Raw genomic sequence first — 51,641 nt, forward strand, 5'->3', positions numbered from 1 at the left:
GTTTAATTTGATCGATTCTCTTTTTCCCCCATTCATACATCATCTCAACGATCGGTAATAACGTCATCCCTAGTTCAGTCATGGAATATTCGACTTTTGGAGGAACTTCTGGAAACACTTCTCGATGAACAATCCCATCTTCCATCAGTTCACGTAATTGGTTTGTTAATATCTTATGAGATATTTTCGGAAAAAGTCTTTGAAGCTCACTGAAGCGATGAGGTCCTTCTACACCTAAATGCCACAAAATAACAACTTTCCATTTCCCACTAATAATCGATAAGGTAAGTTCTTTTTCACAATGGTAATCGTTATTTACTATTCTCTCTTTTATCTCTTCTCTTAATTTATCTGACATAGAGCTAACTCCCTTTTCATATAAGTAACTTTTAGTAACCTCCGCACCAAAAAGTGCACTCTTCCCAATGTATAAAACCGTAGTAAAATGAGGATAGTCTTAAAGACAAATCATAATCTATTTTTTCGTCTAAATAAAATTATCTCAACCGAAGGAGAGAAAAACATGCAAACAATTGCAGGAAAAGTGGCGTTAATTACAGGAGCTGGACGTGGAATCGGACGTGCAACAGCAGTAGCTTTTGCACAAGAAGGTATTCACGTAGGTCTTGTTGGACGTACTCTTGAAAATTTACAACAAGTAGCGGAGGAACTTAAACGGTATGATGTGAAGGTAGCAATCGCCGCGGCCAATGTAGCGGATTTAGACTCTATCACCGCAGCCGTTGAATCTATTCGCGGAGAGCTTGGCGCCATCGACATTTTAGTAAACAACGCTGGCATTTCAAAATTCGGTAACTTCATGGACTTAACACCTGAAGAATGGACAAATATTATTGATGTTAACGTAAAAGGTGTGTACTACACAACACGCGCTGTCTTACCGGAGATGATAGAGCGCAATACTGGTGACATCATTAATATCTCATCAACAGCAGGTCAAAAAGGGGCTCCGATTACAAGCGCATACTCGGCTTCAAAAGCTGCGGTTATCGGACTAAGTGAATCATTAATGCTTGAAGTGCGTAAGAAAAATATTCGCGTTACAACATTGACGCCAAGTACAGTTGCTACGGATATGGCGGTTGAGCTTAACTTAACAGACGGTAATCCAGAAAAAGTGATGCAAGCAGAAGATTTAGCAGATTTAATGGTTGCACAGCTAAAACTTCATCCACGCGTTGTATTAAAACATGCTGGGCTTTGGTCAACGAACCCTTAATAGAACTTACTAAATATCGAAACGCTGTCCAATGTAATAGGCTATCAGATGAACTTGCAGAAGCTTGAAAAGAGCATTGACGAGCTTCCTCCCCTCCTAAGATAGAACAAAGCGAAAAAGTGGGGCTAGCTCATAGCTAAACCCCACTCAAACCGCTTTATATCAACATATACAAAGCCCGTATTATTTTACCCAGCCTAAAATCATTTCTCTTAATAATTTTGAAGCTGTATTTGCAGTCATTTCTGATGAATCATAGATTGGTGCAACTTCAACTAGGTCAAAGCCAACAACATTGACACCGCTTGCTGCTATCGCATGAATTGACGCTAATAATTCTTTCGAAGTAATACCTCCACAATCTACAGTACCAGTGCCTGGTGCATGTGCCGGATCAAGTACGTCTATATCAATCGTCACGTAAACATTACGACCTACTAAAGAAGGTAATACCTCTTTTAACGGCTCTAATACTTCAAATTTTGAAATATGCATGCCGTTTTCCTTTGCCCATTCAAACTCTTCCTTCATACCGGAACGAATTCCAAATGAATAGACATTTTTTGGACCAATATGCTCAGCAATTTTACGAATAGGCGTTGAGTGAGAAAGTGGCTCTCCTTCATATTCTACACGTAAATCTGTGTGTGCATCGAAATGGATAATAGCTAGGTCAGCATATTTTGCAGAAACAGCCTTCATCACAGGCCAAGACACTAAATGCTCTCCACCCATACCAACCGGAATCTTACCATCTGCTAATAGCTTTTCAATAAACTTTTCAATTTCATCTAATGAACGCTGCGCATTGCCGAATGGAAGTGGAATATCACCCGCATCAAAATATTTTACCTCATCTAACTCACGGTTTAAATATGGGCTGTATTCCTCTAAACCAATCGATACTTCGCGAATACGCTGTGGACCAAAACGTGATCCTGGACGATAACTTACTGTCCAATCCATTGGCATCCCATAAATGACTGCCTGTGCATCCTCATAGGTAGGATGACTTTTTATAAAAACATTTCCTGAATAAGCCTCATCAAATCTCATCTACTTACCCTCCATTTTTTTAGATATTATCTCAATTTCATTCATTTCTATCTTCATTTAGAAAGGATCCCCTTTCACGGATGTCTCACATCAACGGAATGAAGATAAGCCTCTAGGATCAGCACCGTGTCAACCCTTGAACAGGTCTAAACACCTTTCAAAATCCAAAACATTGTTTATCTGCGTGACAGCTACAATTACGCCATAGAGAAATTGATTTGTCACTGCTCTTAAAGGGCTTACAGGATTGTAATGAAACCTCTATCCGGCAATCCTCGTATACTTTATTGGAACGTCTAGCAAAATTCGATTAAAATCTACAAAGTGTACTTCTCTTGTCGAATGCTAACATTTCAAACAGTACAAAAAAAGTATAGATGTTTTTGAATAAAGTGCAATAGTTTTTACCTAGAATTTCGATTAAAGATAAATGTTCAGACACATACTAAGGCTAAGTGTGAGAAAACGAGGTGAAGTCGGATGAAGAGAAAAAGCTATCAACGTAAACAAAAACGTGCGAAGCGTACACGTAAAACATTGACCCTTTTTATCGCCTTTACATCTGCAATTGTAGTAGCATTCATAGCTCTACGCGTTTATGTGCAAGTAGCTGGAGCTCCCCCTTTAACCGTACCAAAGGCCTCTATTTTCTTAGATGAAAATGAGAACCAAATTGGTGATCACTTTACGAATGAACGGCGTTACTGGGTTAGTCTTGATGAAATGTCACCGTATTTAAAAAAGGCAGTTGTTTCTGTTGAGGATAAAGATTTTTATAAGCATAGCGGTTTTGATTTTTCACGTATCGCTGGTGCTGTGTTAATCGATCTTAAAGCTGGGAGTAAGGTTCAAGGAGCAAGTACAATTACACAACAATATGCTCGAAATCTATATCTTTCACATGAAAAGTCTTGGACTCGAAAATTAAACGAGGCACTGTATGCTTATAGATTAGAAGTTTTTTATGATAAGGATGAAATATTGGAGGGCTACTTAAATACTGTCTATTATGGACACGGTATGTACGGCGTAGAAGCAGCTAGTCGCTTTTATTTTGGTAAATCCGCAAGTGATTTAACTTTAGCAGAGGCAGCAATGCTAACAGGAGTACCTAAAGGGCCAAGCATCTATTCTCCTATTGCTAATTTAGAAAAAGCAACAAATCGCCAGCATGTTATTTTAAAACTAATGGCAGATCAAGGCGCTATTACACAAGATGAAAAAACACGTGCAGAAAGTGAACAGCTTGTTCTAAAAAATGATAGCTGGGTAGCAACAAAATCCGTTGCACCATATTTTCTTGATGTAGCATGGCAAGAGGCTAGCGATATTCTGAAGTCCAAAAATCTTGATATTAGTGAAGGTGGTTGGACGATTCAAACAACTTTGGATCCCGGACATCAAAAGGCCGCAGAGGAAGCTGTAGCTAAGAATATGCCAGCAAATGATCTACAAGCCTCATTTGTCAGCATGGAATCCAAAACTGGTGCTGTTACGGCACTAGTTGGAGGTCGTGATTATGCAGCTAGCTCATTTAATAGGGTTACACAGGCAAAACGTCAGCCAGGTTCAACTATTAAACCTATTTTATATGCAGCTGCCTTAGAGAATGGCTATAATCCATTAACATTTTTGGATGTAGGTGAAACAACCTTTACTTATGATAATGGGCGAGGAACCTATTCTCCTAAAAATGTAAATGGTGAGTTTGCAACTCATGATATGTCTATGGCACAGGCTATCGCAATCTCTGATAATATCTATGCCGTGAAAACATTAGAGGAAATAGGATTTAAACCATTTCACGATATGGCTAACCGCTTCAACGTCAACATCGGTGCAAAGGACAACTTATCGATTGCACTCGGAACAGCGGAAACCACTTTATATGAAATGACAAATGCCTATAATATTCTGGCATCGCAAGGACAAAAAACATTACCAACTACTATTATTTCAATTAAAAATGCTCATGGTGACGTCATCTATGAAAATAAAGAGGTAAATGCTAAGTCTGAAACAGTCCTCTCCAAAGAAAATACGTATATTTTAACAGAAATGATGACAGGTATATTCGATCCTGTCTTTAGCGACTACTCTCCTGCTACTGGAATAAGTATTCGCTCTCGTATGACACATACGTATGCTGCAAAATCAGGCTCTACAAATAGCGATCAATGGCTCATTGGATTTACACCTAGCTTAACTGCTGGTGTCTGGAATGGCTATGATCAAGGCAAAAACCTAACAACAAAAGAAGATACTGCTGCTACAAAGAAAATATGGATTGATTTTATGGAGAATGTTAATAAAGGCACAAAGAACGAAGATTTCGTAAAACCTAAAAATGTGAAAGGTGTAGTAGTCGATATTGAAACTGGTAAGCTTGCTACTGATGCATGTCCTAAACAACGGCTCGTATATTTAGATGCAAAGGATGTACCTACTGAAAAATGCACAAATTTCGATATTCTCGATACTAATACATGGGGAGAATTCTGGAATATGCTCCCGTTCTCCATTTTTAAAAATTAGCGGACATCGGGAACTTTCTATGTTCCTAAACGTTCTAATCAATGAAGGCTCTCGACAAAGTAATTTAGACATATACGAAAAAGAAAAGCTTTCTCTTCCCCGGAGACGTGTCCGTGGGAACAGAAAGCTTTTCTTATTTTTATGGTTCGCGAAATGGATGAGCATCATGGGGCATTTGGCTTGGGTTTGGGTTGTTCAAATGCCGCATAGCGCTCATCACTATTCGCGGAACCAAGTGTCCTAGCTTACTAAAATGTAAGCTCTGCATCAAGTTTACTTTGTTTCAAACCCACTTTCAACCTTATATCGAAAGCGATTGCAAAATGTCACAGATTGTTCAATCATTGTTGGTCTATTATGCAAATAAGTCTTGACGCAGTTGCTCCTTACTACGTGCCCAAAGGTCCGGATTAAGTCCTTCTAGGAAGGAAGCTAACACTTTTTTGGAAGGTGCATCCATATGATTCACAATAATATGGCGCTTCATTGATTTATCCATTTTATTAACATGATCAGCTAAAATTTTATAGCCACGGCGTTTTTCACGGTTAATCACCATTTCACATGCAGTTACACCTGCATAATACGGTCCGTCTTCTTTATGATCAATCGTCACCCATACTAGCCAATACGGTTTACCACCTTCGGAATCCGCACGATCTGTTGTAAATTTGATACCTCGCTCCACATCACTACGTGCATGCATAGCCCCGATTTCAACGGATGCTGTCCCCTCCTCTATGTCAAGAATGACAGGCGATACGTTTTCTAGCGAAAGCGAGCCAATGCCAAATCCTTTATGTCCATCTGTTGGATCATTTTTGATAATGGTAAAGCCCATTTTTTGTTTTGCTTTTTCTTCATTTGCCATACTTTAATACCCTCCATTCTGCTATTATAAAGTAAAGCATATTATGCGCATAGATGTCTTAGTGAAAGCAACATTGGTGCAGCGCAAATGCCTAAATTTAAGTAAGAAGTTATAACTTTCTTATCAATTTTGTCTTGGCAAAATTCGTCCGGATTTTGAATTGTGCCCTCACAATTCATTCCTTTCAAAATCCGTGACATCCGCCGAGGCTTTGGGCCAACAGATGTTTTTTGTGCGAAAGCGTAGTGCTAACGTAGCGGCAGCAACATGATGTTTTTTTGTGCGAAAGCGTAGTGCTAACGTAGCGGCAGCAACATGACGTTGGTCACTCAGTCTTTGCCACAGGACGTGGCGTTCCTAGACTGAGTTCCTCTATTTCAGTAGGCGTTTGGGGATTCAAGAAAAAGGGAACCATGCCCGCATTCATCTTACCACCTTTCAGACGTTGAAGTCTTCTACTGAATGGAGATAATCTAACTATACAACATTATTCTATAAAGGAGGCAATATTATGCCATACGTAACAGTGAAAATGCTAGAAGGTCGTACAGAGGAGCAAAAGCGTGCCCTAGTGAAAGAAGTAACTGAAGCTGTTTCCCGTACAGTAAATGCACCCGCAGAAAACGTAACTGTTTTTATTGAAGAAATGTCTAAAAACCATTATGGCGTTGCAGGTGTTCGTTTTAGTGATAAATAAAAAATAGAATGGGTAGAGCAATCTAGTGCTCTACCCAGTTTTTAAAACCTTAGCTAGAACAATACCTTCATCTTCAAGACAAGGATGTGATATATGAAATGAATAAACTGAAACTACCATTAATCATCTCTATACTCATCGTTGGCCTTTTACTTATTTTTATCAACCCCATTCAAAATGCAATTATTGCTCATTTAAGCCATCAATTAAATACTACCGAAATCAGTGCAGAAAAGATTGAAAAGAACAATCAGGCTGATGCCGACTATATATTTGAGGACGTACAATCGCTATCCATAGCGGAGGTGTTAAAGGCTCAAACAAAGGCAAATAAGATGCCTGTCATCGGTAGTATTGCTGTACCAAGTGTTGATATGCAGCTTCCTATCGTCAAAGGAGTTGGAAATGCTGCCCTTGCTGTTGGAGCAGGTACCATGAAGCCAAATCAAAGCCTCGGACAAGGAAATTATGCTTTAGCAGGACATTATTTTGAGGAAAAGGATATTTTATTTAGCCCTCTATATAAAGCAAGCATAGGTGATTCAGTCTATATAACAGATTTAACCAATATTTATGAATATCATTTAACAACAAAGAAGGTTATTGCTGCGACAGATGTTTATGTAATTGATGATATTCCAGATAAAACTGTTTTAACACTTATTACATGCGCTGATAATGGAACAAAGCGCCTTGCTATTCAAGCCGATTTTATTCAGCAATATCCATTTGATGAAGCACCTGAAAAGCTATCACAAGCATTTTAATAGGAGAAGCCCCCAAGATTAAATAGTCTTGGGGGCTTCTTTAAAATTCATTATTTGATTTCAGCTTTACGTCGACGTAAGAAGAATAATGCACCAAGTACAAGTGCTACACCAATCAGTGTAAGTGCTGTTTGATCTGCACCATCTGTCTGTGGTAGTTTACCTTGTGCTTTCAACTGATTTTCTAGTCGTTTTGCATCCATTTTAATTTTGTCAATATCAAGAGATTCCGCAACATCTTTCTGTTCCTCTTTTGTTAACAAACTATATTTATTGAGGAAATCATTATACGCATCTAGCGTGTCTTTTGTTGCTTTAGTTGGATTATATGGCGGTAACTTTTTACCTTGATCAATGACATTTTGAACAGAAGGTTTAGATGCTTCTGTTTTTCCTGGGTTTGTTGTTGGATCCGTTGGTTCACCTGGTTTGCCTGGGTTTGTTGTTGGATCTGTTGGTTCACCCGGTTTGCCTGGGTTTGTTGTTGGATCTGTTGGTTCACCTGGTTTGCCTGGGTTTGTTGTTGGATCTGTTGGTTTACCCGGTTTGCCTGGGTTCGTTGTTGGATCCGTTGGTTCACCCGGTTTGCCTGGGTTCGGTTTTGGATCAACTGGCTTGCCTGGATCTGGATTTGGCGGTATCCAACCACCACCACCCGTATAAGATGGTTTTACCAATCCTGAACATCCATCAGTTACCGTAATTGTACCTAATAACACATTGCCTTCATAAACATTGTAAATTCCCGGTTGAACTGTATAAGGGATTGTTCCTACACCTTGTTCATTCGTCTTACCAGAAGCAATTGTGTTATTATATAAATCTTTAATTGTGAATGCTACATTTGGACGACCATACCCATATAAATCTTGAACTGTTAATGTGAAAATTGGACACGCATTATTTGGAACTTGCACGGTAGCTCCACAAATATTATCCGCATAGCTTACGGTAATATCACCCAATTTAATACCAGCTTCATTAAATACGACGTAATTCTGTCCTTGCTGTAGCTTCGTCTTATCTTCAAATACAATTTTACCAGATGCATCAGTTTTACCAGATGTCACTACATCTCCAGCTTGATTTTTAATGACGATTAAAACATTTACACCAACAGGCTTAAGGTTTTTATCATTAACTGTTAGTGTAAATACTGGACAAGCATTTTTCTGAACTACACCTTTACAGCCGTCTGTATAAGTGACTTTTACTTTTCCAATTTCATCACCTTTTGCACCGCTATCTGTTTCCTCGTAGACTGTATACATACCTGGTGATTGATTTTGTGGTAATTGAATTTCACCGTTAGCATCTGTATGACCAGTTGTCACAACATTGCCATTGCTATCTTCAACGATAACTTTCGTATTTCCTTTCAAGCTACCATCTGTATCTTTTACTGTAATTGTGAAAATATCACATGCACGAGGTTTTTCAGCAGTACCCTCACAGTTACCTGAATATGTTACATCAAATTTATCAAGTACTTTCCCTGATGCTGTAATACTCACTTCATATTTGCCAGAAGGCGTTGTTGCTGTTTGGAATGTTACCTTACCGTTTTTGCCAACTATGGCTGTAAACGAATCTTTCGTAGCTGTGTTTGTAATTGTTACTTCTGTACCCTCTGCTAAAATACCATCCTCATCTTTCACTGTAAGCGTGAATACTGGACATGCTGGTAATGGTTGAATAGTTTCTTTACAGTCAGTATCAACTGTAAATTCTCCTATTTTTGTACCATTTTCATATACTTCATATTCACCTGGCTTAATGTTTTGAATAGTCACCTTACCATTAGCATCAGTTGCACTTGAAGGTTGTGGAACTATAGCATTTGGATTGTTTTTATCCTTAATTTCTACCGTGACACCTTGACGTGGTTTACCGTCCACATCATTGACAGTTAATGTAAATACCTCGCAGGTAGGTGCCTGTGTGATTGTAGCCTCACACTTACCATTTTGATAGCTTACCTCTACATTTCCTAAGAAAACAGTACCTTCATAAAGTTTATACGTTCCTGACGGTGTTGTAGATGGAATAGTAATTTTACCGTTGCCATCTGTTGTTGCAGTCGTAATAACTGTATTACTTGCATTTTTTAATGTTACTGTTACATTCGGACGTGGATTATTTTGTTCATCATTTACCGTAATTGTGAATATTGGACATGAATTTGTTGGTTGTACCTCTCCCTGGCATCCCCCAGCACCAAATTTCACAATAACCTTACCATATTCAATACCATCACTATCTTTTACTTTGTATTCTCCAGCTTGAACTGTTGATGGAATTGCTACTTTACCATCAATACCTGTAGTCACTGTTGATTTTACTGCACCATTACTGTCTATTAATTCAATTTGCTTATTAGCTACAGGTGCTCCATCAATATTTTTCACGGTTAAGTTAAACGTTGAGCAAGAACCACCTGGAAGCGGTGTAACGTTTACTAGTTTCGTTACTACATTAGAACCTACTTTTGTATCTTTTGCTACATCAAGTGTAAATAATTGAGCTACCATTTTTTGATAAGGAGCCTTCGCTGCTACCTCTTCAATTTTATAATTTCCATAGTTGATGTTTGTAAAGCTAAACAAGCCATCAGCACCTGATGTTGCAGTTTGAATCAAGTAATTATTTGTGCCAATAACTTTGTATAATTGGAATTGTACACCTGATAGAGGCTCTTCAGCACCAGTTTCTGAGTTAACTCCAACTTTTTTAAACTGTGCATCACCTTTTACCATAGAAAATGACGTATCTGAACTACTAAATGTAAAATTAGCGTTAACCTTTGCATCATCTTTTTGATTGCTAGCATTTTCAACACCAAATGTTAATTTTGCATCATTGCTGAAGCTTTGGCCTATTTTACCTAAACCAATTGTTTGATATTGCACCTGATAGCCTTCGTTTAGATTAGCAAAGTGAAGAATAAAGCCACCATCCGCTTTCTTATCAACAGTTATTCCATAAGTACTTGGGTCTACATATGCACCCGTACCGTTTTGAGAAATACTTGTTGCGGTAACATTGTATTTTCTCACCTTGATTGAACCTTCAATTAGCATTAAATTGCCAGATGGTGTGTCTTCCAATGTCACATTTGCTCCTAACTTTGAATGAGATTGATTCACATCCAATGTCCAAGAAACAGTTTGCTTAGAATTATCTTGAGTCGCTGTCTTTTTAATCAAGTTATTTGCTACATATGTTGGAAGCGTCACTGGCGTGGCTTCTAGAGTATAATTTTTAGAGCCTAATGTTTGGAATGTTGCTGTATTGCTATAAACATTCCCTGTTGTATATCCAGCCTCATCAATACCAATTCCTAAAATTTCATCAGAATCTTTTGTATGATATTCCACTAAATAGGCTTTTCCGTTTATTGTACTATCTAATGAATTATTAAATGTTAATGTATAACTCTTTTTATCAGATGCAACATCTAATGTGTAGTTTGATGCATCGATAGGCGTAGTAGCTGGTGTACCGCTCGTATCATCACCAGTAGTTAATGTATATTCATATACCTTTAATGAATTTGCTACGTATTCATGTCCTGCACCAATTGTATCTGTTAAAATAGCTCCTTGAATATCCTTTTTGTTAATATTCACCTTTACTTTCCATGTGAATAATTGATCAAGATAATTAAATGCCCCAGCTTTACTACCATTGTTTACCGTTGTAGTAGCAGGTGTATAATGATCTTCTTTTTGTACAGTATAACTATCCCAATTTACTGTTGCCGTATTACCATAACCACTCTGTACTTCACCATCATTACCAATAGCAAATGATGTTTTATACGTAACAGTTGCTTTTCCACCTGCTGCTATATTAATACCAGTAATTGTGAAGCCATCTGTAGGACCAGTAACTGTTTTAACTGGCGCTGCACCTGTTGTTCCTGTAATTGTAATATTACTTTCATCCCCTACAAGTGTATGAGTCCCCTCTTTGCTTCCAGTAATTTTAAATACGTCTGTCAATGTTAAATTATTAATCGCTTCGTTCGGATTATCTGCTTTAATGTCGATAGTCCAAGTAATTTCTTTTGTATCAAAATTTACTACGTGTGTTTTTGTTAACACACCTTCTTTAATTGTATGTGTTTTTGAATCATTTTTCGTGCCACTAACCACCATATTTGTTACCGTTGTAGGGTTTGTTCCCACATAGTAACCAAGACCAGTTCCATTGTACTTAGCATCATATGTGACTTTATAGGCTTTATCTATGGCGTTATTAAACTGGAGCTCAAATCCATTTGGAACTGTTGTAACATGGTAGTTGCTGGGGTCAACTATTGTTCCTGCTCCAGTACCATTACCCTGATCATCTATTGTCATTACTCGTACTTCAATAGTATTCGTGTCGATTTCATGAATTCCTGGAAGTGTATCCGTGATTATCGCACTCGCTTGTGGAATACTTGCTTGATTGTAATTGTAGCGAATTTCCCATTTTGACGTATAGTTGTTAGTTCCTGCGTCTATTTTCGCTTTCTCTAACTCTTTTCCATATGTGATATCCTTTGGAACATTATTTACAGACTCAGGTATACCACCATTAGTGAAGGTTACGCTATTGTAAAACGTTTTTTTCCCTTCTCTTTGCTCAACAGGTAAATTCACTTCTGTTTTGTAAACAATTTTATAGGCATGTTTATCTTGAAAAACAATACTACTGAAATCACCATCCCATACAACTTGGGTTTCAGTCCCCATCTTCACGCCCATTAAATCTACTTCATATTCATACACATTAACCGAACCTGATACAACAGCATGCCCACCAGTTGGATTATCAACTAAACTTGGGCTGTCAAAATTCTTACCTGCCTGGTTGAGCCAAATGGTCCATTCCATCTGATGATTACCATCCACTACTGGAGGAATACCATCAGTAGCTGTCTTTGTAGCCTTTTCATTAGATGTCGACGGTAAAAATGTAAATTTCGTTTTAGCTTCTCCACCACCAACCTTTGGAATCTCTAATTCTTGTTCGATATCATTAGAAATAAGATTAAATCCTGCTTGAAAGTTCATAGTCAATTCGGCTGCAGTTGTAGTACTAACATCGTCAATTTCTACATTATTTGTCAGTTCAACTCTGACTTTATTACCTACAGTCGTATAGGAATAAGCAATATTACCAACTTGTTTGCTCCCATGGAAAGCACTATTAAAGTCTATTAAAGAAGCTGGTAAATCAAATTCAAAATAACTCCCTGCACAGTATAAATCATCTAATAATACATTAAATTTGACATCAAAGTTAGCCTTTTGATCTTTCGGTAATGGCGTTGTATAAACACCTTCAGTAATTGCATTTCCCCCAATATTCATATCAAACTGAGTTAATGTCACACTTGCTAGTTCCTGTGGGCCTACACAAGCATTTAAAGGTGTAACATTCGGTGGAGCTGCAGTAGGTTCATCCTCCGGAACCGTCACCTCTGCGGTATCTCCACTTGTTACATTTGGGTCGTCTCCCTCGCCACCAGAATCAGTCTCAAGTTTTTCGCTAGCTGGATCTGTCACAGGAGGCTCCCCCTCGTCTGCAAACACTGAAATTGGTGAAAGCACTGTTTGAAAGACTAGCAGCAATATAATTATTGCTAAATTTAATTTCTTCATGTTTCTCTCCTTTTCTAAGTTCAGAGAGATACCTGTTGGTGTTTGCTGACGACGTTGCATCCTTTCACTATGTCGGAAAGGAATGCCACAAACATTAGGCTGGTCTCTCTTTCCTTCATTTAACTTGTCGTCAAAGGTGAATACATCCTACACGTTAGTAATCATGCTGACTGATTGAAGTGTGTTGTACTGATACTTGTATCTATCTATTTTACTAACACTGTGACGCCTTTTAAAATGGGCCTCACCCCCTTTAGGGTTTTAGTCTCATTATAAAAAGCGCTACTGAACAAATTCTAAACAATTTCACATTTTTCATTAACAAAATTCCAAAAAAGTCTATATTTTCCCAATTACATTGATTTTTATGCAAAAATAAAAACAGCAAACAATTACTCGAGTTGAGTTTGTTTACTGCTCTACTTACAAATACCGGTAAAAGGGAAAATCGATATACAAAATTTATACATTTTAAATTTATTCTAGGATTTATTTTTTCCCTTTTCCTTTTAACAACGTTAAGATTTCTTTCTTTACCATAGCATGTGTCTGATCATCCTCTAAAAAATCTAAAGGGAAATATACTTTATGATCTCGTTTCATGCGACCAGATATGGAATCAACAATAATTGATTCCCGTGACAGCTCCCGCAACTCTCCGTTTTTCATTTCTAAAAAAATCGGAACCCGTACTTCTTCCTCACCCGGTCGATAAAAATCGTATGGTAAATCTGCAGTTGTATCGTGGACAAGGTAATATTCTGGATTTAACTCCGCTTGCTTGAAAAGTGATTGAAGTTTTTGATATTTGTCTAGCTCTACCCCTGGATCTAAATCGATGTACTGGAATAGCTTACGATTCACAAATCGGCGACTTAAATCGCTTAAGATAGCATCTTCTTCTTGCATCCAAAGTTGAAAATATGTAAAAAGAATGCTTTCATCTAATGCAAGATAATCCTCAAGCGTAATAGAGTTACGGAAAAATGCTTTAAAATGTGTAGGCTCATGCTTAAAATGATAGCCTTCTAAGCTTAATTGCTTTGCTCGTTTTAAAATATTATTTAAAATAACCTCTGCACTACGAGAAACTGGATGAAAATAAATTTGCAGATACATTTGGTAGCGGCTCATAATATAATCTTCCACTGCATGCATGCCAGTTGCCTTAATCACCACTTGATTTTTCCGCGGACGCATCACTCTTAAGATTCGTTCCATATCAAAATGACCGTAGCTGACCCCTGTAAAATAGGCATCACGCTGTAGGTAATCCATACGGTCAGCGTCGATTTGACTGGATATTAAGCTGACTACTTGCTTATTTGGATAGGTTTTTTCAATGACTTGAGATACCTTCTCTGGAAAATCAACAGCAACTTTCTTTAAGACTGCATTAACTTCCGTATTACCAAGTAAAATTTGTGTTGTATAAAATTCATGGTCCAGCTCAAAGACATTTTCGAAAGCATGTGAAAATGGACCATGTCCTAAATCATGTAATAGGGCTGCACAAAGCACAAGTAGTCGTTCATCTTCGTCCCATTCTGGACGGCCAGCAAATATATCATCTACTATACGGCGTACAATCTCATAAACGCCAAGTGAATGACTAAAACGGCTGTGCTCCGCCCCATGGAATACCAAAAATGTTGTACCGAGCTGACGAATTCTACGTAATCGTTGAAATTCTTTCGTCCCCACTAAGTCCCAAATTACCTGATCCCGTACATGCACATAGCGATGCACTGGGTCCTTAAATACTTTCTCCTCCTGTAATTTAGCTTTTGCATAATGTGTCATTTGTTTAGCACCCCCGTTTCGCTATTTGTTCTATTATATGCGATAAATATTGGGCTAGCATACATTTTCTCTTCCATTATAGAGACTATCAGCCTAAATGATTAGATATTCACCAAAATTAGATTTCTATGGACCAAATAAAAACGCTCTTTTAAGATTGTAAATACCTAAACATCTTAAAGAAAACAAAAACTATCCTCAACGAGTGAAGATAGCATGATTGTTTTTCTTATTTCTTTAATTTTGCTAACACTTTTTCCATAAGCTCTTCTTCCGTTAAGGCTGCAACAGGGCGGCTATTTACAAATGTAAATGTTTTTTTACGTCCTGGGCCACAATAGGAATGACAGCCGATTTCGATGGTTGCATCAGGATCAATTTCCTTTAATTTTGGAATTAACGTTTTTAAGTTAACGGCCTGACATTCATCGCAAACTTTAAATTCGTTTGCCATTTTGTCAACAACCCTTTCTATATAGTATTTTTTCATTCAAAAACATCACTTTTATTGAACGCACGGCCTTCGCATATTTAAGTATGCAGCATGCGTACAAACCTACATCGGGTATTGTATCGCACTTTTCACCTTGTATTCAAGCATAATTCCTTTCACATAGGTGAATAAAAGGTTAAAAGATTGGTCATGCTAGTCTTAAATAAAGAAGTTCCAAATAAAGGTGGGAGGATTTTATATGAGTAAAGTAAGACAAGATGCTTGGTTACAAGAAAATGATGAATTATTAGCAGAGGCGGTTATTCGCCATGTAACAGAGGGTAGTACACAACTGAATGCCTTTGAAGAAGCTGGTGATGCGTTAAATCGTACAGCTGCTGCCTGTGGTTTTCGTTGGAATGCTGTTGTTCGTAAGGAATATGAGGAGCAATTAGCTGAAGCGAAAAAGGAAAGAAAAGAGAGAATGCGAGTGTTGGGTGCACCAGCTAGACGACGTGCCTCTAGTATGTTTACAGTCAATAGTAGCGCCGCCGAGGGTAAATCCATTCCGTTATCTGCGTTATCTCTTGATATTGTCATAGCCTACTTACTACGTTTACAGCATTCTGGTGAGCTAGGTAATGAGTCTACAAAATGGAGACAGCTAGTACACGTAACATCCGAGAAAAATAAAAAACTAGAAAAAACCATTACTCAGCTAGAGGAAGAGAATAGAGCAATTCGTAAAGATTACGAGCAATTTGTACAAATTATGAACCGTGCTAGACGACTTGTAACACTAGATGAAGAGGAAGAACGAATTGCACCTGTTTTCAAAATGGAGAAAAACGGAAATCTCGTTGTAAGTAGCTCTACCTATCAACCAGAAAATGGCGATGCGCTTAGTTAGCAGCATCGCTTTTCCCTTTTTGTTACTATTATTTAGGTGCAAGCATTTTCTTATTGCGCTCTAATATACGCTTTAAATAGAAAGCATACAACATAAGCTCCTCATCATGAAAAGATTCAAATCGTATTTCTTCAGCCATTTTATGAATAAGGCGCTGTAATCGAATGATCACTGCTTCCACGGTTAAAGTTGCATCAACAAGCTCTGACAGTGAAGCCATTACACTAGGGTCAATGCTAGGATACGTAAATTTTGTTGCCTCTCCCTGTAAACTTACCTCATAAAAGTCTCGAATAAGCGCTGCTCGTTCGGAACCGCTTCCCTCAATACATAGATAAATTTGCACGGCCACTCCTTGACGTAAACGCCTTTGTGAAATACCTGCAAATTTCTTCCCATCAATACTTAAATCATAGGAACCCGGACAATAGGAACCTACAATTTCATAGGCTTCAATTCTATCTGCCACCTCAGGAAATAATCCTTTGATTAGAGCAACCATTACATCATAGCCATCATTAATACTTAATGCTTCTGTTTGTTCAGATAAAACAATTGAAATATTTAATACTCCTGCATCTAGTACCACTGCTAACCCTCCCGAATTACGGACGATAGGTTGATAGGTACGTGCTTGGAGTAACTCCATCCCTTGCTGTACATAAGGTAAGCGATGATCCTGAATACCAAGGACAACAGATGCATCATGAACCCATGTACGAATAGTTGGCGGAGAGGCTAATTGTCCCACTAACTGACATAAAGTATCATCTGTTGCAAAGGATTCCAGTGGCGATCTTTGTTTCGCACTAATGGATTGATCGTAAAAACGCCATATTGGCTGTTGTAAAATACTATTCATGCTTAGAGCTCCTCTATTTACATCTCTTCTCTTAAGCATACATAATCTGCGGAAGGTGTCAAATTCGTGAAATACAATCATGAATTTAGGGATTTCGTACAAACTATGATAAACTAAATTTTGAATGTTATTCACTTATAAAGGAGTGTTTTCAATAATGAATGAAGCAGCTATTACTTTAGATGGTTGGTATGCTCTACATGACTTTCGCTCAATCGATTGGGCTTCATGGAAACTCGTTTCTGCTGAAGAACGCCAAGCGGCAGTCGAAGAATTCGTCGCGTATTTAGAAAAATTAAACGAAGCAGATATCGCTAAAACTGGTGCTCATGCCTTTTATGCAATTGTTGGCCAAAAAGCTGATTTTATGATTATGACATTGCGCGAAACAATGGATGAGCTTCAAGAGCTTGAAGCTGATTTTAATAAATTAGCAATTGCTGATTTTACAATTCCTACATATTCTTATGTATCTGTTGTAGAGCTTTCCAACTATTTAGCTGGTGAATCAAACGAAGATCCGTACCAAAATCCACATGTACGTGCACGTCTTTATCCTGAGCTTCCACGCTCTAAATATGTATGCTTCTATCCAATGGATAAACGCCGTCAGGGCAATGATAATTGGTACATGCTTTCAATGGATGAGCGTAAAACATTAATGCGTTCTCATGGTATGATTGGTCGTGGCTATGCTGGTAAAGTAAAACAAATTATTACTGGTTCTGTTGGCTTTGATGATCATGAATGGGGCGTAACATTGTTCGCAGATGACGTATTACAATTTAAAAAATTAGTATATGAAATGCGCTTCGATGAAGTTTCTGCTCGTTACGGGGAATTCGGTGCATTCTTCGTTGGTAACCTTCTTGATAACGAAAAACTAGTGAAATTCTTAACAGTCTAATCCTATAAAAAATGCGAGCCCCAAAAATGGACTCGCATTTTTTAAAATTCATTTTCTTCACTTGCTTCTGATTCCAATATTAAAATAATGGTATGAATAAAAAAGCCAGTTAGAATCATTAGGAAAACCAAATACCAGTTATATGGTTGATGGTAGAGTTCTGCTATACCTACAGCTGTCAATGCACTTACGATAATTGCTACAAACATACCAAAAATACGCATTGTAACACTCCTTCATGAAAGCAAAAAATATTTTTCCACATTAGTATGTCACTGTTTATTTTCAATATACTTGCAAGACAAAAAGTTTTTATCCTTTCAATAACAAAAATAAGAAAGTATCACCTTAACTTACGATGACACTTTCTTGTTTTCATATTACTTTCACCTCTCAGGAGTTTTCATCCTTCACCCTTACTATTAAAATGATCGTATTGATAAAAAAACCAATAACGATCATTAAAATAAATAGATACCAATGGAGTGGCTGTCCGTAAAAATCACCTAGTAAAAATGCCAGTACAGCACTCAATAAAATACCAAACCAAACACCAATCTCCATTTCCTGTCACCTCACATGTATTCAATACACATGCAACATCTTGATTTACCACAAGATTTCCACCTCTACAGGTGTTAGGATAATGCGATTTTCTCCTTCTCGGTGGTGTACAACCCCTACTGAATCAAGATTAAGCCCCAAAAATTTCGGATGCAATTACGCTGGGGCGTAAATAATCTCATGTTCCCCAAAATAGTAGCTATTCTCTTTTTACCCAATTTGTTAAAAAAATATCGAACTTTTAACTATTTTTACAGACTACTCGTTATAACTAATATATGCTTACTAATTTTAAAATGTGATGATCTTTGTCATGAAAATAAACATGTCTACAATGCCTTCATGCATATACTGTCTGCGAGGAGGAATGTAAATCGCTGTTATAAAGACCAATGATGCACAAACAGCAATGCTCGCAAGGCTAATGCGAGCCGAGGCAGAAGGTGAAGGAGAATTAGGTATGCTGATGGTTGGCAACGTAGGCGTCAATCGCGTACGAGGAGATTGCCTAGATTTCGGGAATATTCGAACAATTGAACAAATGGTTTTTCAACGTCCAGGAGGTTTCGAGGCGACACAAAAGGGTTACTTTTATCAACGAGCACGTGATCAAGATATTCGTTTAGCAAAACGAGTGATTCAAGGTGAACGGTTCCATCCTGCAACCCGCTCCCTCTGGTTTTTTAGACCTGAAGGAGATTGTCCAGCACAATGGTATGGTCAATGGAACACAGGAAGATATAAATCTCATTGCTTTTTCTCACCATCTGAGGAAGACTGTCCTCAAATCTAAAAGAAAGAAGGTTGATAATCAATGATGCCATATTATTGGACACCGACAACGCAACAAATGCCCCCACAAGTAACAATTCCAAGTAGCGGACGACCACCTGGACGTGAAGAGTCCTATATTGAAAATATTTTGCGTTTGAATCGTGGTAAACCTGCTACATTCCATTTCTCTTTTGAGCATGCAGTCGAGGCAGGAAAAAACACTAAAACTGTACGTGGTGTGGTAGAAGCTGCTGGTCGAGATCATGTTATTATACGTGAACTTAAATCCAATCATCGCTTCCTCTTCCCTATGATTTACTTTGATTTTGCTGAATATGATGAAGAGATGTCCTATTTCAATCAAAATCCATAATTCATTTGCTTATGTAGCTAGCAATCGTCAGTTGTTATTATTGATACTTATTAAAAATGGCATGGTAGGAACATTCCTATCATGCCATTTGACTATTTATTTTTCTGTAAGTATTGTAGAGTTGCTTTTCCTAAAGTTTTTGCAGCAATTAGCATCGCACGTTCATCAAAATCAAAGCGTGCATGATGATGTGGATATGCTTCTTCCCACTCGGGCTTTTTAGCACCTGTAAAGAAAAATGTACCTGGCACCTTTTCTAGATAATAGCCAAAATCTTCACCAATCATAAACGGTGGACATGTTATAACATTTTCTACACCTGGTACATCATTCGCAAGCTGTGCAATAAATGCTGTGTCCTCTACATGATTATAAACAGGTGGATAACCTCTTGTATAACGATAGTTATAGCTCGCCCCAAAAGGTTGGCAAGTTGCCTTTAATACAGACTCAAGCTCATCCTCCATCTGCTGACGCACCTGTTCATCAAATGTACGGACTGTTCCTGCTAGTACCACTCGATCAGCAATCACATTGAAAGGATTTATTGCCTCAAAATGGCCAAGCGTTAACACAGCCGATTTTAATGGATCTATTCGACGGGAAATAAGCTGCTGCGCATTTACAACAAATTGTGACCCAAGCACAACTGCATCAATCGAATGATGTGGTTCTGCCCCATGACCACCTTTACCTTGAATCGTAATTTCCACTTTATCAGCCGCAGCCATAATTGCTCCATCTCTCACCAACAAATCTCCTATTGGTGTGGGTGCCCATAAATGTGTACCGAAAATAACATCTACTCCATCTAGGCAGCCATCCTCTATCATAGGCTTTGCTCCACCTGGGGCAATCTCTTCTGCATGCTGATGAATAAAGACTACACTCCCTGTAATCTCATCTTTAATTGCATTTAGTGCCTTAGCAAGACCTAATAATGTTGCTGTATGACCATCATGACCACAGGCATGCATTTTACCATCTATTTTCGATCTATAAGGAATCTCATTTTCTTCTTGGATAGCCAATGCATCGAAATCAGCTCGTAATGCCACCGTCTTACCAGGCTTTCCCCCACGTAATGTTGCAACCACACCGCGTTCTCCTACCTGCTCCCGAACATCATGCCCTAATGCACGATGAAAGGCTGCTATATATGCTGGTGTTTCCACCTCTTCAAAGGATAATTCCGGGTATTCATGTAAATGTCGACGAATGGCCACCATTTCATCAAAATTATGATCTAGTAAAGTAAATAGTTTCTCCATATTTTACAAAACCTCACTTTCTCAAGCTCGAACTCTTTTGGTAATAACAGTTTACTATAAAACCTTACAAAAACAATAGGAATTAAAGTGAAGATTGATAGAATAATTTTTTGAGCTTTCAATAGTTACTATAACTTACTTAAAGATAAAAACCCCCTCACAAAAAAATGCGAAGGAGTAAAATATTTAGTTTATAATTGTGAAGTTATTAATTATTGACTTTATCGAGCATGCTTAAGAGCAGATAGGATAATCAGCACCCAGCCTGTTAAAAATAGTACACCGCCAATTGGAGTAATGGCACCTAATACTTTAATGCCGCTGATGGCTAATATATATAAACTACCTGAAAAGAAGACAATACCTAGGTTAAAGAAAATACCAGCTAAATTTAATTGCTTTACTTCTCCTAATAATTTGGAGCTCATTAATAGACCAATAACAAGTAAGCCTGTCGCATGAAACATTTGATATTGTACGGCTGTTTCCCAAATACCACGACCATAATCATCTAAAACGTCCTTTAACGCATGTGCACCAAATGCACCAAATGCTACCGCTAAAAAGCCATGAAGTGCACCTGTTACGATAAATTTTTTCATGTCATTCTCCCTACCTTTAATAATGGTTAAAAGTCAAAAATTGAATCACCATTTGCTCCGTCTTCTTCTTCAATTTTTGCTGTGTATAAACTTGTTTGCTTTGGCTCTGAAACTAGCATTTGTGGTATATGCTTCGACTGTGCTTTTGATATTCCCTCCGGCGAGTCTAAAACTACATCACATAATGCCCGAATCGCAGTTAATGCTTCGCGAATTTGTTGTTCATTTCCAGCATTCTTCACACCTGATAATTGTTTTTCAAGTTGTTGAATAACGGCTTGATAAGGAATCATTGCATTCTCCCACTTTCTGCTTTCGGTACGAATTTTAAACAGTCCATACCAGAGGATTGTTTTACGACAACGGATGGTATTTGCTTTGTTTTAAAGCCATATGCTGCACAAGCACGTGGCGTCTGCGGGTCCCATGTTACTTTAAAATGTTGACATTTGAAACAATTAACCTTCATCGTTGCCCCTCACTTTCTTCCATTAATAACTGTATCACGAATCTAATAGTGTATCAATTTCGCCTTGGCGTAATTGTTGCTGTCGCTTCGCTTTCGCACAGATAAACAATGCGTCCGGATTTTGATTTGTGCCTGCACAATTCTTCCTTTGAAAATCCGTGACATCCGCCGGAGGCTTTATCTTCATTCAGGTTTGGACACCCACTGAAAGGAACCAAAACGACATTCATTTCACCACTTGAAGAGGTGAGAGTCTGCTGAATGAAGATAAACGATTTGTGCCAATCTTATGCAAGACACCAATCAATAGGCTGCTCTCCCCATTCTAGTAACTGTGCATTAATTTTAGAATATGGTTTACTACCAAAAAAGCCTCTATAGGCACTAAGTGGACTTGGATGAGGTGCCTCCAAAATGACATGTGGTGTTGAATATTTACGGATTAATGGTTTTTTCCGTTGTGCTGGCTTGCCCCATAATACAAAAATAATAGGCTCATTTCTTGCTGCCAATTTATCAATTACAGCATCGGTAAATTGCTCCCACCCTTGTTCTTTATGGGAGTTTGCTTGACCTGCACGCACAGTTAAAACTGTGTTCAATAGCATGACCCCCTGTTGAGCCCACTTCGTTAATGTGCCATGTTGGGGAATCGGACAACCCACATCATCCTGTAATTCTTGTAGCATATTACGTAGACTTGGTGGGTGTGGAACTCCTGGCTTTACTGAGAAACTCAACCCATGTGCTTGATTCGGACCATGATAAGGATCTTGACCTAATATGACGACCTTCACATCACAATAAGCTGTTGTAGTAAAGGCATTCATGACATCATTCATAGGTGGATAAATTGTTTGTGTTGAATATTCATGTGCTACAAATTGTCGTAATTTTTTATAGTATGCTTTTTCCATTTCTTCTGCTAGTATTGCTTGCCAATCATTCGGGAATACTTGTTTCATCGTCTAAAAGCCCCTTTCTCTTCTTTCACGGTACAAAAAAATAATGTTGAATTCAAGTATCAATTCAAACTGACCTTGTAAAAATATAGCATTCTGGCTATTTTTATAGAATCAGAATCAGACTATACTAGATGGTAATTTTAATACTCTCAATTATAAAGGAGATCTTTCACATGACTCTTAAAAAAACTTTAACCATTGCTGGTTCAGATACTTCAGGTGGCGCAGGAATGCAAGCTGACTTGAAAACATTTCAGGAACATGGAACATATGGGATGGTGGCACTAACGGTAATTGTTACGATGGAACCAAATGGTTGGACACATAATGTCACGCCATTGCCAACAGAGCTTCTGCAAAAACAAATTGATACAGCCCTTTCAACAGGCATTGATGCCATCAAAACAGGGATGCTTTCAACTGAGGAAATTATTCGGGTTGCAGGAGATGCTATCGCAAAATCGGGTACATCCAATGTTGTCATTGATCCTGTCATGGTCTGTAAAGGCGAAGATGAGGTATTGAACCCCGGCAACACAGACGCCATGATTCAATATCTATTGCCACTAGCTGCCGTCACAACACCAAACCTATTTGAGGCAGGACAATTAGCTAGAACAGGTACACCAAAAACGATAGAAGAAATGAAAACAGCAGCTCGTAAAATTCATGAGCTTGGTGCTAAGGCTGTTGTCATAAAAGGTGGAAAAGCGCTAGCAACAGAAAAAGCAACAGATTTATTCTTTGATGGTGAGAAGTTCTATTTACTAGAATCTAAAAAAGTAGCTTCTACTTATAACCATGGCGCAGGCTGTACATTTGCAGCCTCAGTAACCGCAAATCTTGCAAATGGTCTTTCTGTGAAAGAAGCAGTTATAGAAGCAAAAGAGTTTGTATCTGCTGCAATTGCTCATGGATGGGCTTTAAATGATTACGTTGGACCAGTAATGCACGGTGCAAAATCACGTTTTGGTGCACCTGAAGTAACAGTGATAGAGCTATAAAAATGAAAAAGCATCCGATTAGCATTACTAATCGGATGCTTTTTTCACATATAATAGTTTTCCATCATTTCGAGACGATAATCCCATGGGTCATTCATTGAAATAAACTGAGCCAACGCCTTACTTTCCTTTTTCCGCTCTGCGCGTGCCTTTGCTCGTTCTGCGGCTGTTTCATGTAGCTTTGTCTCCTCAACCGTTTCAGGAATAACGCGAGGCACCGGTGCAGGCTTATTATTTTCATCTAACGCTACAAATGTTAATAATGCTGTCGCTGCAACCTTCCGTTCACCCGTTTTTAAATTTTCAGAAATAACCTTTACGAAAACCTCCATAGAAGACGTTCCTGTCCATGTTACATAGGATTCAAAATAGACAGAATCCGTTGGGCGAATTGGATGAAGGAAGTCAACCGAATCCGTTGAGGCTGTTACACAGTCTCTACGACTATGCTTTGCAGCAGAAATGGAGGCCACTTGGTCAATATCACTCATTAAACGACCACCAAATAGAGTATTATGATTGTTAACGTCGTTTGGAAACACTCGACTTGTACGCATAACTCTAGATTCTTTACAATATTTATAGCCCTTATTCACAACAATTCCCCCTTAAAACAGGTTTATTCCTACTATAATGCTCTATTCTTCTAGAAAAATCAATATAATTATTAGAAAATTACAAATTCTTAATAAGGGACTTTTTGCTCTCATTGTGAAAAGTGATGGACAAGATACGCTACTTCTTTCTTCACCATATATTAGCTGTATACGGGAGGGAGAAAAATGAAAAAGCATAAACATCATGATGGAACGACTGATCAATCTGGTTTATTAGCTGGAGAAATAACCTCCTCTAAAGTTGAAGTAATTGCTTCCATTGTATTAACACTTGGTTATTCATTATCAACCCTCGCAGATATATTAGCATTGCAGGAGGAAGAGAAATTAGCACAAGAAAATACATCAAAGGCACAGGATCAAAATTTACAGTTTAGGCAAATGTGTAAACAATTACAGAATGTTAACAATCGCTTAGATTCCATTGAACGAAAGCTTAACAGATATTAAAGATACATATTTCGAATTCTTCAGCTACTTTTAAAAAGCCGCGATTCTCTATTAAAATGAGAATTGCGGCTTTTTTACTATACTATGATAATTAGCTTTCAGTCTTCTTTCCTTTTCAAGTCCGTAACCAGTCCACATTGAAGGAACGTCATCTATTGTACCAAGATAGAATTCGTTATAGTTCCTAGTAATTTCTCCCTTCAACATATATGGTTATCTATACTCCATAACAGAAAGAAGCCATGGTTGCAATATCTTATTAGTTGTGAAATCATTTACTATACAAAACGACACATTTTGTACAAAATTGCTTTCACACTCTTATATTGATACATTACTATAATTTTTTCAAGAATATTGCTTATGGATGTGTCATAGATTTATAGATATCGGTTTATTTTAACCAAATGATTAATTTATCATCTAAAGGGCATTCAATTTCCCTTTGTGAATTTTTTTTACTATACTTAAATTAGAAATAATCGAGAGGAGTGTTAAGATGCAAGAAGTACATGTAGAGACGTTACAAGAATTATTGAATTCTTTCGCCAACAAAGACGTTTATATTCATCTTGAGACAACGAACGGTTCTTATGCAGCACACTTTGATGAAAAATTTTTTAATGCAGGCGCCTTTATTCGCAATGCAAGGATTAATTACGAGCTAGCGAAAGTAGTAGATGATTCACCCCATCGTGTCGGCTTAAAAATGGCACATGGCTGGGTCTATGCACAAGGCATCACACATTATGAATTAGATGATTTAGGCCGTTTATTAATGGCTGGACTAGACTACTCTGGAAAATTGGCGATTGCGCTTGAAATTAGTGAAACGCCATTTTCTTATTAAGGGGGACGACTATTTGAATTTACAACCACAACGTCATATTTTAATTGTTTACCCTCACCCAGATGATGAGGCTTTTTCAGTTGCTGGGACTATCGCCTACTATACAAAGAAGATGAATACACCTGTTACATATGCATGTCTAACATTAGGTGAAATGGGGCGTAATTTAGGAAATCCACCTTTTGCTACACGTGAATCCTTACCTGAAATTCGCCGTAAGGAGCTTATTGCTGCTGCTGAGGCTATGGGTATTCAGGATCTACGTATGCTTGGTTTACGTGATAAAACAATTGAGTTTGAAGACGATGAAAAAATGGTAAAGCTGGTGGAAGGGTTAATCGAAGAGTTAACACCTTCGCTCATCATTACTTTCCTACCTGGCTTTGCTGTGCATCCTGATCATGAGGCCACTGCTCGTGCAGTAGTTGAGGCTGTTCGTCGTATGCCTAAAGCGGAGCGTCCCCAAGTGTTTGGCTGTGCATTTGCGAATGATACAATTGAGAAAAATGGAGAGCCCCATGTTGTCTATGATATTCGTGAAATGAAGATGGACAAAGTGAAAGCATTACAGGCACATGCCTCTCAAACCGCTTGGATGATGCAGGAAACGGAAAAACGCATTGATGACGGGGAGCCAATGAGCGAAAGCTGGCTAAATATTGAAAAATTCTATATTGTAAATCCTGATCATTATGCTAAGTGATTAAACAAAGGTTCTGCTCTCTTTTTGAGAGCAGAACCTTTTTGTTAAGCAACTCTTAATTTTTTCAAAAAATGAATAATGAAAGTAAATGTAAAAACAATAATAAGAACTACAAAAAACATATAATGCGGAACATGAACACCAACAATACTTACTAGCATTTTCAGCGCAATAATGCCAATGATGATAAAGGCTGTCGTCTCAAGTTCAGGTATCTTTTCAATAATGATTAGAAATAGGCCTGCAATGGTTCTCATCATTAAAATACCTAGCATTCCACCGACCAGTAATATCCATATTTGATTGGATATCGCAAATGCAGCAAATATGGCATCAACCGAAAAGGCAATATCCATTAATTCTACTGAGATAACGGTTGCCCAAAACGTCCCAAACAGTCGAACCATCAAGCCTGTTTTTTTAACTTCCTTGACACTATCCTCTTCCCCTATTTGTAAGAAATGCGCGACACACAGCCATCCTAAATACAAGGCACCTAGTAATTTTATAAACCAAAATTCTACTAAGTATACACCGATGCCTATAAACAGGAAGCGAAAAAAGTAGGCACCCAACATACCATACATTAGCGCTCGTTTTCGTTGCTTGTTTGGTAAATGCTTTACTAGTACTGCCAATACAAGTGCATTATCTGCTGATAGTAAACCCTCGATAACAATTAGTGTTGATATTAATCCCCAAGACACTGGGTCTGCTAAAACTTCCCTCCACATGTCCCAATCGAAAAATTGAATGTATGTAGATAGAATCCCTTGAATGATTTCCAATTACATACCCTCCTACTAGTCCTAAGCTAGTCTAGTATATGCTTGACCATTTTGGTTATGAGGAAAATTTTTTGAATATTGGCGGTTACTTGAAGCTCGATAAGCATTGTTTTTTCTCGAATATGTTTCATTATTCTTATAAACACAAAACAGACACCGAAAATTTAGAATTTACTAAAAATTAATAGCAAATTTCTAATAAAATATGCTATCATAGATAAATGTTTTATACGTAAAACGGAGGATGAAGACTATGGAAGTTGCTGATACTAGAACCGTGCAAGTTGAAAATGTCTTAATTGCACATCATTTTTTAAAAGATGTAGTCGTGCACACACCGCTACAGAAAAACGACTATTTATCCGAGAAATACGGAGCTAATATTTATTTCAAACGCGAAGATTTACAGCATGTACGCTCATTTAAGCTTCGTGGTGCCTATTATAAAATTAAAAAGATTGAAGAAGAGGCTCGCTCAGCTGGAGTTGTTTGCGCAAGTGCAGGTAATCATGCACAAGGTGTCGCTTATGCCTGTGCGCAATTAAAAATTCATGCAAGTATCTTTATGCCTCAAACAACTCCTAAGCAAAAGATTGACCAAGTGCGTATGTTTGGTCGAGAATATGTGGAAATTATTTTAGCTGGTGATACTTTTGATGATTCTGCTGAAAGTGCATTAACCTACTGTGAAGAGCATGGTAAGATTTTCATTCACCCATTTGATGATTTTGATGTAATCGCTGGTCAAGGAACTGTTGCTGTTGAAATTATGAATGATATAGAGGAACCTATTGATTACGTGTTTGGGAGTGTTGGTGGCGGAGGATTAATGTCTGGTGTTTCTGCCTATATTAAAAACCTTTCCCCAACAAGTAAAATCATCGGTGTAGAGCCTGCTGGTGCGGGCAGTATGAAAGCTGCATTTGCAGAGGGCGGTGCAGTGTCACTTGACTGGATCGATAAGTTTGTTGATGGTGCTGCAGTCAAATGCGTCGGTCATCATACCTATGATGTTTGTCGCCGCTATTTAGATGACATTGTTCTAGTACCTGAAGGTAAAGTATGTACAACAATTCTAGACCTTTATAATAAGCATGCCATTATTGCAGAGCCTGCTGGTGCATTATCTATTGCTGCACTCGATTCTTATAAGGAAGAAATTAAAGGGAAATCAGTGGTTGTCATCATTAGCGGTGGCAACAATGACATTGGACGCATGCAGGAGATTAAAGAAAAATCTTTAATTCACGAGGGCTTACTTTATTACTTCATTGTAAGCTTCCCTCAACGTGCAGGGGCACTTCGCCAGTTCCTTACAAGTGTATTAGGGCCAAATGATGATATTACGACATTTGAATATACAAAGAAAAACAACAAAGAGAGTGGTCCTGCCTTAGTCGGTATCGAACTTGGCAATCGTGACGAATATGAAGGTTTATTAGCACGTATGAATGAGTTTGGCTTTAAATATAAAGAGGTAAATAACGACATTCAGCTCTTCGGCTTACTCGTCTAAAACAATGAGTCACACTTCTTATGAAAGTGTGGCTTTTTTGTAGGGACGAAAGAAGGTTAATGGAAATAAGTTAGGGCTTTATCGAAACAAGTTTGAGGTTTATCGAGACTTTTCTGGTGTTTATCGAGACTTTTCAGCGCATTATCGCCCAACTTAAGCGACACTATCTGACCGCTCGATAGTTTTGTCGCTAACATTTTAATCTAACAATGTTGATGGAATGATATATTTTCTACTCTTATTTTCACCAAATGCTTCAAATTTTAATTTTTTCAATAAATAATAAACCGCTTTCTCTGAGTTAATATCAAAAAAATCACGAAATTGAGCATTTGAAATATGGTTTCCCATCATTAATCGAAAATCATGCAATGCAACAAGCATCGATTGATTATCGATTATACTGCAATTACTACAGCGCCATTTCCCATGTGTATAGCATAAAGTATGATTACATTGTGAACACAAGGCCCCTTTCTTTAGTTCATCTAGCTGAATATCTGGAATCCATCGGGTTGGCTTATGCATTTTCAGCAGATGTTCTGAGAGCTCAGTTAAATCAGCTTCACTTATACAAACTTGTCGATGCTTCCTGTATAATTGCTCAACCCTCTCAGCCAAGCCACTTACATGGAGAATTGGCTGAGTCGCAAAACGAGAAGACATAATCATATTTGGATTTGCAGAAATAACAAAACACGCTATTGGTATATGATGCCCTCTCATGTGAAGCATTCTAAACATAAATCTCGCATGTCGCTTTACCTGATCTAACGGATTGCGAAACCCATCTACTCTTCCATCAGAAGTAACTCTTATGAACTGGTGGTTTTCAGCCATGAAATCAACACGACCGGAAATATTTTTGATCTCCAATACTAAGATAAAATACTGTGTCATTAATAATGTATCAATTTGATAGGTTGATCCAACCTTAGCTTTAAACTCCACATCATGTAATAAATAATACGGTTGCTGTAAATAGATCTCCTTCCATTCCTGATCAACTCTTTTTTCACCTGCATACCCTGCCTTAGTTCTTCTTAGCATTTCTTGAAAATAATCATACTTAGCGTGAGATTTCGATAACCTTCGATTGATCATCTCTAACATCTGTTGCTTCGATGATACTTCTCTCATTTTCAATAGCATTTTTTCACCTCCTTAGCTAGATTATAATGTAAACCTCCCACCTATAAAAAACGCCCATACCTATGTATGAGCGTTTGGATTACCCTAATAAAGCACGATCTGAATTCATTTTCTCTCCGCGGATACGTTCGAATTCTGCCATTAAATCTGGAATCGTCAATTCGTGCTTGCGATCCTCGCCAACCTCTAAAATAATTTGGCCCTTATCCATCATAATTAGACGGTTTCCTAAATCTAATGCTTGCTGCATATTGTGAGTAACCATTAATGTTGTTAAGTTATCCTTTTCAACTAAATACTTTGTAATGCGAGTGATTAACTCTGCACGAGAAGGGTCAAGTGCTGCCGTATGCTCATCAAGCAATAGAATAGATGGCTTTGTAAATGTTGCCATTAAAAGTGACAGAGCTTGACGTTCCCCACCTGACAATAAGCCAACCTTCGCTGATAGACGGTTTTCAAGATTTAATCCAAGCATCTCTAATGATTCTTTAAAAAACTCTCGACGCTTTTTATCAACACCGATGCGTATCCCTCTACCTTTATTTCGTGAATAAGCTAATGCTAAGTTTTCTTCAATCGTCATCGTTGGCGCTGTACCTGCCATTGGATCCTGGAATACGCGGCCGATATAGTGAGAGCGTTTATATTCAGGTAATGTCGTCACCTCATTTCCATCAATTAACACCGAGCCAAAATCAGGCGTTAAAGCACCTGAAATCATATTCATCATCGTAGATTTACCAGCACCGTTACTACCGATAATTGTCACAAAATCACCTGGCTTTAAATGCAAATTAATTTCAGCAAGCGCAATTTTTTCATCAGGTGTACCTTCATTAAAAATTTTATTGATACCGTTTAGCTTAAGCAAGGCCTTTCCCTCCCTGCTCAACAGTCTTTACTTGTGAACGCTCTGCTGCCCGTTTAACCTTACGCTTGCGCTCCTTCCTCTTATTGATAAATTGAGGTAAGATTAGCGCTAGAATAACGATAATGGCTGTGATTAATTTCATATCTCCTGAATCTAAGAAATCTACACGTAATGCTAGAGCTAAAATAATACGATAAATAATTGCCCCTGCGATAACAGCAAATGTCGTACGCATAATTGTTTTAGTACCAAAGATGGCCTCACCAATAATAACGGATGCTAGACCAATCACAATCATACCAATTCCCATACTTACATCTGAGAACTTCGAATACTGTGCGATTAAAGCTCCAGAAAATGCGACAAGTGCATTAGAAAGCCCTAGCCCTAGAATAATAAGTGTATCTGTATTTGCTGAGAAGCTGCGAATCATTCGCTTATTATCACCAGTTGCTCGGATAGCCAGTCCGACTTCTGTCTTTAAGAACCAGTCTGCAATTAACTTAATTAAAATCGTGATGATTAAAACGACAATTAGCGTGCCCCATGTTGCTGGAACTTGCTGAATGCCCATGCCTTTTAATAGGTTATTTAATGCAGCATCGATGCCTAAGTTACTCCAAAATGCCTGAAACTTTGAAAATAACGTTTCTGAATTCAATAATGGAATATTCGGACGACCTATCGTATTTTCTGCAGTTAACCCCATAATACGTAGGTTAATAGAATATAAAGCAATCATCATCAAAATACCTGATAATAATGGGTTAATTTTCCCCTTTGTGTGAAGAATTCCAGTCATACATCCTGCAATAAATCCAGCAACAATTGCCACTATAGTCGCTAAGATTGGGTGATAACCAAGCAGTATCATCGTTGCTGCTGTAGCCGCCCCTGTTACAAAGCTTCCATCAACCGTTAAATCCGGAAAATCTAACACACGGAATGTTAAGTACACACCAAGTGCCATAATTGCATAGATGATTCCTTGCTCCACTGAGCCAAATAATGCTGAAAACATTGTTGAATCATCTCCTAAATTTCATAATTAAAATCTGCTGAATGAAGATAAATGAAGATAAAGCGGGGATAGTTCTCCCCCGCTTTGCTCTAATAATGATTGTTAGGGTATTACTTGTCTAAAAGCTCTGCACCCCAGGAATCTTTAATGTCGATACCTAAATCATTTGCCACTTTTTTATTGATTAGTAGTTTTAAGTTTTGTGGATATTGTGCTGGTGTATCAGCTGGTGTTGCTTCACCTTTTAGAATTTTCACAGCCATTTGTCCAGCCTCATAACCAATATCAAAATACTCAAATCCATATGCTGCTAAGCCGCCACGTGCGACAGAATCAAGCTCTCCTACAACAAGTGGTAATTTATTTGCATTCGCTACGTCAATCACAGATTCTAATGCAGAAACTACTGTATTATCAGTAATAATATAGAAAGCATCTGCTTTACCAATTAATGATTCCGTTGCTTGTTTAACCTCTGCAGAAGTTGCCGCAGATGCCTCAACTACTTTTAAGCCCTGCTCGCCCATAACCTTTTTCACTTCTTTTACTTGTGCTACCGAGTTTTGCTCGCCTGCATTGTAGACCATACCAACGTTTTTAGCACCAAGCTCTTTTAAGAATGCTACAGTTTTAGAAATCGTTTCAGGATGTAAATCGATCGTACCTGTAATATTTTTCCCCGGTTTCTCCATTGATTCGATTAATTGGGCACCGATTGCGTCAGTAACAGAAGTAAAGATAATAGGAATATCGCTAGTTGCTGTTGCTGCAGCTTGTGCAGACGGTGTTGAGTTAGCGAAGATTAAATCTACGTTTGCGCTCACTAGATTGTTAGCTATTGTTGTGTTTAGGCTGTTATCACTTTGTGCGTTTTGTGAATCATATTCCACTTTTAAGCCTGCGTCATCAATTGCTTTTTTAAAGCCGTCAGTTGCAGCATTTAAAGATGGATGCTCCACTATTTGAGTAATCCCAATTTTATATGTTTTTCCTGCTTCCTTGCTGCTCTCGCTTGCATTATTTTTCTCGTCTCCCTTTGAATCAGATGAACTAGAACCACCGCTACCACAAGCAGCAAGTAACAATACTAACCCAACTAATAGGAACGAAAGCTTTTTTAAATTGCCTTTCACAAATAATCCCCCCGACTATTTTTCAGATATCTATCACACTTCACTCAAACAAAGTGTGAACGTATCGCTATATTATCGTGATTATTAGGGTACGTCAACAACATTATGAATGTTCTGACTTTTAGATTTGACGAAATATTTTAGTTTTTCATTTAATTTGTCGCTTTAAACCGCTAAACTACGCTGTTTTCCTAAAGTGATTTCTTTTTCTAACATAATAAAATTTTTTATGACAATTTTGCGAAGTTATTTAATGAACATCACTAAAGTAAAAAAACTTTTATTTTTCTGACATTTGATTTCAAATTATACATCAAAAAACCTGACATTTTTAAATAGAAATGTCAGGCTTATTTTATCGTTTTACTTTTTCAAAATATCTACTAACCAGCTACTTTGTGGTAAAGGTATATCAGGGAAACAAACATAAGTTTGTGCAACACCTTGAATTGCAGAATAAAAACAACCTGCGAGCGCTTTAGGATTTCCCTCTCGTATTACCCCTTTAGCTTGGCCTACATTAACTAAATTTTCAAATTCCTTAGAGGCAGCGATATCCTTTGACACTTGTTGAACTGCCTCTGGTAAGTTACTTGCTATCTGTGCTTGTCCAACTAACATAAATAATTTTGCTGATAACGGATAAGTTTTAAAAGAATCCAGTATCATCGTAATCATCGTATTTAAATGCTCTAAAGGATGCTCTAATTCCTCTTCAGAAATATGAATATCAGACATACTTGTTTTAGCTCGTTCTAATAGTTCAAGGTATACCTCTTCTTTAGAGCCGAAATAATGAAACAGCAATCCTTGGCTAATTCCAAATATGTCTGCGATCTCTTTCGTTGTAGTTCCATGGTAACCATTTCTTATAAACAAATCCAAGCCCGCGTTTAGAATTTGCTCTCGTCTAACTTCCTTCTGTTCGCGGCGTTTATTCATTTCATCATAACCTCCTGCACTGATACAGCATTGAAGCCTTTTTTATAGATTAACATAATGACCTCGTATGAAACAGCAAAGATTGCAAGGGAGAGTACTATCACCTTAACATCTGGTGTCATCGGTATCGCCATTGTAGAAGATTTAGCTAGTGCATCAAACAAAAATTTAGACAAAATAATCGCATAAATTGTTCCAATAATAAATCCAATGTATGCGATTATACGAAATCCTGACAAGACTATTCGATTGCATTCAGAATCCGTATAGCCAAAAGCTTTCATCAATGCAAAATATTTTCGATTAGAGGAAATAATAACCTTTACAACAATACTAATTGTTAAAATACTTAAAGCTAAGCCAATTATGATAAATAAAAATGATAAAGCCACATACGTTCCTTTTTGCTGAGAGCTTGAATCGATTATATCTTCTTGTTTTGAAACAAATATATGCTGTTTGTTGTCAAACTCTACATTGTCATCCGTAAATACACCATTATATTCTTCTTTTTCTAAGATGCCATACTTGTTCGCAATTTCAATATTACTATAAACTATTTCTCCATACACTGATTGCTCAATAGCGGCTATAGGTAGTTGATAAGCATCATTATTTATATATATCTTTACTGTATCCCCAATCGACAAATCATATTTCTTACGCATCCAATCATTGACAACAATTCCTTCTTGCTCTGAAATATCTATGTTGTCCTGTTTTTGAATACTATAGAGCTTAAACAGAGACGAACTATTAGATAATGTCATAAATTGTCCATTGTTCAATACATTACCGTTCGGAAATTCAAATCTACAATCTATCGCATAATAAGGTATTCCTGAGTCCAAAGATTCCATTGCCTTAGCCTCATTATACCGAACATTACTTTCATACTCAACTCCCTTAAGTGTTAATGAAGATACCTTATCAGCCATTGCTTGCAAAGAAAAAGCAATTTGTAAATTTGCACTAGCCATAAAGCCTGTGAGCAATGCCAATAAAACTAATAAAATGTTATTAGCAATAATTGATTTAAATACTATTTTTTTAAAAGGTATAGTTTTTCTAATTTTTTGCCTTCGCTTAACAAAAATATTTAATTTTCCTGACTCTGCATTATGAAGCATTTCTAATGGTGGCTTCCGTAAGGTAAATGCGGCAATTCCAAACGCTAGTATAGAGAAAAACAGCGCTGGGATTATTGTAAATAGAATGAACTGTACAGGATCGAATTTTTGTAAAACATTGGGTACAAGGAATGTAGAATTGATTCGATTAATAAATAGCGGGCTGATTATATAGGAAGTTAAATATCCTATTATTCCACCTATCAATACAAATACGCCTACTACAAGATATTTTTTAGCAATCTGTACGGTAGTATAGCCAAGTGCTTTAAAAACACCCATATCAGATTTTGTTTCATTTATATTTTGGATTATGGATGTAGTAAGTAGTATTACTATGGTTAATATCAGGAAGCATAGGGCGCTTATAAGACAGACTTTAAACATTTTTTCTTTTGCAATTAATGAAGAAAGTATTTGAGGGTTATCCTCTTTATTAACTATTGACTTTACACTTGTGTTCATAAGCATTTTTTCTAGAAAAATTTGCTTTTGCTTCTCTGACAAATGCTCAGAAAATCGACCAGAATAACTTATTCTTTCTAGTTCATCCCATGTTGAGTACAGATCTTCACTACATAATATAAATGCCTGATTAGTTGATTTATAAGTTATTCCATTATCCGCTACTACTGGTGTGACTGCATCTGGTAAAGTAAAAACGCCACTAATGAAATAGGAGGTATTGCCGATATCAACTGAATCTCCTACTGTCAGACCATTCTGCTTCGAAAAGTTTTGATCTATCGCAATTTCACTCATTTTGTTAGGTGCAACACCTTCAGAATACATTGGAATATCTATCCTACGTGTATTTTTCAATACACGAAATATATTATTTTCTTCATAAATAACTTTGTATGTTAGCGGTTCATATGTAAAAGAATATTCGCTTGAAAGATCTTCTATTATTCCTTCTTTCTGTAGAATAAGCGTAAAATCCTGTTGATTTTGCCCTGCTAGAACATTTTTTACAGAACTTAAGTTTTGAAGATAAAAAACTAGTAATGAACAAATAAACATAGAAAAGACAACAACTAATACTAACGGATATTGTTTGTTCAATTTCATTAGTGCACCAACCCTTTTACCATTTTATCTCGTTCACATTACGCGGATGAACATTGTTAATTATTTCCACTATTCTTCCACTAGTCATCTTAATTACTTTCGATGCAATTTGAGCAATACTAACATTGTGGGTTACCATAATAATTGTAAATTTCAGTTGGTTTTGAAGCTCTTTTAAGTAAGTTAAGATTTGTTTGCTTGTTTCTTCATCCAATGCTCCGGTTGGTTCATCACAGAATAAAAAATCAGGATTCTTTGCTAATGCACGTGCAATTGATACTCTTTGCTGTTGTCCTCCTGAAAGTTCATAAGGAAGACGGTGTTCTAATCCACGTAGTCCTACACCATCAATTATTTCAGTAATATTTTGATTTCCTTTTAAATCCGCACCCATCTTTATGTTAGCTTCCACATTTAAAAATGGGAGTAAGTGATAAGCTTGAAAAATAAAAGCTGTCTTGTCTCGCCTAAACATGGTCAGTTCCTTTTGATTTAATCCACAAAGCTCGTAATCACCATATATTACGCTTCCTGAATCAGGTGTCTCCAGCCCAGAAATTACATTTAGAAGTGTAGATTTACCGGATCCAGAGGGGCCTAAAATTACTACGAATTCTCCCTCCTCAATAGATAACGAAACTGAATTTAATGCATAAAGCAATTCATCCCCATTTTGATAACATTTAACCAAATTTTCTACTCTTAACATGCACAACCTCCAATTTTTTATTAATTGATTAATTAATCAATTAATAAAACAATATTATTGATTAATTAATTTGTCAATAACAGAATAGATATTTCTGACATTTGACTTCATTCAGCCTTCTATACTAAAATATTTAATTGTGTGAAAAACACCGTGGTTCGTAACCATCCCACGCAAAAAAACTAAGGAGAAATGAATATGAAAATAAAGTTTTTAGCGGCAAGTGGTATTATTGCAGCACTTTATATTGCTGTTACATTATTAGTCGCACCATTCGGCTTTACAGAGGTCCAGTTCCGCGTATCGGAAATTTTTAATCATCTTGTGGCCTTTAATCCACGCTTTGCCGTTGGAATAATTCTTGGGGTATTTATCTCCAATCTTTTTTCACCATTAGGCATTTATGATTTATTATTTGGTGTAGGGCACTCCATGCTTACTCTAGGACTGTTTATTTTAATCTGTAAATTTGTTAAAAATATTTGGGCACGTTTAATCATCAATACATTTTTATTTACATGCACAATGTTCATCATTGCCTTTGAATTGAACTTAGCTTTAGAATTACCGTTCTTCTGGACATGGTTAACTGTTGCTGCTGGTGAATTTGTTGTTTTAGCAGTTGGTGCACCAATTATGTATATATTGAATAAACGTTTAAACTTTAATCATTTAATTTAACAGACGAGTCTTGTAGATTCGTCTTTTTTTATGCTCTTGACAGTTTTCTGAAAATATTCTACAATTCTTTTCAATAATAACTGCAAAGAAAAAGAGTAGTAGCAAGCAGTAGTACTTAAAGAGAGCTGATGGCTGGTGCAAATCAGTAGTACATACTTGTGAATGGACTTTGGAGCAGCCTCAATAAAATGTGAGGTCGAATTTACTCCCCGTTACCGGAGTACGAAAGCGCGCAGTTTTTGCGAATAAAGGTGGCACCACGGTTACTCGTCCTTTTACCAGAAGGATTGAAGTGACTTTTTTTATGGAAAAATTAGAAAGAGGAGTCGAGAGAGATGGGTAAAGTAGCAGAGAAAAATGGGTATTTCGGTGAATTTGGCGGTAGCTTTGTTCCTGATGAGCTTCAAAATGTATTGAATATTTTAGATGAAAACTTCCAGAAATTCAAAGACGATGAAGACTTTAAAAATGAGCTAGATTATTATTTCCGTGAATATGTTGGGCGTAAATCCCCACTCTATTTTGCAGAAAATTTAACAAAGCAATTAGGAGGCGCAAAAATTTATTTAAAGCGCGAGGATCTCAACCATACAGGTTCACATAAAATCAATAACGTTTTAGGACAGATTTTACTAGCAAAACGTATGGGTGCTAATCGCGTTATTGCTGAAACTGGTGCTGGACAACATGGCGTAGCAACAGCGACTGCTTGTGCAATGTTTGGTATGGATTGCACAATCTATATGGGCTTAGAGGATACCAAACGTCAAGCATTGAATGTGTTTCGTATGGAGCTTCTTGGGGCAAAAGTAGTCGCTGTTGATAAGGGACAAGGACGACTAAAAGATGCAGTTGATGAGGCATTCGCTGACTTAGTAGAAAACTATGAAACTACTTTCTACTTACTAGGTTCAGCTGTAGGACCACATCCATTCCCATCCATGGTGAAACATTTTCAATCAGTTATTAGTCGTGAAAGCCGTGAACAAATTTTAGAAAAAGAAGGAAAGCTTCCAACAGCTGTACTTGCCTGTGTAGGTGGTGGTAGTAATGCCATTGGTGCGTTTGCAGAGTATATTTCAGATGAGGATGTGCGTCTCATCGGTATTGAGCCCGATAAGGCTGCCACATTAAATGAAGGGACTCCAGGTGATTTGCACGGTTTTAGATGTTTAGTATTGCAGGATGCAGAGGGTAATCCACTGCCGACATATTCGATTGCCGCTGGATTAGATTATCCTGGAGTAGGCCCTGAGCATAGCTACTTAAAAACAATTGGCCGTGGTGAATATGTTACTGTGACAAACGAGGAAGTGCTTGAAGCATTCCAGGTGCTATCTAAGGTTGAGGGGATTATACCAGCACTTGAAAGCTCTCATGCTGTGGCACATGCTCTAAAATTAGCACCAACTCTATCACCTGACGAAAGTATTATTATTAATATCTCAGGTCGTGGCGATAAGGACGTAGAGCAAGTATTCCAAATGCTGAATAAATAATGTTAGCAAAAGAGCGACTCCCAATGCCGGAATCGCTCTTCTTATTATACAAGTGTACTTAATTTCGGATAAATTTCTGCTACATTATCTCTTAGTTTGGCTTTTAGGAATTTCCCAACAGACGTCTTTGGAATTTCCTCTAAAAATACAACATCATCTGGAACCCACCATTTTGCAAATTGGCTTTCTAAAAATGCCAGTAGCTCCTCTTCTGTTGCAGACTTTCCTTCCTTCAACACAACACAAGCTAAAGGTCGTTCTTGCCACTTGGCATGCGGAATCGCAATAACTGCTGCTTCTAAAATGGCATCATGAGTCATTAACGCGTTTTCTAAATCCACTGAGGAAATCCATTCCCCACCCGACTTGATTAAATCCTTTGTACGATCCGTTATTTTAATAAAGCCATCTTCTGTTCGTACTGCAATGTCTCCTGTATATAGCCAGCCGTCTCGATACGCATCAGCCGTACGTTCATCCCGATAATATTCATGAGAAATCCATGGACCACGTAAGCGGAGTTCACCCATCGTCTCTCCGTCCCAAGGTACCTCTCCATTGTCATTCACAATACTGGATTCAATGCCCGCCATTGTCATTCCTTGCATAGCTCGTGATTCAATTCGCTTGTCAATTGGCCACTCTTCCATCCAAGACATATAATTCGATAATGCTACGATTGGTGTTGTTTCTGTCATGCCATACACAACAATATATGGTATACCATAGATTTCTTCAAATGTACGAATTAGTCGAGTTGGTGAGGCTGAGCCACCACAACAGATTGCACGTAATGAACGAATATCCCGTTCTCGCTTCTCCTGCTCCTGTAATGCTCCAATCCAAATGGTTGGAACACCAGCTGTTAGTGTGACTTTTTCCTGTTCCACTAAATCTAAAATTAAGGCTGATGTAAAATGCGGACCTGGTAATACTTGTGTTGCGCCGACATTAACACTTGCAAATGGTAAACCCCATGCATTTGCATGAAACATCGGTACTATAGGCATTACAACATCTCGCTCAGCAATCCCCATGGAATCAGACATACTCAACATTATACTGTGTAATACTAAACCTCTATGGGAATAAACAACCCCCTTTGGATTTCCAGTTGTCGCACTTGTATAGCACATACCAGCAGGTGAATCCTCAGCTAAATCCTCTGGGAATTGGTAATTTTCATCAGCGGCTGCTAATAGCTCCTCATAGGATAATGCATTTGGTAATGTCGTTTCAGGTAAAACGTCCTCATCTGTCATAATAATAAAATGTTTCACTGTCTTAAGCTCTGGCGCAATGTTTTCAATGATTGGTACAAGATCCTGATCAATCATTAAAATCTCATCTTCTGCATGATTAATAATATATATTAAATGCTCTTCTGAGAGTCGAATATTCACCATATGTAAAACTGCACCTGAACATGGTACTGCAAAATATGCCTCTAAATGGCGATGCTGATTCCATGCAAAGGAGCCAATTTTCATTCCTCTTTTCATTCCCAGCTTTGTTAGTGCATCTGCTAAACGGCGTGTTCTTTTAGCCCACTCTCCATATGTTAAGCGGTGAATTTTTTCTGGACCTGTCCGAGAAACTATCATCTTTCTAGCAAAATAACTTTCTGCTCGCTTAAAAAAATTGGTTAACACTAATGGTGTTTGCATCATAAAACCATCCATCCCTTCATCTCGTAAACTTTTCCCCCTATAGAATATTATTAGTCATATTTAATCGAATACTATTAATATTCTGAATTTTATTATATTTTAAATTTATAAATTACGCTATATATTCCAATAATTTTCTTTTTATTGTTAACTTTTTCTAAAAAACAGGTATATTGAGGCATATTAAAAACAGATAACGAAATTATCGTCATCTGTTTCATTTGGGCTGTATTTATTTACGAGATTGCTTTTGTTTGCAGCTTGATTTTTAATTTTTCTAGCATATCAACTGTCATTTTTGCTAAGTCATACTCCGCTTTAAAACTCCATTCTTTCTGTGCTGCTTCTATATTTAAAGAATTTGGCCAGCTATCTGCAATCGCTTGACGTACAGGATCTACATTATAATCCATACGGAAATGCGGTAAATGCTTCTTAATTTCAGCTGCAAGTTGGGCTGGCTCAAAGCTCATTGCTGTAATATTAAAGGCATTGCGATGAATCAAGCTTTTGCTATCAGCTTCCATTAAATCAATAATTGCCTGTAAAGCATCTGGCATATACATCATATCCATATAGGTGCCTTTTTGAATATAGGAAGTGTACTTGCCTTGCTCAATCGCTTCGTAGAAAATCTCAACAGCATAGTCTGTTGTACCACCTCCTGGAGGCGTTACATACGAAATTAATCCCGGGAATCGCACACCACGTGTATCTACGCCAAAACGATTGTAATAATAATCACATAGAAGTTCACCAGCTACTTTGTTCACACCATACATTGTTGTAGGTCGCTGTAACGTATCCTGTGGCGTATTGTCCTTCGGTGTTGAAGGACCAAATGCACCTATTGAGCTCGGTGTAAAAAATTGTAGATTTAATTCGCGTGAAACCTCTAATGCATTCATTAAGCCACCCATATTTAAATTCCATGCTAGCAATGGATTTCTTTCAGCAGTTGCAGATAATAATGCTGCTAAATGCATCATTGTGTCTGCACCAAAATCTTTTGCTAAATCATGCATTCTTTGTCCATCTGTCACGTCCAATATTTCAAATGGGCCCCTAGTATGTTCTAGCTTTCTAATATCTGTAGCAAGGATATTGTCCTCTCCATAAATACTTCGAAGTTTTTCTACAAGCTCAGAACCTATTTGACCAAGTGCTCCAGTAACAATTATCTTTTTCATTTCTCCAAACCTCCACCTATGAACAATTGTACTTATGGAAAGTACATTTAAATGTGTATAAACATTGATTTAATAACACTTTCAATGAATTTCATTATAATGTGTTCATATAAAAAACACAACATATATATTTCCACTTTTACAAAACACTACGCACGAGTTCTTATTTTCAGTATATGAGCCCTTAAAAATATAGTGCTGAAAAAATATATAAAATACATATGTATATTTGAAGAGGACATTTATCCATTTATTTCATAATTAAATTGAGCCATAAAAAAAGAACCTCACTTTGTATTTAAATAAAGAAAGGTTCACTTGCTTATTATATTGAAAATCGCTTCACAGCAATTTGTAAAACTTTTGATACTTTCCGCAACTCTTTTATATAATTATGAAATTGCTGCTGAGCAGATAATTGATCTGAAGTTAGTGTAGCTACATGCTTGGTCGAGGCAGCATTTGTATCAGAAAACGTTGTTAGCATAACAGCATCCTCACTAACCTTTTTCGTATGATTAGCAATCTCTTGAACGGTAGCCGATACTTCCATAATATATGGCTTAATAGTATGTACTTTTTCTAAGATTTGATCGAAGCTTGTAGCTGTTTTTCCCGTTACATGAACACCCTTCTCTGTTGCGGCTAATACACCCTCCATCATTTGCACGGCGTAGCTTGAATCTAGATGGATATTCTGCACAATGGATGTAATCGTTTGTGTTGATTGAACCGTCTGCTCTGCAAGCTTACGAACTTCATTTGCCACTACTGCAAACCCTTTGCCATGCTCTCCTGCTCGTGCAGCTTCTATTGATGCATTTAAAGCTAGAAGATTTGTTTGTGCAGTAATCCTTTCAATCACTTCCACCATTTGGTCAATAGTAGAGGCTCTTTCAACTAAATTAAAGATGGCTGTATTTGATTTTTCGACCGCCTGCTTAATGTTCTGTATTTGCATTAAATTTGCTTGTACAATTTCTGTGCCGCTTTCTGCATCACGTGCAGTTTTATGAGCAAAATTTTCTACTACCTGTACTTTTTCTAAAATAATTTGTACACCATTCAGTACTTCCTCGAGTGATGCTGTATTGGAAGCCAATTTTGTAGTTGAGGCAGCTGTTGAAGCTGAAATAGACTGTACATCCTTTGCTATTTTATGTGTTGTAGTAGATGACTGCTCCGACGATTCTTGGAGTTTCCCAGTCATTTCTTCCACCTCATGTGCGCTATTTGTTACGGTATGAAGCAGCGTTTTTACCTCATTTACCATTTGGTTGTAAGATAACACTACCTCACCTAATTCGTCATGTGCGACATAGCTAGCATTTGCTGTGAAATCGCCTTGCTCTGCACGCTTTAATAAAGATTTCAATTGACGAGTTGGAACATTTACAGCCTTTGTAGCTATAAAGCCAATAAAAATAACCAACAATACAACAAATAAACATACCCCGCCAAGTAGCCAGTACCCAAATTGTACATCCTTTTGGTAGTCTAATTGCTGTTCCTTAGCACGTTGCACCAAATAGCTTTGAGTTTCTTCTAATAGTGTATGGCTTTGCTGACTTACAGATAAAAAGGACAGTGTATAAAACTGCTGTTGTTCCTTTGGGTTCAATTGCTTATAGCTTTCAATCAATTCCATCTGCTGTGCAAGTAAGGTCTTGTATTTCTTCATTTGATGATCCATCTTTTTATCGACTTCTAGACTCACTAAATGATCTAAAGGCTGCTCCATGCTATTGAGTATGGTAATCATTTCTTGAAACGGTTCTGCTGCATCCACTAAATAATCTAATTGTCGTTGTGATTCCTCTAGCTCGTTTAACCAACCAATCGGTACTAGTCCTTGTGTATAGCTCTCACTTGCTTGCCAGGACATTTTCCTTAGATAATCCACACTAAAAATTCCTAGCAGTACATTTGAAAGCACACAAACGATCATTAGTACAAGTAGCTTGTCCTTCACCATTATGTAACGAAAAAATTGCATGATCCTTGGCTCCTTCTCCAGCTCTTACCAATAATCATAGTCTCCAGATATAAAGCTAGTGTTATGTTTTTGTAAATATTGTTCGAAGAGTTGTGAAGTATCTATGATTTGTAAAAAAAACATTAAATTTTTTTATTAAAGACATCCTTTTTGGCGTTCCTTAAATTTCCATTTGCAACCTTCTATTCAATCCTAACGTTTGGTATTAATAGTAGCGTTTTGGAAATAGGAGGTGTTTGAGTGTTACAGTTCAAAAAACTAGATAGAAGTTTAGTCATTTGCTTGCTGTTACTTGGTGTGATAAGTTGTCTCTTCGTCCACTCTAGCAGTTCGGTATTTGAACAATATTCTAGCTCTTTTATCATCAAGCAATCACTCTACTACCTTATCGGATTTGTAACGATGTTTGTGGTAGCTACACTTGATATAGAACAACTAAAGAAGATTGGCTGGCCCTTTTATATCATCATGGTGTTATTGACATTCGGATTATTTATAGCACCGGAGAGTATAGCTAGAACGGTCAACGAGGCAAAACGCTGGTATCAGATTCCAATATTAGGTTCATTTCAGCCATCAGAGTTTTTAAAGTTTGCGTTTTTAATCGTTGTCAGCAAAGTTATTGTTGCGCATCAGGAAAAATATAAGCATCCTTCCTTTTTAACAGATATGCGGCTCCTATTTATAATTGCTGTCATTACAATTCCGCCTACACTTGCTGTTTATAAGGAGCCTGACACAGGCATGACAATGCTTTATATGGCGATGATTATACCAATGCTTTTCTTTTCAGGTATTCAAAAAAAAATGCTCATAATCTTTGCTGCTATACCAGTATCGATTATGAGCGTTGTGGTTATTCTTTATGTAAAATTTAATGATTTTTTTACAGAAACGGTCCTAAGTAAATTATCTGGGCATCAGATTTCACGCATTTATGGCTGGCTGCAACCTTATGAATATCCAGATTCATCTTTTCAAACTAGACAGGGCTTTTTAGCAATAGGCTCAGGAGAATTTACAGGAAAGGGGTACTTGCAAAACAATGTTTATGTCGTAGAAAAGCATACAGATTTCATTTTTGCAAATATCGCTGAGGAAATAGGTTTCCTTGGAGCTTCATTCGTCATTGCTCTTTTATTCTTTTTGATTTATCGCATTGTCCTCGTTACAGTAGAGGCAAAGGATCCTTTTATGACGCTAATGGGAGCGGGCATTGCTAGTTTATTGGCCTTCCAAATTACGCAAAACATTGGTATGACAATTGGACTTTTACCCGTAACAGGTATGACGTTGCCATTTTTAAGCTATGGAGGAAGCTCACTCCTATCAAATTTCATGCTAATGGGTATTGTAATGATTATCTATAAATCTTATAGCGGTTACATGTTTAAAGCGGAGGAGTAGGTGATGACTTTATGAATACTACTTTAAAAAAGAGAATTATACTGTTACTAGTTTTGACTGGTATCTTTTTGTTCATACTAATCATTCGTCTTGCCTTTCTGATGCTTTATTAATAAGCTGTCTTTTAAGTTTGGTAAAGACTTAAAAGACAGCTCACCACCCAAAGAGGTAGGAGATTTCTGTATCTGCCGCTGACGCTATGCTTACGCGCATAAAACATCTGCCGCTACGCTTTTGATACAAAAAAATTTGCTGAAAGAAGTTAAATTTTATGAATATTTTCTATGACCACTTCAATTATTTTCGTTAAATCTTCTTGAGCAATATTCAGTGGTGGGGATAACGTTAAAACATTATTAAACCCAGCAACAGTGGCTCCATTTTTACCAATAATAACACCCTGCTCTTTACATGCAGCTATCACTGCATTTACTTGACTCACTGGTAATGGTTCCTTAGATGCTTTATCTGCCACTAATTCGATTCCAATTAATAGTCCTTTACCGCGAATATCCCCAATATTTGGATGACTATTTAATCCCTGTTGAAGTGCTTGGAGGGTAGCCGCCCCTATCTTACTAGATCTCTCAAACAACATTTCCCGCTGAAGAATTTCAATATTCTTTAATGCAACAGCACAGGCTACAGGTGAACCGCCAAATGTATTAACGTGACGGAAATAATCATATGCGTTAGAACCGGTAAATGCCTCATAAATTTCCCGTTTTACTGCTGTTGCTGATAAGGGCAAATAAGCACTTGTTATTCCTTTTGCCATTGTAATGATATCTGGTTTTACTCCATAATTCATAAATCCAAATGGCTTTCCTGTTCGGCCAAAACCACAGATTACTTCATCTACAATCATTAAAGCTCCATGCTTTTTACAAATTTCCTCAATGCCCATTAAATAATTTTCTGGAGGCATAATAACCCCGCCCCCTGTAATGATTGGCTCTAAAATCATGGCAGCAATCGTATCACTAAGCTCCCATGTCATTGTTTTATCAACAGCCCTAACACTTGCCAAATCTGTTGGAGCAACAGTGTCGCATTCATACTCACGATATTGATCTGGAGGAGCTACATGTACAAATCCAGGTGATAATGGCTCATATTTATATTTTCGCTCTGCTTGCCCAGTTGCAGCTAATGCACCAAAGGAATTGCCATGATAGGCACGATAGCGAGAAATAATTTTATAACGAGAGCCTTGCCCCTTTTGCTGATGATACTGGCGTGCAATTTTAAAAGCAGTTTCATTTGCCTCTGAGCCACTGTTGGAGAAGAAGATGACATAATCTCCGCCTAGTAATTCATTAATCTTTTCAGCTAGCTCCACTGCTGGTAAATGGCCTTGCGATAAAGGTGCATATGGATTTTTCATCATCTGCTCATGTGCAGCATCCGCTAATTCCTTTCGCCCGTAGCCAACATTCACACACCAAAGCCCTGCCATCGCATCAATATATTCAACACCATCTGTATCCTTGATTCTTGCACCGTCTGATTTTTCCACTATATAAGTAGCCTGTGGATTATAGGGTTTCATAGAATGCCAAACATATTGTTCATCCTTTTTTAAAACATCACTTTTAAGATTTACCTCAGCCATATTAACACCCCTTCTATGATTGTGACTTGCTTAACTCTTCACATCGTTATTACTAGGAAACGCAAAGGAACTTGTTGTATTCTCCGTTTCGTCTGGCCAGCGTTCAGAAATTGTTTTTGCCTTTGTAAAGAAACGAGCTTGGTCAGGTCCAAACATATGCCCTTCACCAAATTTTGAACGCTTCCATCCACCGAAATTATGATAGCCTACTGGAATTGGAATTGGGACATTAACCCCTACCATCCCTACCTCAATTTCTTCTTGGAATTTACGGGCTGCTGAGCCATTATTCGTAAACATTGTGACTCCATTCCCCAGTTCATGATTATTAATTACATCAATGGCTTCCTGTAATGTTTGAACACCTACTACAATACGTGCAGGACCAAAAACTTCTTCCTTAAAGATTGTCATATCTGGTGTTACATTATTTAGCAGTGTCGGTCCAAGATAAAAGCCTTTTGATGTTTCGCATATTTTGGGATTTCGACCATCTATCACTAGATTTGCACCTTCAGCAATGGCACCATCAATATAGCGAATAATGACATCTTTTGATTGCTGTGTAATTACTGGACCAAAATCCACCTCATGATCTGTATATGGCCCTATTTTCAATTGAGCAATTTTTTCTTTTAATATATCAGTAAAACGTTGCTCTGTATCTTTTCCAACAACAAGTGCGCCTGAAATAGCCATACAGCGCTGAGAAGCCGCTCCATAGGCTGCCCCTAAAAATGCATTCGCTGTTTGTTCTAGGTTGGCATCTGGCATTACAATCATAAAGTTCTTCCCGCCACCAAATGCAGCTACACGTTTATTATGCTTAGTACCTGTTTGGTAAATATATTCAGCAACAGGTGTTGAACCAACAAATGAAATTGCTTGTATCTCCTTATTTTCAAGAAGTTCATTTACCGCTTCCTTGTCGCCATTGACGACTGTCCAAATTCCATCTGGAAGGCCTGCCTCTTTCCATAACTTGCTTATAAACAGTGCTGAAATCGGTACCCTCTCCGATGGCTTTAAAATAACGGCATTCCCTACTGCAACTGCCATACTTGTAATAGCAAGTGGAACCATTACAGGGAAATTAAATGGAGCAATTGTTGCAACAACCCCAAGTGGACTCTTTGCGGAAAATGCATTAATATTACCACCTACATTGACCGAGTATTCCCCCTTAAGCATTTGCGGAGCACTTATCGCCATATCTACAGACTCAATACCACGTACAATTTCTCCCTTTGCATCTTCTCTAGTTTTTCCACTTTCCTCACAAATCAAGGCAATCAATTCATCCTGTTTTTCAATCAATAATTGACGGAAGTGATGTAATACCTCTACTCGTTTACCAATCGCTGTTTTTTTCCATCCAGGGAATGCTGCCTTTGCTAGCTGGATCGCCTGCTTAACCTCTTCTTTAGTTGCTAATGGAACCTGTGCAATGACCTCTCCTGTAGATGGATTATAAACTTCTGAAAATCGTCCACTTGTGCCAGCTACCTCCACCCCGTTAATAAAATGTGTTAGCGTTTTCATTTTTTGCTGAACTGTCATCTTTTCACCACTCCTTGTTATTGTTGTTCAAAATCTAACTCTTCCTTTTGGAAAATCACTTCATGTTCAGGATTAGAGAGCTTTTTCTTTTGAGTGACCATATAGAATATCATGACGATTGCCACTATAATACATGTAAAAAATATTTGAGAACGCATGGAGTCAATAAAGAACATAGAGACAAGCAATGCAGTTGTAGCCAATATAGTGAAATACGTTAAATATGGAAATAACCACATTTTCACTTTTAAGAGTTCCGGATTTTCCCGTTCAATTTTTCTTCGCATTCTTAATTGTGAAAAGGCAATAATCAAATAAAGAATTAAGGTGATTGCACTACATGAGCTAAGTAAAAACATAAAGACTTTATCTGGTGAAACATAGTTCATAATAACAGCAATATAGGAGAAAAATGTCGCAGCTAGGATGGCATTCACAGGTGCACCCTTTTTATTTAATTTCAAAAAGGCTTTTGGGGCCTCTCCCTTCTCTGCTAATGAAAATACCATTCTTGATGTCGCGTAAAGTGCGGAATTTAAGCATGATAACACAGCCGTTAAGACTACAAAGTTCATAATTTGTGCAGCAGCAGGAATTCCGATATGATCCAGTACCGCAACATATGGGCTTGTTAGAATATCCGAGGAATGCCATGGCAATAATGTAACAACCACTGTAATGGATCCAACATAGAAGATTAAAATTCGCCATGTGATAGAATTTGTAGCCTTCGTTACTGCTGCTAAAGGTTCATCGGATTCCCCTGCTGCAATCGCTACAATTTCTGTCCCCATAAAGGAAAAGATAACAATAACTACACCCATTAGAACTGCTCCAAAACCGTTTGGTAAAAAACCGCCCTGCCCAATTAAATTAGCAGTCCCAATCGCATTAAAATTTGGTGCAATGCCAAATATAATAAATGCACCAAGTCCTAAGAAAACTACAATACTTGCAACCTTAATAAGAGAGAACCAATATTCAAATTCACCAAAAGCTTTTACGGAAAGTACATTTGTTAAAGTTAGCGCTACTGTCAGTAAAAGACTAAGCAACCATAAAGGAATACCATCATACCAATATTGAATAATCGCAGCCGCAGCCGTTGCCTCTAAGGCTATGGCTATGACCCAGAAAAACCAATATAACCAACCAATCATAAAACCAGCCCAAGGACCAATTGATTCATGTGCATAATGCGCAAAAGATCCACTTGTTGGATTGACCGCTGCCATTTCCCCAAGCATTCGCATGACAAGAATGACGATGATACCAGCAAAAATATAAGATAGTATAGCACCAGGGCCGGCTAAGTTAATAACCGAGCCACTTCCCATAAACAGACCTGCCCCTATAACTCCTGCAATCGCAATCATTGTCATGTGCCTTTTCTTTAACCCTCTCTGTAAATGCGTTTGTTGCTCCATATCTGTCACCTCTTTTTTTAGATTGGATTATCGCTTAAAAAAATCTTACATGTTCCACACTTTGGAAGTAATAGACAAACTGTAAAATTCTATACTTTTGTTTTAAACATAATGTAAAATAGACTAAATATTCTTAAAATAAAATTTTTATTTTCTGAAACAGTAGTAAGAGAAAAATGAAAGGAGCTTACAGATGAATCAATTTAAATTAAAGGTGAAGGATGTATTAGAGAATAAACATTTTAAAAGTGCAGAAGTAGTAGCTGGAGAAGATGGATTATTACGGATTGTCAAATGGGCGCATGTCATAGAAATTGTCCAAATAGATAATTTCTTGGCTGGTGATGAATTGGTATTGACAACTGGCATAAGCCTGCAGCATAGCATAGACGATTTTATCTTTTTTGTAGAGTCTTTAATTCACAAAAGTTGCGCTGCATTATGCATTGAGTATGGTGATTATCTTCAAACCATTCCAGCAATCATTGTATCCCTTGCCAACCGTCATAGCTTCCCTATTATCGTTTTTCATGAAACTGTTCCCTTCGTTCGCATTACCCAGGATTTACATAGTCAAATATTAAATCAACAATATTTAATGATTTCCACGTTAGAATCTTACTCTCAAACTTTAAATAAAAACGCCCTATTAGGACAAACAACCGAGGATATTTTACAAAATATGTATAACGAGTTGAAAACACAAATTGTTTTTTCTATTAAAAGCCGAGAGCCTATCTTTTTCCCAAATGCAATACCTCATAAGCGGCAACAATTACTAGCAATGAAGGAAAAAGCCTCCGAATTTAAACATGAGCCTATCTTTATTTTTGATCAGCATTATGCTGATTTGACTCTTTTTAGGGCAGATGGTCAATTTTCAGAATTCGAACTACTCATTTTAGATCGTACAGCTACAGCGTTAGCACAGCTTTTAATGAGAGAGTTTTATATAGAGGAAAAAAAGAATATGGAGGATGCCACTATTCTAGTAGATTGGATAGATCAAAAATTATCGAAAGAGGAAATTTACAAATTTATTGTCACTCATCATTCAAACTTCAAAATATCTAGTGGGACTGTCTTTATTTTAGCGTCTCCACATACAGTTCCTAAAGTACAGGAGGATATTGTCTATAGTAAGCTATATTACCGAAACCTCTTTGAACAACATGGATTTATTCCCTTTTTATTCGAAAGAAAGAGCTATATTATCTTTATTCTTCTTCATACCAAAGATAGTAAATCGAGTCGTGAATTATTGAATTCGTTATGCTCTTCACTTCAGAAGGCAGAGTTTTACAAAAAACAAATATCTCAGGGATATCAAGTAGCCATTGGAAAAGTAGTTTCAGATGTTGTAGAAATTCCCAAAAGCTATCAAACTGCGCTTGATACATTATATATTTGCAGTAAGGTGCCAACAACTTCTTATTTTTATGATGATTTACATTTATATCACCTTATCTACAAGCTTCAGATGCAGGTGAATTTACAGGAAGTGATTCATGATTATTTACAGCCCGTTATTGAATACGATCGGAAATATAATAGTAAGCTACTAGAAACGTTGCAGGTCTATTTACAAACAAATGGCTCCAAGCAGCAGACAGCCAAACAATTGTTTATTGTACGGCAGACACTCTACCATCGCTTAAAAAAACTAGAAAGTCTATTAGGGGAAAATTTTATGAAGGGGCATAATCGTATTACGCTTGAATTTATGCTACTTGCAAATTCTTTGATTGAGGATAATAATTAAATTCCTAGTTTTGGAGTCACGCATTTCGCTCGGGGGCTCCGCTGTTTCGCTCGGGGGCTCCGCTGTTTCGCTCGGGGGCTCCGCTGTTTCGCTCGGGGGCTCCGCTGTTTCGCTCGGGGGC

47 protein-coding genes, 1 riboswitch and 1 other annotated feature (1 of these 49 only partly in view) are annotated in these 51,641 nt (G+C 37.4%); of the genes, 17 read left to right on the top strand and 30 right to left on the bottom strand.

Annotated elements, in window-relative coordinates; all coding sequences use genetic code 11:
• A protein-coding gene (locus AC2CGN_RS11715) for a winged helix-turn-helix transcriptional regulator (RefSeq protein WP_429980209.1) crosses the window boundary here: on the bottom strand, positions 1-358 show its 5' portion. It extends 26 nt beyond the left edge of the window; only the first 358 of its 384 coding nucleotides appear in the window; it begins with the start codon at positions 356-358; the stop codon falls past the left edge of the window.
• A 165-nt stretch (positions 359-523) separates the two neighbouring features.
• On the opposite strand from AC2CGN_RS11715, the gene AC2CGN_RS11720 reads away from it, so the two are divergent.
• On the top strand, positions 524-1,240 hold the full coding sequence (locus AC2CGN_RS11720) for a 3-ketoacyl-ACP reductase (protein ID WP_429988569.1): 717 nt from the start codon (positions 524-526) through the stop codon (positions 1,238-1,240).
• 183 nt (positions 1,241-1,423) lie between these two features.
• On the opposite strand, the gene speB is transcribed toward AC2CGN_RS11720, so the two are convergent.
• Positions 1,424-2,296, bottom strand: coding sequence for an agmatinase (gene speB, locus AC2CGN_RS11725; protein ID WP_484513984.1), 873 nt, complete (start codon positions 2,294-2,296; stop codon positions 1,424-1,426).
• Between the two features lie 480 nt (positions 2,297-2,776).
• Here speB and AC2CGN_RS11730 point away from each other — a divergent pair, with 480 nt between their 5' ends.
• Entirely contained in the window at positions 2,777-4,831 is a 2,055-nt protein-coding gene (locus AC2CGN_RS11730; RefSeq protein ID WP_429980206.1) for a transglycosylase domain-containing protein, read from the top strand.
• Positions 4,832-5,186: 355 nt separating this feature from the next.
• On the opposite strand, the gene AC2CGN_RS11735 is transcribed toward AC2CGN_RS11730, so the two are convergent.
• Positions 5,187-5,702, bottom strand: coding sequence for a YwhD family protein (locus AC2CGN_RS11735; protein ID WP_484513986.1), 516 nt, complete (start codon positions 5,700-5,702; stop codon positions 5,187-5,189).
• A gap of 511 nt (positions 5,703-6,213) precedes the next feature.
• Here AC2CGN_RS11735 and AC2CGN_RS11740 point away from each other — a divergent pair.
• Positions 6,214-6,399 carry a 2-hydroxymuconate tautomerase gene (locus tag AC2CGN_RS11740; protein ID WP_004231516.1) on the top strand — a complete coding sequence of 62 codons (186 nt, stop codon included), beginning with the start codon at positions 6,214-6,216 and terminating at the stop codon, positions 6,397-6,399.
• A 98-nt stretch (positions 6,400-6,497) separates the two neighbouring features.
• Positions 6,498-7,166 (top strand): class A sortase, encoded by a 669-nt coding sequence (locus tag AC2CGN_RS11745; RefSeq protein ID WP_429980205.1) that lies wholly within the window; start codon positions 6,498-6,500, stop codon positions 7,164-7,166.
• 50 nt (positions 7,167-7,216) lie between these two features.
• Here AC2CGN_RS11745 and AC2CGN_RS11750 read toward each other — a convergent pair whose 3' ends face one another.
• From AC2CGN_RS11750 to AC2CGN_RS11760, 3 genes are all read right to left on the bottom strand, one after another.
• The gene (locus AC2CGN_RS11750; protein WP_484513989.1) at positions 7,217-12,820 is read right to left on the bottom strand and encodes a collagen binding domain-containing protein; all 5,604 of its coding nucleotides are present in this window, start codon (positions 12,818-12,820) and stop codon (positions 7,217-7,219) included.
• 489 nt (positions 12,821-13,309) lie between these two features.
• Positions 13,310-14,623 carry an HD domain-containing protein gene (locus AC2CGN_RS11755; RefSeq protein WP_429988566.1) on the bottom strand — a complete coding sequence of 438 codons (1,314 nt, stop codon included), beginning with the start codon at positions 14,621-14,623 and terminating at the stop codon, positions 13,310-13,312.
• Between the two features lie 229 nt (positions 14,624-14,852).
• The gene (locus AC2CGN_RS11760) at positions 14,853-15,077 is read right to left on the bottom strand and encodes a YuzB family protein (RefSeq protein WP_049667962.1); all 225 of its coding nucleotides are present in this window, start codon (positions 15,075-15,077) and stop codon (positions 14,853-14,855) included.
• Positions 15,078-15,315: 238 nt separating this feature from the next.
• Between AC2CGN_RS11760 and AC2CGN_RS11765 the strand changes: the two genes are divergently transcribed.
• Entirely contained in the window at positions 15,316-15,966 is a 651-nt protein-coding gene (locus AC2CGN_RS11765; RefSeq protein WP_286923266.1) for an RsfA family transcriptional regulator, read from the top strand.
• A 28-nt stretch (positions 15,967-15,994) separates the two neighbouring features.
• On the opposite strand, the gene lipL is transcribed toward AC2CGN_RS11765, so the two are convergent.
• Positions 15,995-16,828, bottom strand: coding sequence for an octanoyl-[GcvH]:protein N-octanoyltransferase (lipL, locus tag AC2CGN_RS11770; protein WP_484513991.1), 834 nt, complete (start codon positions 16,826-16,828; stop codon positions 15,995-15,997).
• A 157-nt stretch (positions 16,829-16,985) separates the two neighbouring features.
• Between lipL and hemQ the strand changes: the two genes are divergently transcribed.
• Positions 16,986-17,735, top strand: coding sequence for a hydrogen peroxide-dependent heme synthase (gene hemQ / locus AC2CGN_RS11775; protein WP_283870682.1), 750 nt, complete (start codon positions 16,986-16,988; stop codon positions 17,733-17,735).
• A 41-nt stretch (positions 17,736-17,776) separates the two neighbouring features.
• Here the strand turns inward: hemQ and AC2CGN_RS11780 are convergent, their stop codons facing one another.
• Positions 17,777-17,959: a hypothetical protein gene (locus AC2CGN_RS11780; RefSeq protein WP_286923264.1), complete on the bottom strand. Its 183-nt coding sequence runs from the start codon at positions 17,957-17,959 to the stop codon at positions 17,777-17,779.
• 169 nt (positions 17,960-18,128) lie between these two features.
• Positions 18,129-18,299, bottom strand: coding sequence for a hypothetical protein (locus AC2CGN_RS11785; RefSeq protein ID WP_429980201.1), 171 nt, complete (start codon positions 18,297-18,299; stop codon positions 18,129-18,131).
• Between the two features lie 409 nt (positions 18,300-18,708).
• Here AC2CGN_RS11785 and AC2CGN_RS11790 point away from each other — a divergent pair, with 409 nt between their 5' ends.
• Positions 18,709-19,092 carry a cell wall hydrolase gene (locus tag AC2CGN_RS11790; RefSeq protein WP_376781208.1) on the top strand — a complete coding sequence of 128 codons (384 nt, stop codon included), beginning with the start codon at positions 18,709-18,711 and terminating at the stop codon, positions 19,090-19,092.
• A gap of 21 nt (positions 19,093-19,113) precedes the next feature.
• Positions 19,114-19,446, top strand: a complete 333-nt coding sequence (gene gerQ / locus AC2CGN_RS11795; RefSeq protein WP_054770276.1) for a spore coat protein GerQ — start codon at positions 19,114-19,116, stop codon at positions 19,444-19,446.
• Positions 19,447-19,538: 92 nt separating this feature from the next.
• Here gerQ and AC2CGN_RS11800 read toward each other — a convergent pair whose 3' ends face one another.
• The 6 genes from AC2CGN_RS11800 to AC2CGN_RS11825 all read right to left on the bottom strand — a co-directional run bounded on the left by AC2CGN_RS11800 (position 19,539) and on the right by AC2CGN_RS11825 (position 22,753).
• On the bottom strand, positions 19,539-20,717 hold the full coding sequence (locus AC2CGN_RS11800; protein WP_429980200.1) for a M20 family metallopeptidase: 1,179 nt from the start codon (positions 20,715-20,717) through the stop codon (positions 19,539-19,541).
• Between the two features lie 221 nt (positions 20,718-20,938).
• Positions 20,939-21,319 carry a DUF423 domain-containing protein gene (locus tag AC2CGN_RS11805; protein WP_429988565.1) on the bottom strand — a complete coding sequence of 127 codons (381 nt, stop codon included), beginning with the start codon at positions 21,317-21,319 and terminating at the stop codon, positions 20,939-20,941.
• Positions 21,320-21,345: 26 nt separating this feature from the next.
• A complete protein-coding gene (locus tag AC2CGN_RS11810; protein WP_484513995.1) occupies positions 21,346-21,612 on the bottom strand; it encodes a YwdI family protein in 267 nt (88 codons plus the stop codon).
• Entirely contained in the window at positions 21,609-21,788 is a 180-nt protein-coding gene (locus AC2CGN_RS11815) for a hypothetical protein (RefSeq protein ID WP_054770279.1), read from the bottom strand. The genes AC2CGN_RS11810 and AC2CGN_RS11815 overlap by 4 nt, the downstream gene beginning before the upstream one ends.
• A 34-nt stretch (positions 21,789-21,822) precedes the next feature.
• On the bottom strand, positions 21,823-21,975 hold the full coding sequence (locus AC2CGN_RS11820) for a hypothetical protein (RefSeq protein WP_484513997.1): 153 nt from the start codon (positions 21,973-21,975) through the stop codon (positions 21,823-21,825).
• Positions 21,976-22,075: 100 nt separating this feature from the next.
• Positions 22,076-22,753 carry a uracil-DNA glycosylase gene (locus tag AC2CGN_RS11825; protein ID WP_429980198.1) on the bottom strand — a complete coding sequence of 226 codons (678 nt, stop codon included), beginning with the start codon at positions 22,751-22,753 and terminating at the stop codon, positions 22,076-22,078.
• A gap of 173 nt (positions 22,754-22,926) precedes the next feature.
• On the opposite strand from AC2CGN_RS11825, the gene thiD reads away from it, so the two are divergent.
• On the top strand, positions 22,927-23,757 hold the full coding sequence (thiD, locus tag AC2CGN_RS11830) for a bifunctional hydroxymethylpyrimidine kinase/phosphomethylpyrimidine kinase (protein ID WP_484513999.1): 831 nt from the start codon (positions 22,927-22,929) through the stop codon (positions 23,755-23,757).
• 44 nt (positions 23,758-23,801) lie between these two features.
• On the opposite strand, the gene AC2CGN_RS11835 is transcribed toward thiD, so the two are convergent.
• Positions 23,802-24,353 carry an acyl-CoA thioesterase gene (locus tag AC2CGN_RS11835; RefSeq protein ID WP_054770280.1) on the bottom strand — a complete coding sequence of 184 codons (552 nt, stop codon included), beginning with the start codon at positions 24,351-24,353 and terminating at the stop codon, positions 23,802-23,804.
• Positions 24,354-24,539: 186 nt separating this feature from the next.
• Here AC2CGN_RS11835 and AC2CGN_RS11840 point away from each other — a divergent pair, with 186 nt between their 5' ends.
• From AC2CGN_RS11840 to bshB2, 3 genes are all read left to right on the top strand, one after another.
• On the top strand, positions 24,540-24,824 hold the full coding sequence (locus AC2CGN_RS11840) for a hypothetical protein (RefSeq protein WP_429980196.1): 285 nt from the start codon (positions 24,540-24,542) through the stop codon (positions 24,822-24,824).
• Positions 24,825-25,323: 499 nt separating this feature from the next.
• Positions 25,324-25,674 (top strand): YojF family protein, encoded by a 351-nt coding sequence (locus AC2CGN_RS11845; protein ID WP_283870673.1) that lies wholly within the window; start codon positions 25,324-25,326, stop codon positions 25,672-25,674.
• Between the two features lie 13 nt (positions 25,675-25,687).
• Complete coding sequence (gene bshB2 / locus AC2CGN_RS11850; protein WP_429980195.1) at positions 25,688-26,377, top strand: bacillithiol biosynthesis deacetylase BshB2; 690 nt, start codon at positions 25,688-25,690, stop codon at positions 26,375-26,377.
• 44 nt (positions 26,378-26,421) lie between these two features.
• Here the strand turns inward: bshB2 and AC2CGN_RS11855 are convergent, their stop codons facing one another.
• Positions 26,422-27,165, bottom strand: coding sequence for a TerC family protein (locus AC2CGN_RS11855; protein ID WP_429980194.1), 744 nt, complete (start codon positions 27,163-27,165; stop codon positions 26,422-26,424).
• A 253-nt stretch (positions 27,166-27,418) separates the two neighbouring features.
• On the opposite strand from AC2CGN_RS11855, the gene ilvA reads away from it, so the two are divergent.
• Entirely contained in the window at positions 27,419-28,681 is a 1,263-nt protein-coding gene (ilvA, locus tag AC2CGN_RS11860; RefSeq protein WP_484514002.1) for a threonine ammonia-lyase IlvA, read from the top strand.
• A 198-nt stretch (positions 28,682-28,879) separates the two neighbouring features.
• On the opposite strand, the gene AC2CGN_RS11865 is transcribed toward ilvA, so the two are convergent.
• The 7 genes from AC2CGN_RS11865 to AC2CGN_RS11895 all read right to left on the bottom strand — a co-directional run bounded on the left by AC2CGN_RS11865 (position 28,880) and on the right by AC2CGN_RS11895 (position 36,713).
• Positions 28,880-29,833, bottom strand: coding sequence for a nuclease-related domain-containing protein (locus AC2CGN_RS11865; protein WP_484514004.1), 954 nt, complete (start codon positions 29,831-29,833; stop codon positions 28,880-28,882).
• Between the two features lie 79 nt (positions 29,834-29,912).
• Positions 29,913-30,707, bottom strand: a complete 795-nt coding sequence (locus AC2CGN_RS11870; protein WP_283870668.1) for an ABC transporter ATP-binding protein — start codon at positions 30,705-30,707, stop codon at positions 29,913-29,915.
• A complete protein-coding gene (locus AC2CGN_RS11875) occupies positions 30,700-31,728 on the bottom strand; it encodes an ABC transporter permease (RefSeq protein WP_429980191.1) in 1,029 nt (342 codons plus the stop codon). The genes AC2CGN_RS11870 and AC2CGN_RS11875 overlap by 8 nt, the downstream gene beginning before the upstream one ends.
• A 110-nt stretch (positions 31,729-31,838) precedes the next feature.
• Positions 31,839-32,861, bottom strand: a complete 1,023-nt coding sequence (locus AC2CGN_RS11880) for an ABC transporter substrate-binding protein (RefSeq protein WP_484514006.1) — start codon at positions 32,859-32,861, stop codon at positions 31,839-31,841.
• A gap of 363 nt (positions 32,862-33,224) precedes the next feature.
• Complete coding sequence (locus AC2CGN_RS11885; protein WP_484514008.1) at positions 33,225-33,803, bottom strand: TetR/AcrR family transcriptional regulator; 579 nt, start codon at positions 33,801-33,803, stop codon at positions 33,225-33,227.
• On the bottom strand, positions 33,800-36,004 hold the full coding sequence (locus tag AC2CGN_RS11890) for an FtsX-like permease family protein (RefSeq protein WP_484514010.1): 2,205 nt from the start codon (positions 36,002-36,004) through the stop codon (positions 33,800-33,802). Before AC2CGN_RS11890 ends, AC2CGN_RS11885 begins: the two co-directional genes overlap by 4 nt.
• 16 nt (positions 36,005-36,020) lie before the next feature.
• Entirely contained in the window at positions 36,021-36,713 is a 693-nt protein-coding gene (locus AC2CGN_RS11895) for an ABC transporter ATP-binding protein (RefSeq protein WP_484514012.1), read from the bottom strand.
• Positions 36,714-36,860: 147 nt separating this feature from the next.
• Positions 36,861-36,905: riboswitch (PreQ1 riboswitch) on the top strand.
• A 6-nt stretch (positions 36,906-36,911) separates the two neighbouring features.
• On the opposite strand from AC2CGN_RS11895, the gene AC2CGN_RS11900 reads away from it, so the two are divergent.
• Together AC2CGN_RS11900 and trpB are read left to right on the top strand one after the other, a co-directional pair.
• Positions 36,912-37,394: a QueT transporter family protein gene (locus tag AC2CGN_RS11900; RefSeq protein WP_286923246.1), complete on the top strand. Its 483-nt coding sequence runs from the start codon at positions 36,912-36,914 to the stop codon at positions 37,392-37,394.
• Positions 37,395-37,470: 76 nt separating this feature from the next.
• Positions 37,471-37,672, top strand: a binding site (T-box leader).
• 57 nt (positions 37,673-37,729) lie between these two features.
• The gene (gene trpB, locus AC2CGN_RS11905) at positions 37,730-38,893 is read left to right on the top strand and encodes a tryptophan synthase subunit beta (RefSeq protein ID WP_429980187.1); all 1,164 of its coding nucleotides are present in this window, start codon (positions 37,730-37,732) and stop codon (positions 38,891-38,893) included.
• 44 nt (positions 38,894-38,937) lie between these two features.
• On the opposite strand, the gene AC2CGN_RS11910 is transcribed toward trpB, so the two are convergent.
• From AC2CGN_RS11910 to AC2CGN_RS11920, 3 genes are all read right to left on the bottom strand, one after another.
• Positions 38,938-40,563 carry a long-chain fatty acid--CoA ligase gene (locus AC2CGN_RS11910; RefSeq protein ID WP_286923286.1) on the bottom strand — a complete coding sequence of 542 codons (1,626 nt, stop codon included), beginning with the start codon at positions 40,561-40,563 and terminating at the stop codon, positions 38,938-38,940.
• A gap of 236 nt (positions 40,564-40,799) precedes the next feature.
• Positions 40,800-41,753, bottom strand: coding sequence for an L-threonine 3-dehydrogenase (locus AC2CGN_RS11915; protein WP_286923244.1), 954 nt, complete (start codon positions 41,751-41,753; stop codon positions 40,800-40,802).
• Between the two features lie 325 nt (positions 41,754-42,078).
• Positions 42,079-43,749, bottom strand: coding sequence for a HAMP domain-containing methyl-accepting chemotaxis protein (locus tag AC2CGN_RS11920; protein ID WP_484514014.1), 1,671 nt, complete (start codon positions 43,747-43,749; stop codon positions 42,079-42,081).
• 240 nt (positions 43,750-43,989) lie between these two features.
• On the opposite strand from AC2CGN_RS11920, the gene AC2CGN_RS11925 reads away from it, so the two are divergent.
• Complete coding sequence (locus tag AC2CGN_RS11925; protein ID WP_429980185.1) at positions 43,990-45,156, top strand: FtsW/RodA/SpoVE family cell cycle protein; 1,167 nt, start codon at positions 43,990-43,992, stop codon at positions 45,154-45,156.
• 262 nt (positions 45,157-45,418) lie between these two features.
• On the opposite strand, the gene AC2CGN_RS11930 is transcribed toward AC2CGN_RS11925, so the two are convergent.
• The 3 genes from AC2CGN_RS11930 to AC2CGN_RS11940 are packed head-to-tail and all read right to left on the bottom strand — an operon-like array spanning position 45,419 to position 49,758.
• Positions 45,419-46,771, bottom strand: coding sequence for an aspartate aminotransferase family protein (locus AC2CGN_RS11930; RefSeq protein WP_429980184.1), 1,353 nt, complete (start codon positions 46,769-46,771; stop codon positions 45,419-45,421).
• 30 nt (positions 46,772-46,801) lie between these two features.
• Entirely contained in the window at positions 46,802-48,331 is a 1,530-nt protein-coding gene (locus tag AC2CGN_RS11935; protein WP_429980183.1) for a CoA-acylating methylmalonate-semialdehyde dehydrogenase, read from the bottom strand.
• A 17-nt stretch (positions 48,332-48,348) separates the two neighbouring features.
• Positions 48,349-49,758 carry an amino acid permease gene (locus tag AC2CGN_RS11940; protein WP_484514017.1) on the bottom strand — a complete coding sequence of 470 codons (1,410 nt, stop codon included), beginning with the start codon at positions 49,756-49,758 and terminating at the stop codon, positions 48,349-48,351.
• Positions 49,759-49,951: 193 nt separating this feature from the next.
• Between AC2CGN_RS11940 and AC2CGN_RS11945 the strand changes: the two genes are divergently transcribed.
• On the top strand, positions 49,952-51,520 hold the full coding sequence (locus AC2CGN_RS11945) for a PucR family transcriptional regulator (RefSeq protein ID WP_484514019.1): 1,569 nt from the start codon (positions 49,952-49,954) through the stop codon (positions 51,518-51,520).
• Positions 51,521-51,641 lie beyond the last annotated feature (121 nt).

The organism is Lysinibacillus sp. DFXJR4 (genome assembly GCF_057196045.1).

Coding starts and splice junctions, on each gene's coding strand:
- AC2CGN_RS11720 (WP_429988569.1), top strand. CDS start 524: ATGCAAACAATTGCAGGAAAAGTGGCGTTAATTACAGGAGCTGGACGT.
- speB (WP_484513984.1), bottom strand. CDS start 2,296: ATGAGATTTGATGAGGCTTATTCAGGAAATGTTTTTATAAAAAGTCAT.
- AC2CGN_RS11730 (WP_429980206.1), top strand. CDS start 2,777: ATGAAGAGAAAAAGCTATCAACGTAAACAAAAACGTGCGAAGCGTACA.
- AC2CGN_RS11735 (WP_484513986.1), bottom strand. CDS start 5,702: ATGGCAAATGAAGAAAAAGCAAAACAAAAAATGGGCTTTACCATTATC.
- AC2CGN_RS11740 (WP_004231516.1), top strand. CDS start 6,214: ATGCCATACGTAACAGTGAAAATGCTAGAAGGTCGTACAGAGGAGCAA.
- AC2CGN_RS11745 (WP_429980205.1), top strand. CDS start 6,498: ATGAATAAACTGAAACTACCATTAATCATCTCTATACTCATCGTTGGC.
- AC2CGN_RS11750 (WP_484513989.1), bottom strand. CDS start 12,820: ATGAAGAAATTAAATTTAGCAATAATTATATTGCTGCTAGTCTTTCAA.
- AC2CGN_RS11755 (WP_429988566.1), bottom strand. CDS start 14,623: ATGACACATTATGCAAAAGCTAAATTACAGGAGGAGAAAGTATTTAAG.
- AC2CGN_RS11760 (WP_049667962.1), bottom strand. CDS start 15,077: ATGGCAAACGAATTTAAAGTTTGCGATGAATGTCAGGCCGTTAACTTA.
- AC2CGN_RS11765 (WP_286923266.1), top strand. CDS start 15,316: ATGAGTAAAGTAAGACAAGATGCTTGGTTACAAGAAAATGATGAATTA.
- lipL (WP_484513991.1), bottom strand. CDS start 16,828: ATGAATAGTATTTTACAACAGCCAATATGGCGTTTTTACGATCAATCC.
- hemQ (WP_283870682.1), top strand. CDS start 16,986: ATGAATGAAGCAGCTATTACTTTAGATGGTTGGTATGCTCTACATGAC.
- AC2CGN_RS11780 (WP_286923264.1), bottom strand. CDS start 17,959: ATGCGTATTTTTGGTATGTTTGTAGCAATTATCGTAAGTGCATTGACA.
- AC2CGN_RS11785 (WP_429980201.1), bottom strand. CDS start 18,299: ATGGAGATTGGTGTTTGGTTTGGTATTTTATTGAGTGCTGTACTGGCA.
- AC2CGN_RS11790 (WP_376781208.1), top strand. CDS start 18,709: ATGCTCGCAAGGCTAATGCGAGCCGAGGCAGAAGGTGAAGGAGAATTA.
- gerQ (WP_054770276.1), top strand. CDS start 19,114: ATGATGCCATATTATTGGACACCGACAACGCAACAAATGCCCCCACAA.
- AC2CGN_RS11800 (WP_429980200.1), bottom strand. CDS start 20,717: ATGGAGAAACTATTTACTTTACTAGATCATAATTTTGATGAAATGGTG.
- AC2CGN_RS11805 (WP_429988565.1), bottom strand. CDS start 21,319: ATGAAAAAATTTATCGTAACAGGTGCACTTCATGGCTTTTTAGCGGTA.
- AC2CGN_RS11810 (WP_484513995.1), bottom strand. CDS start 21,612: ATGATTCCTTATCAAGCCGTTATTCAACAACTTGAAAAACAATTATCA.
- AC2CGN_RS11815 (WP_054770279.1), bottom strand. CDS start 21,788: ATGAAGGTTAATTGTTTCAAATGTCAACATTTTAAAGTAACATGGGAC.
- AC2CGN_RS11820 (WP_484513997.1), bottom strand. CDS start 21,975: ATGAAGATAAAGCCTCCGGCGGATGTCACGGATTTTCAAAGGAAGAAT.
- AC2CGN_RS11825 (WP_429980198.1), bottom strand. CDS start 22,753: ATGAAACAAGTATTCCCGAATGATTGGCAAGCAATACTAGCAGAAGAA.
- thiD (WP_484513999.1), top strand. CDS start 22,927: ATGACTCTTAAAAAAACTTTAACCATTGCTGGTTCAGATACTTCAGGT.
- AC2CGN_RS11840 (WP_429980196.1), top strand. CDS start 24,540: ATGAAAAAGCATAAACATCATGATGGAACGACTGATCAATCTGGTTTA.
- AC2CGN_RS11845 (WP_283870673.1), top strand. CDS start 25,324: ATGCAAGAAGTACATGTAGAGACGTTACAAGAATTATTGAATTCTTTC.
- ilvA (WP_484514002.1), top strand. CDS start 27,419: ATGGAAGTTGCTGATACTAGAACCGTGCAAGTTGAAAATGTCTTAATT.
- AC2CGN_RS11865 (WP_484514004.1), bottom strand. CDS start 29,833: ATGCTATTGAAAATGAGAGAAGTATCATCGAAGCAACAGATGTTAGAG.
- AC2CGN_RS11875 (WP_429980191.1), bottom strand. CDS start 31,728: ATGTTTTCAGCATTATTTGGCTCAGTGGAGCAAGGAATCATCTATGCA.
- AC2CGN_RS11885 (WP_484514008.1), bottom strand. CDS start 33,803: ATGAATAAACGCCGCGAACAGAAGGAAGTTAGACGAGAGCAAATTCTA.
- AC2CGN_RS11890 (WP_484514010.1), bottom strand. CDS start 36,004: ATGAAATTGAACAAACAATATCCGTTAGTATTAGTTGTTGTCTTTTCT.
- AC2CGN_RS11895 (WP_484514012.1), bottom strand. CDS start 36,713: ATGTTAAGAGTAGAAAATTTGGTTAAATGTTATCAAAATGGGGATGAA.
- AC2CGN_RS11900 (WP_286923246.1), top strand. CDS start 36,912: ATGAAAATAAAGTTTTTAGCGGCAAGTGGTATTATTGCAGCACTTTAT.
- trpB (WP_429980187.1), top strand. CDS start 37,730: ATGGGTAAAGTAGCAGAGAAAAATGGGTATTTCGGTGAATTTGGCGGT.
- AC2CGN_RS11910 (WP_286923286.1), bottom strand. CDS start 40,563: ATGATGCAAACACCATTAGTGTTAACCAATTTTTTTAAGCGAGCAGAA.
- AC2CGN_RS11915 (WP_286923244.1), bottom strand. CDS start 41,753: ATGAAAAAGATAATTGTTACTGGAGCACTTGGTCAAATAGGTTCTGAG.
- AC2CGN_RS11920 (WP_484514014.1), bottom strand. CDS start 43,749: ATGCAATTTTTTCGTTACATAATGGTGAAGGACAAGCTACTTGTACTA.
- AC2CGN_RS11930 (WP_429980184.1), bottom strand. CDS start 46,771: ATGGCTGAGGTAAATCTTAAAAGTGATGTTTTAAAAAAGGATGAACAA.
- AC2CGN_RS11935 (WP_429980183.1), bottom strand. CDS start 48,331: ATGACAGTTCAGCAAAAAATGAAAACGCTAACACATTTTATTAACGGG.
- AC2CGN_RS11940 (WP_484514017.1), bottom strand. CDS start 49,758: ATGGAGCAACAAACGCATTTACAGAGAGGGTTAAAGAAAAGGCACATG.
- AC2CGN_RS11945 (WP_484514019.1), top strand. CDS start 49,952: ATGAATCAATTTAAATTAAAGGTGAAGGATGTATTAGAGAATAAACAT.